The sequence below is a fragment of the Hymenobacter amundsenii genome (assembly GCF_002204745.1).
Taxonomy (GTDB): Bacteria; Bacteroidota; Bacteroidia; order Cytophagales; family Hymenobacteraceae; genus Hymenobacter; species Hymenobacter amundsenii.
In genome coordinates, this window is record NZ_NIRR01000025.1 from 1 (window position 1) to 57,671 (window position 57,671).

A 57,671-nucleotide genomic window follows, 5' to 3' on the forward strand; every position below is an offset into this window, starting at 1 on the left:
TTGCCGAAGTTGTGCGGGCGCTGCCGTGGAGTACTTGTCCCATAAGTTCGTGCGAAATTCCAGCCCGGAAAATACACCATCTCTCTCTGGGACTATACAGCTAGGGGTGGTTGATTCGTTGAACGTCATGCGGAGCGGAGTCCAAGCATCCCCACTGCGGGTAAAGATTTCGCCATTACAACGAAGCGGTAGAGATGCTTCGACTCCGTTGCGCTCAGCATGACAATCTTTCACTTACAGTATGCTCACAACTCCAATTCGGCCAGCAGCTCCACGTAGCCACGGATGCCCGCCCTGATTTCGCTGAGCAGAATGTACTCGTCGGGGGTGTGGGAGCGGGCCGAGTCGCCGGGGCCGATTTTGACGGTAACGAAAGGCATCATGCTCTGGTCGGAGAGGGTAACCGAGCCGAAGGTACGGCGGCCCAGGGCCAGCCCGCGCTGCACCAGCGGATGTTTAGGGGCTATGCGCGAGGAGTTCAGGTGAACGGAGCGCGGCACCACATCGGCCCCAATTAATTCGCGCACAATGTCCACCACTTCCTGGTTCGAGTACAGCTCGTTGGTACGCACATCGGCCACGAAGGTGCAGCGGTCGGGCACTACGTTGTGCTGGGTGCCGGCCTGGATTTGGGTAACGGTGAGCTTCACCGGCCCTAGCAGCTCCGAAACCCGCTCGAACTGGAACCCGCGCAGCCGCTGAATATCGTCGAGAGCCTTGTAGAGGGCGTTTTCGCCTTCCTCGCGGGCAGCGTGTCCTGTCCGGCCGTGGGCCACGCAGTCGAGCACTACGAGGCCCTTTTCGGCTACGGCCAGTTCCATTTGCGTTGGTTCGCCCACAATGCCCAGGGCAATTTCGGGCAGCAGCGGGAGCAGGCGGCGGATGCCGTTGGGACCCGAAATTTCCTCCTCGGCCGTAATGGCGCAGATCAGGTTGAAGGCCGGCGGGTGCTGCTCGAAATACAGGAACGTGGCCAGCAGGCTGACCGCCGATGCCCCCGCGTCGTTGCTGCCGAGGCCGGTTAGCCGGTCGCCCGCCAGCGTGGCCCCGAACGGGTCGGCGGTCCAGGTGGCACCGGGCTTCACGGTATCGTGGTGGGAGTTGAGCAGCACCGTGGGCCGGGTGGGGTCGTAGTGGCGGCTCACGGCCCACACGTTGTGGGCGTTGCGCTCGGGCCGGGCCCCGTGGAAGGTCAGGAAGCGGAAAATATGGTCGGCCGTCTGGTCTTCTTCCCGCGAAAACGAGGGCGTCTGAATCAGCTGCTTCAGCAGCTCGATGGCGTCGGCAGTGAGCGTGTCAATCAACTCCGGCATAGGATGGTTTTTACAGGCTCGTTGATGCGTTGGGCGTGCTCGATGACTACACGGGTTACGCCGGCTTCCAGGGCCGCAAAAGCGTTGTCGAGCTTGGGAACCATGCCGGCGGCAATGACGCCTTCACTCCTGAGCTGCTGGTACTGCGCCGCCGTAAGCTGCGGGATGACCGAGTCGTCGTCGTTGACGTCGGCCAGCACCCCGTTTTTCTCAAAGCAGAAGTGCAGCTCCACGGCGTAATGCGGGGTCAGGGCGCGGGCCACGGTGCTGGCGATGGTATCGGCGTTGGTGTTGAGCAGCTGGCCCTGGCCGTCGTGGGTGATGGCGCAGAGCACGGGCAGCAGGCCGCTTTGCAGCAGCTGGTGCAGCAGACCGGCCTGCACGGCATCGGCCGGCAGGTCGCCCACAAATCCGTAATCGATGTCGGTTACTGGCCGCTTTACGGCCCGGATGACGTTGCCATCGGCCCCCGACAGGCCGAGGGCATTCACGCCTTCGGCTTGGAGCAGGGCTACCACCTGCTTGTTGGTCTTGCCAGCGTAAAACATCGTCACGATGTCGAGCGTGGCCGCGTCGGTGATGCGGCGGCCCTGCACCATCTGGGGGGTAATACCTAGGTCGTGGAGCATCTGGCTGGCCCCCTTACCGCCGCCATGCACCAGGATTTTCGGGCCGGGCACCCGGGCCAACTCGGCCAGAAAGCGGTGCAGCTGGGACACCTCATCGAGAATGCCACCGCCAATCTTGAATATTTTCAGGTCTGTGCTCATGCGCGGAGTACGAAGTAAAAACCGGGGTAGGGGAGGCCGCAGGGCCGAAAGTGAGTTGCGAGCCGGTTGGCGCAGACCAGCAGCCCGCCAGATTAAGAAATTATTTTTGCGGCTGGGGCGACAAAGTTTCCGAAATTTTTAGTCTAGTTTTGCAACGATTTAGTGGTTTAAACGATTTAAACCGCGAAACACTCCACGCCGCCCCGCGGCCCTGTTATGATTCGTCTCTCTTCCATTGCGCTTCTGCGACGACCTACATTGGTCGTGCGAACCAGGCCAGCTTAGTAGCTGGCACGCAATGTTCGTCTGCGTTCTTAATCCTCTAAGAACCGGCGAGGGTCCGCTGAAAGAAGCGCCCCACTGAAGGAAGGTCTTACGAATAACTGCCTGACACGAGTGTAAACCCTGGTACGCCCAATTGTGAAGTTACGGAGCAGTTCGCTCCCGTCCGACGGCTGGCTTTGACCCCGTCCCGCGCTTTTCCGTATAAACCTCCGGGCTTGGCTTAACGCCGCCCCAAGTTGGAAAGGCCCTTTGCCCGCCGAGTGTTTGCCTTAGTCCGTTGCCGCAACCGCTGGCAACTAACTTTCCTCGCCATGTTCTTACGAGTCGCCGAAGCTGCCGATGCGCAGTACGCGGACACCTTATGCCAGTGGTATGCCGAATCGGCCCGTCAGCGGGGCGTTGGCATTGCCAAGCGTGATCCTAACTATCTGATTAAGAAGATGGAGAAGGGTGATTCCATCATTGCGTTCATTGATGGGGCGCTGGCTGGTTTCTGCTACATCGAAACCTTCGAGGACGCCAAATTCGTCGTCAATTCCGGCCTGATTGTGAATACCGAGCTGCGCAAGGAGGGGCTGGGCCGCGCCATCAAGGAGCGCGTGTTCGAGCTCTCGCGTACCAAGTACCCGGCGGCCAAAATATTCGGCATCACGACCAGCGCGGCTGTGATGAAAATCAACAGCGAGCTGGGCTACCGGCCCGTTACCTTCCCCGAGCTCACTCAGAGCGAAGACTTCTGGAAGGGTTGCGCGAGCTGCAAAAACTACCCCATCCTGCAGGAAAACGAGCGCAAAATGTGCCTCTGCACTGGCATGGTGTACGACAAGCTCCAGGACCGTTTCAGCCAGCAATCCATCGAAATTCTGAGCCAGGAAGGGTAGAACGCGTCATGCTTCATCTGGCGTCCGCGCAGCCGAAGCATCTCTCCTGCTTCGTTGCCAAACTAATTCGGCATCAGGTTTACCACTGCGGTAGAGGTGCTTCGACTACGGCTACGCCTTCGCTCAGCATGACGCGGTTTTATCCTTCGCTCTCACTTTTCAATATTCCCAACACATGTCTAAAAAGAAGGTAGTTTTAGCGTACAGCGGCGGTCTGGATACCTCGTTCTGCGCGGTATACCTGACCCGCGAGCTGGGTCTGGAAGTGCACACGGTTATCGTCAACTCTGGTGGGTTTTCCGATGACGAGCTGGCCGCCATTGAGAAGCGCGCCTACGAACTGGGCTCCAGCAAGCACGAGGTAATCGATGTAACCCAGCGCTTCTACCAGGACTGCCTGCGCTACCTGATTTTCGGCAACATCCTCAAAAACGACACCTACCCGCTGAGCGTTAGTGCCGAGCGCATGTTCCAGAGCCTGGCCCTGGCTGAGTACGCCCGCGAGCACAAGGCCGATTACATTGCCCACGGCAGCACCGGCGCCGGCAACGACCAGGTGCGCTTCGACGTGGCCTTCTCGGTTATCGCACCCAACACCGAGATCATCACGCCAATCCGCGACCTGAAACTGTCGCGCCAGGCCGAAATCGACTTCCTCAACCAGCACGGCTTCGAAATGAGCTGGGAGAAGGCCAAGTATTCCATTAATAAGGGCATCTGGGGCACCAGCGTGGGCGGCGTCGAAACCCTGACCTCGCACCAGGCTCTGCCCGAATCGGCTTACCCGACCCAGCTAACCACTACGGAGCCGACCCAGGTGGAAATTACCTTCGAGAAAGGCGAACCGGCGGCCCTGAATGGCGAATCAATGGACCCGGTAGCCATGATTCAGGCCCTCAACGAGCTGGCCGGCACCTACGCCATCGGCCGCGACACCCACGTGGGCGACACGATTCTGGGCATCAAGGGCCGCGTGGGTTTCGAGGCGCCCGCCCCGCTGATTCTGCTGAAAGCCCATCACCTGCTGGAAAAGCACACTTCCAGCCGCTGGCAACTGCTGCACAAGGACTACGTGGCCAACTGGTACGGTACACTGTTGCACGAAGCCCAGTACCTCGACCCGGTGATGCGCGACTTCGAGGCCTTCCTCACCTCGTCGCAGGAGCGGGTGTCGGGCACGGTGTTCGTGACCTTGCTGCCCTACCGGTTCGAGCTGCAGGGTGTGGAGTCGAAGTTCGACATGATGCAGTCGAAAGTGGCTACCTACGGTGAGGAAAACAACGCCTGGGACGGCCGCGACGCCCAGGGATTCATCAAGATTTTCAGCAACCAGCTGAAGATTCATTCCTCTTTCAACGATGAAAATTAAGGCTGGCATTGTAGGCGGGGCCGGCTACACGGCTGGCGAGCTGCTACGTATTCTGCTACACCACGAGTTCGTGGAGCTAGGCGGCATCGTCAGTTCCTCGAACGCGGGCAACCCGGTGCACCAAGTGCACGACGATTTGGTGGGCGAAACCGATCTGGTTTTCGCTTCCGAGCTGGCGGGCGATGAGGACGTGGTGTTTCTGTGCCTGGGTCACGGCAACTCCAAGGCTTGGCTGCTCAAAAACGCCCTGCCCGAAAGCACCGCCATTATCGACCTAAGCAACGATTTTCGCCTAGCGGCTGATGCCGAGTTTGAGGACCGCGAGTTCGTGTATGGCCTGCCGGAGCTGAATAAAAGCCGCATCCAGCAGGCGCAAAGCATTGCCAATCCCGGTTGCTTTGCCACGGCCATTCAGTTGGCACTGCTGCCGCTGGCCCAGGCCGGCCGGCTCACCGAAGATGTGCACGTATCGGCCATTACTGGCTCGACCGGTGCGGGCCAGGGCCTGTCGGAAACGGTGCATTTCTCGTGGCGCACCAATAACGTGTCCATCTACAAGCCCTTCACGCACCAGCACCTAGGCGAAATCGGCGAGAGCCTAGCGCAGCTGCAGCCGCAGTCGGAAGCGGAAATTCACTTCATCCCCTACCGTGGCAATTTCGCGCGGGGCATTTTCGCCAGCGTTTACACGCCCTCGGAGTTGACGCAGGACGAGGCGCGGGAGCTGTACCGGAATTTCTACGCCGACGCGCCGTTCACCACGGTTTCGGACAAGGAAATTCATTTGAAGCAGGTGGTGAATACCAACAAATGCCTGCTGCACGTGCAGAAACAGGGCAAGCAGTTATTAATTACCTCGGCAATTGATAACCTAGTGAAAGGCGCGTCGGGCCAGGCGTTGCAGAATATGAATCTGCTGTTTGGCCTGCCGGAAACGACGGGGTTGATGAGTAAGGCCATTAGCTTTTAGCTGTCAGCTCTGTTCCGACATTCATTTACTTGGTCTTCCTCAAAAAGCTAACAGCCATCAGCTAATAGCTAACAGCTTTAAAACAATGGACCTCTTCAACGTTTACCCCCTCGTTAACATCACGCCCGTGCGCGCACTCGGCGCGAAGCTCTGGGACGATAAGGGCCAGGAGTACCTGGATTTCTACGGCGGCCACGCTGTGATTTCCATCGGTCACAGCCACCCGCACTACGTGCAGCGCCTCACGGAGCAGCTCAGCAACATCGGCTTCTATTCCAACTCGGTGCAGATTCCGATTCAGCAGGAACTGGCGCACAAGCTGGGCCAGGTATCGGGCTACGAGGACTACGCGCTGTTTCTGTGCAACTCGGGGGCCGAGGCCAACGAGAATGCGCTGAAGCTGGCCTCCTTCCATACCGGTAAAACCCGCGTGGTGGCATTCAAAGGCGCGTTTCACGGCCGTACCTCGGGCGCGGTGGCAGCTACCGACAACCCGAAAATTGTGGCTCCCTTCAACGCGGGTCACGCCGTGACTTTCGTGGAGTACGATCTGGAGGCAGTGCTGGCGGTGCTACACGGCGGCGACGTATGCGCCGTTATTATAGAGCCAATTCAGGGCGTGGGCGGTATCATCATGCCTTCCGACGAGTTCATGCGGCACTTGGCGCTGCTCTGCTGGGCCAACGATGTGCTGCTTATTGCCGATGAGGTGCAGAGCGGCTACGGCCGCAGCGGTAAGTTTTTCGCGCACCAGCACGCCGGCCTGCGGCCCGATATCATTTCGGTGGCCAAGGGCATGGGCAACGGCTTTCCCATCGGCGGCATCCTGATTTCGCCCAAGTTGCAAGCCTCCTACGGCCTGCTGGGCACCACCTTCGGCGGCAACCACCTGGCCTGCGCCGCCGCCCTGGCCGTGCTCGAAGTCATCGAAGACGAGCACCTGCTGGCTCACGCCACTGAGCTGGGCGACTACCTGCGCACGGAGCTGCTGGCCCACGCCGGGGCCGAAGAAATTCGCGGCCGCGGCCTGATGGTGGGTATTAAATACGACTTCCCCATCAAGGAAATCCGCGACAAGCTGCTATCGGAACACCACATTTTCGTGGGCAACGCCTCCGACCCCACGGTGCTGCGCCTGCTGCCGCCGCTGAATATCACGAGGGCCGAGGTCGACCGGTTTTTGCAGGCGCTGTACACACTTATTCCGGTGGAGGCAAGGAAGTGAGCGGCTTGTGGTCTAACTTGCGACCCCAATGAGTAGCACGATGAAGTTCCCGAGCCCGGCTCCCCTTCTAATTAGCTGCACGCTGCCATTGGCCTCGGTTGCGCAGCCACCAGCCGGTTCTTCCCATAAAAGAGCGGCCACCAACTATTCCTTTCAGCAGTTGTGCCCGCCCGACTTCCCGATGCCTGACATCTGGAAGCGGCAGTGCGCGGGGCAGATTGATTTACCTGATTTCGCTTCCGCTTGGCTCATCTCCTGCTTCGGCTGGAACAGACCCCTGATTTACGGTCCTGTTCCAGCCGAAAATGTATCAGCGCGGTTGCAAAGGCTGGCTAAGACGACGCCGCTCGTTCGCCGGACACCCGGCAGCGGAAGTTGCCGCCCCACCGCAGCTCCCTCCAATGACCAGTTTCCAATACGCGTCAAGGGCCTGACGGACCTACCTGCCGCCTCCGTCCCCCCGCAACGAAAATGGAAGCTGCGTACCTGACGACCGCAGAAAATCATCAACAGGGTAAACCTAATTTTCGCATAACAGAGTGGAAAACGCCAAATCGGTAAAACTCATCCTCGAAGACGGGACCTCCATCGAAGGCGAATCCTTCGGCGCCTTCACCTCCGCCGCCGGCGAGGTCGTGTTCAGCACGGCCATGACGGGCTACCCCGAAAACCTCACCGACCCGTCCTTTGCGGGCCAGATTCTGGTGCTCACCACCCCCATGGTGGGCAACTACGGCGTGCCCGGCGAGGAGCTATACGAGTCGATTTCGAGGATTTTCGAGTCCGACAAAATTCACATTGCCGGGCTGGTCGTCAATTATTACTCGGAGGAGCACAGCCACTGGAACGCCGCCAAAAGTCTCGGCGACTGGCTCAAGGAGTATAACATACCCGGCATCTGCGGCGTCGATACCCGCATGCTCACCAAGAAGCTGCGCGAAAAAGGCGCGATGCTGGGCAAAATCGTGGCCGAAACCGACGTGCCCTTCCACGACCCCAACCTCGACAACCTGGTGGCGCAGGTGAGCCAGCCCGGCGTGGAGCACTTCGGCAGCGGCCAGCACAAAATCGTGCTGGTGGACTGCGGCACTAAAACCAACATTATCCGCTGCTTCCTGGAGCGGGACGTGGAGCTAATTCGCGTGCCCTGGGACTACGATTTCACGACCCTCGACTACGACGGCCTGTTCCTGAGCAACGGCCCCGGCGACCCCAAAATGTGCGAGGCCACCATCCGGCACCTGCAAAAAGCTCTGGCCCAGGACAAGCCCATTTTCGGCATCTGCCTGGGCAGCCAGCTCATGGGCCTGGCGGCGGGCGGCGACACGTTCAAGCTCAAATATGGCCATCGTAGCCACAACCAGCCCGTGAAGCTCACCGGCACCCAGCGCTGCTACATCACCAGCCAGAACCACGGTTTCGCGGTGGACACCGAAACGCTGCCCGCCGAGTGGCAGATGCTGTTCGAGAACCTAAACGACGGCACCTGCGAAGGCATCAAGCACACATCCAAGCCGTTCTTCTCCACCCAGTTTCACCCCGAAGCCGCCGGCGGGCCGGAGGATACGGAGTTTCTGTTTGATGACTTTTTGAAAGCGGTGGTGGCGTATAAGGGTAACATCGGAATAAAATAGAACGAGCCAAAAAGAACGTCATGCTGAGCGGAGCGCAGCGAAGTCGAAGCATCTCTACCGCTTCGTTGAATTCGTTACTAACAGTTAATTAATAGCATCAATTCTTCACCAAATTCAGCATGAAATTATTAAGCTTGTCCGTTTTGATGCTATTGACTTTTCGCAAACATGTGGTAGAAAAGTATGAAGGCGGCAGCCCATATCATTCGCATCTTATTGTAACGCTATTCAGTGATTCCACTTTCACTTATTCCACTTGGTACCACAGTAGCCCTAAAACTACTCGAACCTACAAAGGCGTGTGGCACAAGTCACCAGGCAAATTGATGTTAGATTCTGAAAAGGGGCACGGAGTGTTTCATAACGAAACCTTCAATTTGAAAGGTGACACGCTGCGATTATATTCTCGAAAAGATTACATCGAAAACCCGCGCTTTTATAGAGAGTATTTCACATTGATTCGGAAGCCATAATTTTCAGCATGTACGTCTACATCCTGACCAATCAAACCCAAACCGTACTGTACATCGGCGTCACCAACGACCTCACGCGGCGACTTTACGAGCACAGCAGCGGCCGGGGCGACGCCGGGAAATTCACCGGGCGGTATCAGGCTGATTTGCTGGTGTACTTTGAAATAGCCCCCGATGCAACGCAGGCCATTGCGCGGGAAAAGCAATTGAAAGGCTGGAACCGCCGGAAGAAAGATGCGCTGATTAGCGCGTTTAATCCGACGTGGAAAGCCATTGATTTAGAGACTTGGGAAGCCTGAACCCTAACGAATTCAACGAAGCGGTAGAGATGCTTCGACTTCGCTGCGCTCCGCTCAGCATGACGTTCAATCTGCTCCGTCTGACGCTTAAAAAGAACAGTAACCTTAGAATGAACAAACCCAACAAAGTACTCATCCTCGGTTCCGGCGCGCTGAAAATCGGCGAGGCCGGGGAGTTCGATTATTCCGGCTCGCAGGCGCTGAAGGCGCTGAAGGAGGAAGGCATCCGCACCATCCTCATCAACCCCAACATTGCCACCGTGCAGACCTCCGACGGCATGGCCGACGACGTGTACTTCCTGCCCGTGACGCCCTACTTCGTGGAGCAGGTCATTAAAAAAGAGCGGCCCGATGGCATTCTGGTGGCTTTTGGCGGCCAAACGGCCCTGAACTGCGCCGTGGCCCTGTACCGCGCCGGCGTGTTCGAGCAGTACCACGTGCAGGTGCTGGGCACGCCCGTGCAGAGCATCATCGACACCGAGGACCGGGAGATTTTCAAGGTCAAGCTCGACCAGATTGGCGTGCGCTCGGCCCGCAGCGTGGCCTGCACCAGCCTGGCCGAAGCCCTGGCCGCCGGCGAAACCATCGGCTTCCCCATCATCGTGCGGGCCGCGTTTGCGCTGGGCGGGCTGGGCAGCGGCTTCGCCAACAACCTGGATGAGCTGCGGGCCCTGGCCCGGCAGGCTTTCACGACTTCGGACCAGATTCTGGTGGAAGAATCGCTGAAGGGCTGGAAGGAAGTGGAGTACGAAGTGGTGCGCGACCAGTTTGATAACTGCATCACGGTCTGCAACATGGAGAACTTCGACCCCATCGGCATCCACACCGGCGAGAGCATCGTGGTGGCCCCGTCGCAAACGCTGAGCAACCGCGAGTACCACAAGCTGCGCAGCATCGGCATTAAAACCATCCGGCACCTGGGCATCGTGGGCGAGTGCAACATTCAGTACGCGCTGGACCCCGCGTCGGAAGATTACCGCGTGATTGAGGTGAATGCGCGCCTCTCGCGCTCGTCGGCGCTGGCCTCGAAAGCGACGGGCTACCCGCTGGCCTTCGTGGCCGCCAAGCTGAGTTTGGGTTACTCGCTGGCTGAGCTCAAAAACAGCGTCACGCAGACCACCACGGCCTTTTTCGAGCCCGCCCTCGACTACGTGGTGGTGAAGCTGCCGCGCTGGGACCTGGGCAAGTTCGCGGGCGTGAACCGCCAGATTGGCTCGGCCATGAAGAGCGTAGGCGAGGTGATGGCCATCGGAAAATCGTTCGAGGAAGCCATCCAAAAGGGCCTGCGCATGCTCGATACCGGCAAGCGCGGCTTCGTTGCCAACCGCCCCGAGGACGCGCTGGATAACGCCGCCATCGACCAGCTGCTGAGCGAGCCGAACGAGGAGCGCATCTTCGCCATCAACAACGCCTTCGAGGCGGGCTACACGCTGGAGCAGGTGCACCAGCTCACGCGCATTGACCACTGGTTTTTGCAGCGCCTGTTCACCATTTTCGAGCTGGGCCAGCAGCTGGCCGCCGGCCGTGCTACGGGCCTGGATTCTTTGGAAACCAAGCTGTTGCGCGAGGCCAAAAAAGCCGGTTTCTCGGACCAGCAGATTGCTGTGCAGCTGCTAGGCGAGGGCGACGTAAAGGCCGACGAGCTGCGGGTGCGCGCCCGCCGCCAGGCGCTGGGCGTGCTGCCCGTGGTGAAGCAGATTGACACGCTGGCCGCCGAGTTTCCGGCCAAAACCAACTACCTCTACCTCACCTACCACGGCACCGAAAACGACCTGGACCGCGAAACGGCCAAGTCCATCGTGGTGCTGGGCTCGGGCGTGTACCGCATCGGCTCGTCGGTCGAGTTCGACTGGTGCGGCGTGCAGGCCGTGCAAACGGCCGCCGAGGAGGGCTACAAAACCATCCTCATCAACTACAACCCCGAGACCGTTTCGACCGACTACGATGTGAGCGACCGGCTCTACTTCGAGGAGCTGAGCTTCGAGCGGGTGCTGGACATTCTGGATTTCGAGCAGCCCGGCGGCGTGATTCTGAGCACCGGCGGCCAGATTCCCAACAACCTGGCCATGCGCCTCGAAGAAGCCCACGTGCCCATTCTGGGTACCACGGCCGCGCACATTGATGAGGCCGAGAACCGCCACAAGTTCAGCCGCATCATGGACGAGCTGGGCATTGCCCAGCCACGCTGGCAGGAGCTGACTTCGCTGGAGACCATGCACGAGTTTGTGCGGGAAGTGGGCTACCCGGTGCTCATCCGGCCGAGCTACGTGCTGTCGGGCGCGGCCATGAACGTGGTGTCCAACGCCTTCGAGCTGGAAGAATTCCTCAAAGCGGCTAAGGAAGTGAGTGCCGAGTACCCGGTGGTGGTGTCCGAATTTATGCAGGAAGCCAAGGAAATTGAGCTGGACGCGGTGGCCGACCGGGGCGAAATCGTGAGCTACGCCATTTCCGAGCACGTGGAGTTTGCCGGCGTGCACTCCGGCGACGCCACCATGTACTACCCGCCCCAGCGGGTGTACGTGGGCACCATCCGCAAGCTCAAAATCATTGCCGAAAAGGTGGCCCGGCGCTACGAAATCAGCGGCCCGTTCAACATTCAGTTCCTGGAAAAGAACGGGGCCATCAGCGTGATTGAGTGCAACCTACGCGCCTCGCGCAGCTACCCGTTCGTGTCGAAAATATCGGGCAACAACCTCATCAGAAAGGCCACCCAGGTGCTGCTGGGCAAGCATGTAGCGCGCGACGAAAGCGAGCGGGTGTACGATTTGCCCTTCGTGGGCGTGAAGGCCCCGCAGTTCTCCTTCACCCGCCTGCCCGGGGCCGACCCGGTGCTGCGCGTGGACATGGTGAGCACCGGCGAAGTGGGCTGCCTGGGCGACACGGCCGAGGAGGCGCTGCTGAAAGCCATGCTGAGCGTGGGCTACAAAATCCCGGCGAAAACGGTACTCATTTCCGGCGGCCCCCTGCAGTCGAAGGTGGCGCTGCTCTCGGCCAGCAAGCTGCTGGTGCAGCGCGGCTACCAGCTGTACGCCACCCAGGGCACCCACCGCTTCTTCGCCGAAAACAGCATCCCCAGCTCCCTGCTTTACTGGCCCGACGAGCTGCAGGAGCCCAACGTGCTGACGTATCTGAAGGAGAAGAAAATCGATCTGGTCATCAACATCCCGAAGAACCTGTCGAAAGGTGAGCTGGACAACGACTACAAAATCCGCCGCACGGCCGTGGATTCGGGCGTCGGGTTGCTGACGAATGCGCGGCTGGCCAAGGCATTCATCCGCGCCTTTTGCACGCTGGGAATGGAGGATTTGAAGATTAAAAGCTGGAACGAGTATAAGGCGATGTAGAGACGCATATTTGCGTCTCTTCTTTGAACATCATGCGCCACGAAGATTTGCCGGAGCACTGGAAGCGCAAGCTCCAAGAATATCTGATTGCTAAAGGAAGCACCGAGCCTAAAAAACTCGGTGCTTCTGACTTCCCGCTAGACACCGTAGTACATATTCAGTTTGAAGATGACTCAAAAGTCGAATTCCGCTACGCTTTAGTCATTGAAGTACCGGAGCTTCGGGAAGTAGCTGTTTTCACTGAGCATTGCGGGTACCATCTTTTTCCGCTTTATGATGGGTTAGAATTGACGATAGAGAAGCTATGAAGCTCAAAAACCTTAAGTCTGTAGGCCACAATACGGCACATTCATATTTAAGCACTCTTGGTCATGTCGGCGGGATGTATGCAAGCACATACCTGTACAGAATGGCTTTGAACAGCGGAGTGTTAGTTGTAAAGATTGATGTTCTGAATGCCTGTGCTCCGGCATTTCTGCGGGATGACAAGCTTATAAAATCACTACAGGAATTACGGATACAATTCATTGGGCTCTTGAGCAAAGAGAGCATTCCTGCTGAAGCAGTAAAAACCTACAAGCTTTTCATTGAGGTAATTGGCAACCGACCCGACGTAGTTGATATTCAGTGTAAACCAATCATAGTTGATTGGAATGACAAGGTGTGTAAATGTGCGCCTGTCCGAGAGAAGTATCCGGAGCCAGTTTAACCAGCCTCGTGATAACGATTTGGGAGACTAAACTTCACCACCTCACACCACCTAAATGAAAAACTTCACCTCCTTCGCCGATGCGGGCGACTATAAAGCCCTGTTGCAGCAAGCCTTGGAAATCAAGGCTAACCCGTTTGGCTACCAGGAAGTCGGGCGCAACAAAACGGTGGGCCTCATCTTCTTCAACCCCAGTTTGCGCACCCGGCTTAGCTCGGTGAAGGCGGCCTACAACCTCGGGGCCCAGGTGTGGGTGCTGAACGCCGGCACCGACTCCTGGACGCTGGAAACGGCCGACGGCGCCGTGATGGACGGCTCGACCCAGGAGCACATCAAGGAGGCCATTGCCGTCATGAGCCAGTACTGCGACGTGCTGGGCGTGCGCACCTTCCCCACGCTTACCGACCGGGAGGCCGACTATGGCGAAGTGTTCTTCAACAAGATTCTCAGCTACGCCACGGTGCCCGTCATCAGCCTGGAAAGTGCCACGCTGCACCCGCTGCAAAGCTTCACCGACTTACTGACGGTGGCCGAAACCAAGCGCACCGAGCGTGTGAAAGTGGTGCTCACCTGGGCCCCACACGTGCGGGCGCTGCCCCAGTGCGTGCCCAACTCGTTCTGCGACTGGTTCACCGACATCGACTGGGTGGACCTCGTTATCACCCACCCCGAAGGCTACGAGCTGGACCCTAAATTCACCCGCGGCGCCCGCATCGAGTACGACCAGCAAAAGGCCCTGGCCGGCGCCGACTTCGTGCAGGCCAAGAACTGGAGTAGCTACTACGATTACGGCCAGGTGCTCAGCACCGACCCCCACTGGATGCTGACGCCTGCCCACATGGCCCTCACCAACGACGCCCGGTTCCTGCACTGCCTGCCCGTGCGCCGCAACGTGGAGGTGTCGGACGCCGTGCTCGATTCGCCCAACTCGCTCATTATCCAGGAAGCCGGCAACCGCACGTTTGCCATGCAAACCGTGCTGCACGAGCTGTTGAAGTAGATGTTGGTTATCAGTTGCCAGTAAAAGAACGTCATGCTGAGCGCAGCCGGAGGCGGAGTCGAAGTATCTCTACTGCAATACTGACCCTGATGTTAGGTTGGCTTGGTAACAAAGCAGTAGAGATGCTTCTCCTCCGCCTCCGGCTGCGCTCAGCATGACGCTCTTTTACTGGCAACTGATAACTAACCTCACAACGCCAGTCCCAGCTGCTGGCCTACCGAATCCTCTTGGCTTTCCAGGTTCGAGAGCGTGAGGCCCAGCAGGCGCACGCCCAGCGGCACGGGAAGTTGGGCCAGCAGCAGCTCCCGGGCAAGGCGCTCGGCTTGGTCGCGGTGCTGGAGAGGGGCGAAGAGGGTACGGCTGCGCGTGATTTGCTGGAAGTCGGTGTACTTGATTTTGAGCGTGAGCGTGCGGCCACGCACGCCCAGGCGCTCGGCGTGGGCCCAGGTGGTTTCGAGGCAGGGCAGGAGGCGGGCCCAGAGGTCGTCGTAGGCGGTCAGGTCGTGCTCGAAGGTAGTTTCGGAGCCGATGGACTTGCGCACCCGGTCGGGGCGGACGGGGCGCGGGTCCTGGGCGCGGGCGATGAGGTAGTAGTGCCCACCAGCCTTGCCGAAGTGCTGGCGCAGAAATGCCTCGGACTGCAGCCGTAAATCGAGGCCTGAGAAAATGCCGAGCTGATTGAGCCGGGCCGCCGTGGCCGGGCCGATGCCGTGAAACTCGCCTACCCGTAGTTTTTCCACGAACGCCAACCCCTGCTCGGGCCGGATGACGAACTGGCCGTTGGGCTTGCGGTAATCGGAGGCCAGCTTGGCCAGAAACTTATTGTAGCTGATGCCGGCCGAGGCTGTGAGCTGGGTCTGCTGCAGAATATCGGCCCGGATTTGCCGGGCTACCTCGCTGGCCAGTGGCAGGCCCTTGAGGTTCTCGGTTACGTCGAGGTAGGCCTCATCCAGGGAAAGCGGCTCGATGAGGGGCGTGTACTCGGCGAAAATGGCCCGGATCTGCCGCGACACTTCCTTGTACACCTCGAAGCGCGGCTTCACAAATACTAGCTCGGGGCACTTGCGCAAAGCCGTAGCCGAGGGCATGGCCGAGCGCACCCCGAACCGGCGGGCCTCGTAGCTGGCCGCCGCCACCACGCCCCGGGCCCGCGAGCCACCCACCGCCACGGGCCGCCCGCGCAGCTCCGGGTGGTCGCGCTGCTCCACGGAGGCGTAGAACGCATCCATATCAAGGTGAATAATTTTGCGGTTTTCGGCGGCATATTCCACGGAGTAAAGGTACCGCTGAACGGCCGTAGCATAAACCAAAGGGCAGCGGAGCTAAGCTCCAGCTTCGCGCTCCAGCTGCGCTACAACTACATTACTCAACGAGGGGTTAGTCCTGTATCGATTCCAGCGGGGGCACAGCGGCCAGCTGCGAGGGGCGGGGCTTGCGGCTGACGAGGAACACGCCGATAAAAATCAGCAGGCCCTGCCAGGCGCGGTCCCAGGTGAGCTGGTCTTTGCCCAGGCTCACGGCAATAATAACGGCTAGGGCCGGCTGGAGGTAGATGTAGGCCCCCAGCAAAGCCGGCGAGGCATATTTGAGGGCCCAGTTGTTGAGCAGGTAAGCCACAATGGTCAGGCAGATGACCATGTAGGCAATGGCCGCCCAGATGCCGGGCGGGAAGCTGGCGTAGTCGGCGGCTTGCACCTGCTGCCAGCCGGCGGGCACCGCAATAAAGGCCCCCACCAGAAAAATGCGCGCCAGCACCGTGAACGGGTGGTACTTGCGCATGAGCGGCATCACGAGCACTAGATACACCCCAAAAGCCGCCGCGTTGAGCAGGATGTAGACGTTGCCCAGCAGCCCGTCCTGGCCACCGGCCGCCACGGGGCCCTTGCTCAGGATGATGCTGGCCGCGCCCAACCCCGCCACGCCTACGCCCAGCACCCGCTTCAGGGTCAGCTTTTCACCCAGCAGTAGCGCCGAGGCCAGCACCGTTACGACCGGGGCAATGGTCTGGATGAGGGAGGCGTTGATGGGCGAGGTCAGGTTGAGGCCCGAGAAGAACAGCAGCTGGTTCAGGCCGATGCCGAGTACGCCGCAGGCAATGGCCCGCAGGTTGTCGGCGCGGCCGGTGAGGCGGTCGTGGGGCGCAACGAGGCGGCTCATAACCCCAAAAAACAGCGTAGCCCCCACAATCCGCAGCAGCACCAGCCCAAACGGACCCATGTAGCGCGGCATCACATCCTTGGAAATGCTGTAGTTGGCCGCGTAAATCAGGGCCACCAGAAACAGGGCCGCGTGGACCTTAACGGAATTTTTCATTTCTTTTTGAGCTTCAGGCTGCAAGCTACAAGCTGCAAGCTGACCGCCGACCATCCTAACCAGCCTATTGCGCTCAGAGCCACAGGAACTGTTGGTCGCCAATGCTCCTCCCGGCTCCAAAGAGCCACTTGCATCTGCGGTTTGCAGCTAAAAAAAGACTCTCCCAGCCGAAGCTTGTAGCTTGCGGCGTAAAGCTTGCAGCTCAAAAAATGTCTACTGGTTCCCTCTTCGATTCTGACCCCATTCCCAACTCCGGCCCACCGGCCCGGCCCGGCGCCCACGCCCCGCTGGCCGAGCGTCTGCGCCCCCGCACCCTCGACGAATACGCCGGCCAGAAGCACCTCGTGGGCCCCGAGGGCGTGCTGCGGCGTTACCTGAGCGCCGGCCGACTGCCCTCCCTGATTCTGTGGGGGCCGCCGGGCGTGGGAAAAACCACGCTGGCCAATTTGCTCGCCCAGGAGCTGGGCAAGCCCTTCGCCTCGCTGAGCGCCGTGAATGCGGGCGTGAAAGACGTGCGCGAAGTCATTGAGAGGGCCCGCAAGCAGCGCGGCACGGTGCTCTTTATTGATGAAATCCACCGTTTCAGCAAAAGCCAGCAGGATGCGCTGCTGGGCGCGGTCGAGCAGGGCATCGTCACGCTGATTGGGGCCACCACCGAGAACCCATCGTTCGAGGTAATTCCGGCCGTGCTGAGCCGGGCCCAGGTGTACGTGCTGGAGCCGCTGGGCAAAGACGTGCTCACCAGCCTCGTAGACAAAGCCCTGGCCGAGGACGAGGTACTGAAGACGAAAAAGGTGCGCATGCAGGACTACGGTGCGTTACTGACCATTTCGGGCGGCGACGCGCGCAAGCTGCTCAACCTGCTCGACATCGTGGTGGAGGCCAGCCGGCCCGACCCGAAAACTGGCGAAATCATCATCACCGACGAAGGCGTGCAGCAGCTCGCCCAGCAGCACTTGGCCCGCTACGACAAAGGCGGCGAGATGCACTACGACGTCATTTCGGCCTTTATCAAGAGCATCCGCGGCTCCGACCCCAACGCGGCGCTCTACTACCTAGCCGTGATGCTTGAAGGCGGAGAAGACGCCAAGTTCATTGCCCGCCGCCTGCTCATTCTGGCCTCCGAAGACGTAGGCCTGGCCAACCCCAACGCCCTGATTCTGGCCCAGAGCTGTTTCCAGGCCGTCACAGTAATCGGCATGCCCGAATCGGATATCATTCTGGGGCAGACGGTGGTGTACTTGGCCACCTCGCCCAAGAGCAACGCCAGCTACAAGGCCATTCGGGCGGCGCGGGCGCTGGTGCGCCAGCAGGGCGTGCAGCCGGTACCCATTCCGCTGCGCAACGCCCCCACCCAGCTCATGAAGGAGCTTGGCTACGGCAGCCAGTACCAGTATTCGCACGACTACCCCGGCCACTTCGCCTACCAGGAGTTCCTGCCCGAAACCCTCAGCGGTACCACCTTCTACCAGCCCGCCGACAACCCCGCCGAAGCCAAAGCCCGCGAACGGCTGCGGGAGTTGTGGGGGAAAAAATATGGGATGTAGGGGCAAAAACAGAACGAAGCTCCCCTCCTCAGATGAGGAGGGGTTGGGTGTGGTTAATACTGTCAGAACATTTTTCAGCGCTGGCTCTAGTTGACGTTCTGGAGTGAGTCAACCACCCCCAGCCCCTCCTCATCTGAGGAGGGGAGCTTCGTTCTGGCACTTAACATCAGGACTGAAGTTTGGGCCACGTTCCCGTTGCCGCTCCAAAACCGCCCGTTGGTTGAATACCCGGCGGCGCGGCGGCAAACCGCTTACATTTGTTATCCTACCTCTCACCTGTAGTTACTCCCTTCCATGCGACAGTTCTTTAAATATGTACTGGCCACCATCACCGGCGTGCTGGTGCTGGGCCTTATTGCCACTGTGTTGCTAGTGGGGCTGCTAGTGGGGCTGGCCTCCTCCGATAAAACCGTGACCGTCGCCAAGGATTCGGTGCTGGAGCTCAAGCTCGACAAGCCCATCGGCGAGCGGGCCTTCAACAACCCGCTGCCGGGCTTTATCGGCGGGCAGGCCAGCAGCATCGGGCTCGATGAGCTGAAGGCCGCCATCCGCCGGGCCAAAACCGACGGCGACATCAAGGGCATTTTCCTGAACCTGGAGCTGGTGCAGGGCGGCATGGCCTCGCTGGAGGAAGTGCGCCACGAGCTGCTGGAGTTTAAAAAGGGCGGCAAGTTCGTGGTCAGCTACGCCGATGCCCAATCGGAGAAGAGCTACTACTTGGCCTCAGTGGCCGATAAGCTCTACCTCAACCCCCAGGGCACGCTCGAATTCAACGGCCTGAGCTCGGAGCCCACCTACTACAAAGGGCTGTTCGATAAGCTGGGCGTGCAGGTACAGATTTTCCGGGTCGGCTCGTTCAAGAGCGCCGTCGAGCCTTACTTCCGCACCAGCATGTCCGACTCGGCCCGGTTGCAGACTTCCTCGTTCCTCAATTCGCTCAACAACGCCATGCTGGCCGACGTGGCCGCCTCGCGTAAAATCGCGCCCGCCCGCCTCAAAGTCATTTCCGACTCGATGCTGGTGCACAACGCCGCCGACGCCAAGCGCCTGCAGTTGGTGACCGACCTGGGCTACTACGACCAGGCCACCGATTACATGAAGGGCAAGCTGGGCCTCGAAAAAGATGCCAAGCTAAGCCTGGTTGACCTGTCGAACTACGTCAATGGCGATGAGGATGACGATAATTCGAGCAGCAATAAAATCGCCGTCATCTACGCCGACGGCGACATCGTGACGGGCAAGGGCGGCAACGAAAGCATCGGGAGCACCCGCTTCGCCGAAGCCATCCGCAAGGCCCGCCTCGACGACAAAGTGAAGGCCGTGGTGCTGCGCGTGAACTCGCCCGGCGGCTCCTCGCTGGCCTCCGACATTATTTACCGCGAGGTGATGCTGACCAAGAAAGTGAAGCCCATCATCGCCAGCATGTCAGATGTGGCGGCTTCGGGCGGCTACTTCATTGCCATGGGCTGCGACACGATTGTGGCCCACCCGACCACCATCACGGGCTCGATTGGCGTATTTGGGGTATTGCCCAACATCGGCCCCTTCCTGAGCGACAAAATTGGTATTACGACTGACCGCGTGACCACCGGTAAGTTCTCTGACTTCCCTACCATTACGCGTGCCCTCACGCCCTTCGAGCAGCAGCAGTTCCAGCAGGAAATCAACCGCATCTACGCCGACTTCACTACCAAAGCCGCCGCCGGCCGTAATATGCCCGTCGAGCGGTTGCGCCGGTTCGCTTCGGGCCGCGTCTGGTCGGGCACCGAAGCGAAGGCCCGCGGCCTCGTGGATGTGCTTGGCTCATTCGATGATGCGTTGCGCATTGCCGCCCGCCGGGCCAAACTGAAGGAAGGTGATTACCGGATTCAGAAGCTGCCCTACCAGAAGTCGTTCGCCGAAAACCTGTTCAGCTCCTTCAACGAGGAAGCCCGGCTGCGGGCCGTGAAGGCGGAAATGGGTCCACTTTACCCCATGTTCGAGCAATACAAGAAGCTCTCGGAAATACGTGGCGCCCAGGCCCGTTTGCCGTTTGAATTGAACGTGCAGTAAAAAAAATAAATCAATTACAATAGAAAAGATCTGCGCAAAAGCAGGTCTTTTCTATTGTAATTGATTGAGCTATATATAGGTGATGGCGATTGTTTAGTAAGTGTATAAATTGGAGCAAAACTAATAATTTCGCGTGCTAGTGTTATCATAGAAAGATAATGTTGGCACGTAAGTTCTCCGTTGTACTCCAAATTATATGCTTGTAACCGCTTGTATCCAGACTTTAGGGAAGGCGTACTCCTTTGTAGCGGACGGAATTAGTAGAGTGGCTTAATATACTATTGCGTTCTGCACTAATGCTGTCTCCTTTACTATGAAAATAAATTATTTGCTCTAATCCGGTAAAATAGAATAATCCTTTCTGATGAAATTTTCGAAATTTAAATGCATTGTTTGCCGGTAAATCGGGAAACAATAGTGAGCCAGGCGCATATGCTAATGTATCTTTCCCCCAGACAATTTTGTTTCCACTGGTGGTGAGTATTACTAAGGTATCCGGGTAGGAATAATAAACAGCGTTAGGTTCCAGTCCATGTTTGAATACACCAACTTTTGTGGAACTGTATATTCCAGAAAATTTTACTGGTAGACGACTGAGTTTATAATTATCGATAATTATTGTCTTACGAATAGTATCGTTGCTGGCTGTTCCGTGGGCAACCAGGCGCACGGTGTACTTGCCAGCTTGGCCATAACGATGAGTCGGGTTCTCTGCTTCATCGGCGGGCGTAGTGTCACCGAAGTCCCAGGTGTAGCTGGTAGCATTCTGCGACTCGTTCTGAAATGTAATGGCCGCAGCTTGTTCCAATTCGGCAGGCAACCGGAAAGCGGCTTTAACCAAAGCTACAGGGGTAGGCACTTCGGGTTCGCTTTCGCAGGCCGAAAGCAACAGGACCGTAGCCGCTAATAATAACCTGTTTGTGTTCATAATGAAAAAATAGGGTGCTCCCAAATGTAGGCTATTAAACGAGTTTATAACAGGAAGGGGCTAGCTTGAAATAAGTTGGAGGCAAACGGCCCTTCTGGCAAATGATGTAATATTGCAAGCTCATTTTTCCTTGATTATGCAACAACTCCACGAAGCCACCGCCTATCTAAAACAAACCCTCCAGGACTTCCGACCCGAAGCGGGTATTATTCTCGGTACCGGGCTGGGGGCGCTGGTGAATGATGTAGAAGTGGCGCACCGCTTCAGCTACGCCGATATCCCACACTTCCCGGTTTCGACGGTGGAAAGCCACGCCGGTGAGCTGCTGGCCGGCACGCTGGCGGGCAAGAAGGTGCTCGTGATGCACGGTCGGTTCCACTTCTACGAGGGCTACTCGATGCAGCAGGTGGTATTTCCGGTGCGGGTGATGCGGCTGCTGGGCATCCAGAACCTGTTCGTGAGCAATGCCAGCGGTGGCCTCAACCCCGAATTTGAGTACTCGGACCTGATGCTGCTCGAAGACCACATCAATTTGCAGCCCACCAACCCGCTCATCGGCAAAAACCTCGACGAGCTGGGTCCGCGCTTCCCCGACATGATGGAGCCCTACGATGTGCGCCTGCTGGCCCTGGCCGAGGAAGCGGCCCTCGACCTGAACCTAGCGCAGTACCTGCGCCGGGGCGTGTACGCCAGCCTGCCCGGCCCCATGCTCGAAACGCCCGCCGAATACCGCTACCTGCGTACCATAGGGGCCGATGCCGTGGGCATGAGCACCGTGCCCGAGGTTATTGCCGCCGTGCACATGGGCCTGCCGGTACTGGCCATCTCGGTCATCACCGACCTTTGCGCCCCCGGCAAGCTCAAAAAGGTCAACATCGCCGACATCCTGCGTACCGCTGCTGTGGCCGAGCCCCGCCTCACGGCCCTGCTGAAGGCCGTGCTGGCCAAGCTGTAAGGCTGGCCAAGGCCTCTGAACCTAGAAGAAAAAAGCGGCTTGTCATCCTGCTACAGGATGGTAAGCCGCTTTTTTTCTTACCGCACCGTTTTGAACAGGTAGGCATCAGGTGAACCAGTTTTAGCAGGACGGTAAAGAAACAAGGTCTCATTGGTTGCGTCCTGCACGACAAACTCCTGTGGGTCCCCTTTGTGGTCAGTTAAGATGAGCATCCGGTTATCAGGGTTGTTGAGTTTCCAGGTGCCGGCCGTTTCCGAGTCGTCGCTGAGCAAGATGCGGCGGTAGCTGCCGTCGGGTGCGAAGCGTAGCGCGAAACGGTCTTTGATGGAATAGTCGCGGGTAATCTGGCCGGCGGCGGTGTACTCGCTCAGGTACCAAGTGCTGGCTTGGGTAAGGGCAGCAGCAGTAATGGCCGGCCGGGGGGGCGGCATGCAACCGCATAGGGGCTCTTTTTCGCAGCTGCCCAGCGTCAGGGTTAGCGCCGCCAGGGCGGATAGTAGCAGGTGTCTCATACGGATAACTGGTAAAGTGAAAACCGCAGACAGGAGTAGAAGAGGGCAGAAAAAGGTTGCAGCCCACGGCCACCCTACTTCAGCATTACCCGGCGGCGCTGGTAGCTCAGAAACGTGAATACGCCCAACCCGCCCTCCACGGTACTCTTAATGCCCGAAGGCTGGCCGAAGGGGTTGCCGTTGGCGTTTCGGGCATCCTGCACCGACTGTAAAAACAGGAAGTAGGGACGGTCGAGGTGGTAAAGCGTGACGAATAGCGTGTCGTTGGCCTTATAATCGTAACCCGTGCCCAGGCTGTACTCGGTGCCGTTGCTGAGGCGGTCCTCCACGGTGTAATCCACTTCGGGGTCGCGGTTTACGCGGCGGCGATGAATCTGGAAGCGGTAATAGTCGAGGGGCGTGGCGGGGTCGCGGAAGCGGCCCAGCACGTAGGCCCGGCGCTGGTCGTCGGGCTTGTCGTTGAATACCCATTCCACGGTGTCGAGCAGTACTTGCGCGGGCACCAGGGCCGAGCCGGTTACACGGCGGCCCTGGGTGTCGAGCAGTTCCAGGCCGAAGGTTTGGCCCGGCTGGGCCGCTAGGGTGCGGGTCCCGACGTGGGTGTAGGCCTTGCCGGTGCGCGTATCCACGCCGGGCGCGAATTTGAGGAGGGTGCGCTGACCGCTGGGTAGCGTCAGGGTGGCCGTAACGTCGGTGGGGACCTGGGGCGTTGGCTCGGCCAGGTAAGCCACCGATTCGGTCACGGTAATGCGGGGCACCTGGCCGTTTTCGAGGTAGGCCTCCACCACCAGCTGGGGCGGGTAGGCGGGCAGCACCACATCAATATCCTGCTGCAAGCCGCAGCCCGCCAGCAGGCCCACACCCGCCAGCCCAACCACTCGCCGAACCGAAGCTGGTAATGTGTTCAATAGTCGCGTCATCCCAAAAAACCGCATCATCCGCACTTAGAATTTGAAGTTGTAGGTCACCGATGGAATAACCGGGAACAGCGACACCTGCCGGGCCCGGTAGCCGGTTACCTGTTCGGTCTGCTCATCCTTCACCTGGTCGAAGTACACGAAGTAGGGGTTGCGGCGGTTGTAGGCGTTGTAAATGCTGAACGTAAGGTCGGACTCGGGAATCCAGCGGGTGGGCTTCATCTGCCAGACCACGCCCAGATCGAAGCGGTTGTAGGGGGCCAGGCGGTAGGTATTGCGCTGGGGATACACGGGCACGGCCGCCGCGTCGGCCCCGAACACGTCCTGGAAGCCAAAGCGGCCCAGCGGCAAGGTCGTGGCCTGGCCCGAGCTGAACACGAACGAGCCCGAGAGCTTCAGCCGGTCCGAGAGGTTGTGAATAACCACGGCCGTCAGGTTGTGGCGGCGGTCGTAACTGGGGTAGAAGGTGTCGCCGTTGTTCACGCCCGAAGTGCCGCGCTGGGGCGGGAAGCGCCGCTTGGTCCAGGCCAGGGTGTAGCCCAGCCAGCCGGTGGTGCGGCCCTGCTTTTTCTCCAGGTAAATTTCGTTGCCGTAGGCCCAGCCCTTGCCAAACAGGAACTCCGAATCGAGGTCGGGATTCACGAACAGCTGGGCGCCGTCCTTGAAATCGATCTGGCGCTGGGCCCACTTGTAGTACACCTCGTTGGTGATGAGGTAGCGCCCGTCGCCGAGCAGCCAGCTGAGGCCCGCGGCCACCTGCTGGCTGCGCTGGGGCTTCACCGACCCGCGCGAGGGGTACCAGATATCGGTCGGTAGCGAGGCTCCCGAGTTCGTGACCAGGTGCACGTACTGGTACATGAGCGCGTAGCTGCCCTTCAGCGAGAGAGTGGGCGTGAGCGAGTAGCGGGCCGCCGCCCGGGGCTCCAGCCCGCCGTACTGCTGCCCGCCCGACTGGAAGCCCGACACCCGCAGCCCGTACTCGAACTGCCACTTCTCGGTCGGCTTGTAAATGTCGGAGGCGTACACGGCCGCTTCCTGGCCGTAGTACGTGACGTCGGAGCCCAGGCTGAGGCGGCCGTCGTCGGAGCCGGCTTTGAGGCGGCCGGTGCCGAAGCGGTGGGCCGTGGCCGTTACGCCCAACCGGTAGGTATGCTGGTCGTTGGGCCGGTAGTCGAGGTCGGAGCGTAGGCTGACATCCTGAATGTCGGAGGCCAGGTTGAAGGAGAACTGGTCGAGGCGGTTGGTAATGTCGTACTTATAGCCGGTGTAGGAGGCCGTAGTATTCAGAAACAGCCGCGAGTTGTAGGTGTGGCTCCAGCGCAAAGCCGCCACCTTGTTACCCCAGTTGAAGTTGAAATCGAAGCCCTGTCCCGAGCCGAAGCTGAATGCGTCGTTGCCCAGGTAGCCGCTCAGAAACACCTCGTCTTTATCACCCAGCTTGTAATTGGCCTTGGCGTTGAAATCGTAGAAGTAGTAGTCGGGAATGGGATTGAAATCGGGGTCGTCCTGGTTGGCTTTGTTGATCTGGCGGGTGAAGACGTCGAAGTACGTACGACGGCCGGCCAGCAGAAACGCGCCCTTGCCCTTCTTGATTGGCCCTTCCACCGTCAGGCGCGACGAAATAAGGCCCAGGCCGCCGCTGGTGGTGAATTTGTCGGGGTTGCCCGGACGTAGCTTCACATCGACCACCGACGAGAGCCTGCCGCCATACTGGGCCGGAAACCCACCCTTGTACAGGTCAACTGACTGCACGGCATCGGGGTTGAAGACCGAGAACAGCCCGAACAGGTGGCTGGGATTGTAGACCAGCGCATCATCCACGAGCACCAGGTTCTGGTCGGCCGAGCCGCCGCGCACAAACAGGCCGCTGGTGCCTTCGCCGCCGCTCTGCACGCCAGGTTTGAGCTGCAGGGTTTTCAAAATATCGACCTCGCCAAACAGAGCCGGCAGCAGTTTGGCCTCCTTGGCCGTGAGGCGCTCCACGCTCATCTGGGTGGTCTGGAGCTTCTGCTGCAAGTTGCCGGTGCCCTCCACCACCACTTCGCCGAGCTGGTTGCCGGCTTCAGCCAGCTGGAACGTCTGGCGCTGGTTGCGGGTCAGGTTGATGTCGCGGGTCAGGGTTTGATAGCCGATAAACGACACCACCACTTGGTAGCGGCCCTCGGGCAGCATGAGCGAGTAGGCGCCCCGCTCGTCGGCGCTGGCCCCCAAACTCAGCGCTGGTACCGCCACTGTGGCCCCGGTAAGGGCTTCGCCGGCACCGCTGGCTTTCACCAAGCCGCTAAGCGCGTAGCGGGCCTGGGCGCGGGCGGCGGCCGGTAGCAGCAAAAAAGCCAGGAAAGTAAACCCGAAAAGAAACCGTAAAATCATCTAATTCAGCCGTGCAGGAGCGAGTAAAGGTAATGCCCCACGGCGCGGAAACGTGCGCGGGTAACGGCAAATGCCCGGCTTCCTGGCGGCGACCCGCTACCTGAGGACGCTCTGCACCGCCTGGCTGATTTGGGTAGCCGGCACTACGCCGGCCTGGCGCCAGACGGGCTTGCCCTGGTGAAACAGAATCAGGGTCGGGATGCTCTGTACTTTAAACTGCTGGGCCGCTGCCTGGTTTTTGTCGACGTCAATTTTAATGACTTTGAGCTTGCCCTGGTGCTGGCTGGCAACCTGTTCGAGAATCGGAGCCATCGTTTTGCAGGGGCCGCACCAGTCGGCATAAAAATCGACTAAAACCGGCATGCCGGGACTGCTGATGAGTTCGGAAAAGGATTTCTTAGGCATAGGATCGGAGCTATTGTACCGGAGCTACCTGCCGCCGGTAACTACGCTGTACGGATTGCCCGACCTAAAGGGAGGCTTTTTAAGACCGAAAAAGACCCAAAAAAGCCCGGTGCTGCAACACCGGGCTTCTGGGTAATGGGTGAGAAGGTGAGCAAAACGAGCGTCGGTCCGCTACTGTTTGCTCACCAAGGTAACATCATTTGTGACTTCAGAAAAACTGAAACGTCCGCCAACCACTTTTTTACCCCCTACCTGGCACTCCCAGGTGTAGGTGCCGGGCAAGGCCGCGCCGGACTCGCCGCTGGTGGCCTTAAAATAATCGGCGTCGCTGGCCGGCGACGGATATATTACGTCGATGCCGTTCTGGCCCTTCTCAATATCTCTCACCAGAATGTATTCTTTGCCGGTGCGTTGGTTGGTAACAACAAACCGGGCGCGGTAAGCTCCTAACTGGCCGAATTTATCCACCACGCCCAGCTTAACGTAGGCATCAGTGGATACGAGCCAGGTTTGAGCCTGAGCCCGTTGGGGCGCAAAAGCCACCAGCGCCAGCAGGAACGCCGCTACTTGCAGAAAGCGACGGAGGGAAAAAGTAGGAGTAGAAAGGGGCATAGCAGGAGGTTAAAAAGGTGAAGAAAACAGTGTTCAGAAATTGAAACCAAAAGATGTGCACTAGTATCCATTCAGCTGCAAATCGTTAGCAGGCACGCTGTTGGGATGAAACCAAATATAGCCGATATCCATTGGCCCACCATAAAATTTTGGTATTTATTTTATAGTAATAGTATTTATAGAGAAAGTAATGTTTTGTAGTCAGAAAAAACGCGCAGTCAATTGTATGATTGAAAATAACGACCGGCTATCCCGCCCCGATTCCCGAAATGCCCGAACCATCGTCTCCCCCATGTGAGCTATGCGGCCGGCTGGTGCAGCACACTTCCCGTCACCATTTGGTACCGCGCGAAGAAGGCGGCCGCCACGGCCCTACGGCTGAGCTTTGCCAGCCCTGTCACAGCACCATTCACCTGCTGCTCGACAACAAAATCCTGGCCCGTCGCTACAACACCCTCGAAGCCCTACGCGCCGCTCCTGAGTTGCAGAAATACCTGCACTGGATCGGGCGCAGCCGCGTGGAGCGCATCAGCAACCGGCGAGGCAGGAGGTGAGAAGTGAGAGGTGAGAGAGAACGTCATTCTGAGCGAAGCGGAGCGTAGTCGAAGAATGACGTTCTTTCTCACCTCTCACCTCTCACCTCTCACCTCTCACCTCTCACCGCCTTGTCCCGACACTTTGTTCCTTTCCGGCAACTGCGGCAGCAGCCCACCATTGTTGTTGATAGCACCGGGCTGGGCGCCGTGCTCACGCTGGCCCACTGGCGCGGGGCGGCCACGCCCGAAGCCCTGCGCGACGATACCAGTGCCGGATCGGTGCTGCGCGCCTTGCATGCGCCCGCCACGCCCGGACTGGCAGCGGCGGCCGTTACGGCCAACCACTTCGATGTGGATGGGTTTGTGGGCGTGTGGGCACTACTGAACCCCGAGTTGGCCCTGCGCCATGAAACGCTGCTGCGGCTGGTGGCCATACTGGGCGACTTCCGCGAAATCGACTGGCAGCACCCGCTGGCCGACCATGCCCTGCAACTGGTGTGCTGGCTGAACGCCGAGGAAAAGGCGCGGTTCTACGAGCCCTTCGGCGCCCCGGCCCGCCGCCAGCGCGAAGATGAAGCCTCGGCCGAGAAGTTCTCCTGGTTCCTGCCCCGCTTCGCGCAGGTGCTGGAGAACCCGGAAATTGGCCGCGCCGCCTGGGAGCCCGAGTATCAACGCGTGAGGCAGGCCGTCGTATCGTTGCAGAGCCTCGCTACCGCCGTGCGGCGCTACCCTGAAATTGGCCTGACGGTAGTGCAAACGCCCACGCCGCTGCCCTACTACGCCCTGTTCAGCCCCAGCATCGGTACCGACATGGTCCTGAGCCTGTACAGTGGCCAGCGCTACGAATTCGAGTACAAGTACACTACCTGGATCGACCTCGAAAGCCGCCCCACGCTGCCCCGTTTGCCTCTCACGGTCTTGGCCGACCGCCTCAACGCCCTCGAAACCACCGCCCGCCGCTGGACCCATGATGGAATCACCGACACCGGCCCGCTGCTGCGCCTGAGCGGCCGCACCCTCAACAAGCCCCAGCGCTACGCCGACCCCGACCAGCGCCCGATTTATACCTCCTCCATCGCGCCCAACGTGTTGGAGCGGGAGGTAGTAGCGTTTTTCGCGGCTAGTTACGCCGGCGTGGAAGCCCGAAAGTATTGGAGCTGGGCAGAGGTGAAGGCGGCCGGGCAATGAGAAGGGAGAAAAGGAACGTCATTCTGATTGGAGCGGAGCGCAGTCGAAAAATCTCTACCACTTCGTTGAAATGACGATGCAACGGAGCAGTAGAGATTCTTCTACTACGCCTCCGGCTTCGCTCAGAATGACGTTCCTTTTATCCCTTATCCCTTCTCCCTTCTCCCTTCTCTCACCCTACACTTCCCCGAACCCGAGCACCTGCAGCGTGCTCACGCCGCCGGAGCCTTTGCGGACGTTGATTTGGGTGCTGACGCGTTCTTTGAGGGCCTCGACGTGGGAGATGATGCCGATGGTTTTGCCGGTGCCTTGCAGCGTTTCGAGGGCCGAAAGGGCTACGTCGAGCGTGTCGGGGTCGAGGGTGCCGAAGCCTTCATCGATGAAGAGCGTGTCGATTTGGGTGCGGCGGCCGGCCAGCTCCGAAAGGCCCAGGGCCAGCGCCAAACTCACCAGAAAACTCTCCCCGCCCGAGAGCGAATTCATCGTCCGGATGGCCCCAGCCTGGTACTCATCCTGGATGAGCAGGTCGAGGTGTTGTTCGGCATGGCGCAGAATGCGGTAGCGGTCGGAGAAGCGGTGCAGGTGGCGGTTGGCCAAGTCTACGAGGCGGGCCAGGGTGAGGCCCTGGGCAAATTCGCTGAACTTTTTGCCATCGGCCGCACCAATGATATCGGCCAGGTGCCGCCACCGCTGCGCCTGCTGCTGCTGCCTTTCGAGGGCTTCGGCCAGCTCGGCGTGGCGCCGCTGGCCGGCGCGGTGGGTGCTTAGGCGCTCCTGGCGCTGGCCCAGCTGCTGGTTGAGCGTGGCCAACTGCTCGTTGGCAAAGCCCAATTGCTGGGCGGTGTGCTCGGGGGCGTCGGTGGTGAGGGCGCGGGCAGTCTGGGTGTCGAGCTGGGCGGTGGTTTCTGCAAGCACTTGGGCTGCCAGCGCGGTATCCTGCTCGTGGCTGCGGAGCTTGGTTTGCAGGGCGGTGGCTTCGGCTTCGGGCAGCAGTAGCGCCGGCAGGGCGGCGGGGTCGGGGGCGAGGCCGGCGGCTGCCAGGGCGGCTGTTAGCCTAGCGAGCAACTGACCGTGGACCTGCTGCTGGGCGGCGGCGTCCTGCTCGCGCTGGCGGAATTGCTCGGCGGCGACGGTCAGGGCCAGGTCGTGCTGGCGAAACTGCTCGTCGGCCTTTTCGCGGTGCTGGCCCGCCAACTTCACGGCCTGCTCCAGCTGCTGGCGGGCCTGGGCCACATCGGGTTCGGGCAGCAGGGCTTGGCGCTCAGCCTTTTGCTGCTCAATGGCGAGATGCTGGTCGACAAGGCCCTGCTTGTGTTCTTTAAGCCAGATTCTTATTTCCTGAATGCTTTTGGCGTACTGCTCGCTGCGGGCCGTGCCCACTTCGGCCTGCTGGCTGGCCTGCTGCTGCTCAGCCTGACGGGTTTTGTATTCGGCCTCCAGGGCCCGTAGCTGGGCCTGCATGGCGGCTCCGTTTTCGCCCGTAAATGTCAGCCCAAAATTGCTCAGCAAGCTTTCCAGCTGGCTTTTCACTGTCGGAAACTGCTCGCGCACATCCTGCAACAGCTGTTGGGCTTCCTGTAAGTCGTGCTGGGCCGTATCCTGGGCCTTAATGGCGGCCTGCTGCTCCGAGAGGGCCTGGGCCAGCTGCTTCTCGGCACCGGTGCGCAGCAGCTCAAGCTCCTTGAGCTGCTGCACCAGGGCCCGGCTTTCGGCCGGTACAGCCTCTTCGCGGGCGGGCGTAACGAGCTGCAGCGGTGCATCGGGGGCCACCCGGCTGGCGTCAGCGCCGGCGTTTTCGAGCAGATTGATAAAGGTACTGAGGCGGTTGACGCGGGTATTGAGGGCGTGGGCTTCCTGGGTCAGGTGCTCCACCTGGGCCTGCTCCCGGTCCAGCCCGGCATCGGTGAGGCCAAGCACGCCGGCCGCGTAAGGATGCTCCAGCGCGCCGCAAAGCGGGCAGGGCTCGTGAGGCTTCAACTCTCGCCGGGCCTCTTCGTGGCTCAGAATCAGCTGGTGAGCCTGCATGAGCTGGCGCTGGGTTTCGCGGCGGGCCTCTTTTTCGCTCAGCTCCCGGCGCAGGGTCTCAACGTGGTGCTGAAGCAGCCGCAGCCGCTCGTCGCGGGTGGTGGCCGCCACGCGCAGCTGCTGCTCATAGGCGTCGAGGTGCTGGCGGGCGAGGCGGGCGGCAGCGGCGGCTTGCTGCTCCTGCTGCTGAGCCTCGCGGCGGCGGGCATCCAGGGTCGCTACGCGGGTGCTCAGCTGGCCGTCTTCGCCGCGCAGGCGCTCGTGGTCCTGCACATAGCCCGTGAAGGCGGCGAAAACCTCTATCATCTCGGCCCGGCGGCCGTGCTGGCGCAGCCACTCGGCGGTAGCGGTGTGCTGTTCCCGGGCCTGCTGGGTGCGGGCCTGAATGGCTTCCAGCTCGGCCGTCAGGGCCTTGCATTCGGCCAGCTTCCGGTCGTACTCCTGGCGCTTGGCGCCCAACTCCCGGCCTTGTTGGGCTATGGCCTGGTCGAGCTGCTCGGCGGCCCGCAGAATCGGGTCCTGGGTGGTGCGGGTGGTGGTGGCAGTATCGTGCGCTTCGCGGGCCTGGGTGCGGGCGGTTTCGGCTGCGCTGGCGCGCTCCCGCAATTGGGGCAGCTGCTGGCGTAGGCGGTCGGTTTCGGTTTGTAGCCGGGCCAGCTGTTCGGCGGCCTGGCGCAGCAAGGCCAGGTCGGGGGCGAAGGGCTGGGCCTGCTGATGCCGGGCCAAACGCGCCCGTAGCGGCGCGAGGGTTTCGGCCTGGCCGGCGAGCTGCTGCTGGCGCTGCTCGGTGGTCTGCAGCTTCTGGTGCAGGTCGTGAAGCAAGCGGTGCCACTGCTGGGCCTCGCGCAGCTGCTCCTGCCCGGCCGTGGCCTCGCGCAGCTGGCGGCTCAGGGCCTCCACTTCGCCTTCCAGAAAGGCCACATCATCGGCCGATAATAAGGCCACGCCGGCCAGGCCCAGGCGCAGTTGCTCCACCTGCTGGGTTTCATGCTTAGCCCGCTCGAAGGCCGCCCGCGAGATGTCGGAGTACTTTTTGGTGTCGGTAATCTTTTCCAGCAGCTGGGCCCGCTCACCGGCCGGGGCCTTCAGAAACCGCGTAAAGTCGCCCTGGGCCAGCAGCACCGAGCGCAGAAACTGCTTGTACTCCAGCCCGCTCAGGGCGGCCACTTTGGCGGGAACCTTCGATTTGTAGGTTTCCAGAAACTCCCAGGTCACGGTGCCGTCCTCGGCCTGTTTTCGCTCGCTAAGCTCCATTCTGGAGTCCTGCAACGGGTTTTCGGCCTTGCGGCGGCCCCGGTGCTGGCCCCACTTGCTGCGGTACTGCTGGCCGTTCACCTCAAACTCTACCTCGGCCCAGCTCTCGCCCGTGCCGTGGCTCATCACGTGCTCGGGCCCCGTGGTTTCGTGGCGGGGCACCTGGCCATAGAGGGCCAGCGTGATGGCGTCGAGGATGGTGGTTTTGCCTGCCCCGGTGGCGCCCGTAATGGCAAACAAGCCCGCATCGGCCAGTGGGGCTCGGCTGAAATCCACGAAATGGTCGCCGCGCAGGGAGTTAAGGTTGAAGAAGCGGACGCGGAGGATTTTCATGCGGGGTGAGTAGGGCAGGAAGGAGGCGCTGCAAAGATAAGCCGTTCGGGCGGGCGCGGGGGCGTTTTCCCCAACACGCGGCGAATCCGCTTTTGCGGGTCGGGCAGCAGAAGCCCGGGAGCGAGGAAGTGTTTGCGAATTCCTTTCTTTGAGGTATGTCCAGCAACTCTCGCTCCCCAATCAGGAGCCGCTCCTTCGGCCGCGTTGGCGCCTTACTGGCAACGGTGGCCCTGGCTGGCAGCAGCGCCTGTACCACAGTAAAACTGCTGCCCCCGGTGCCGGCCGTTGCTAAAGCGCCCGCTTCGCCGGAACTCTACCGCACCATTGCCCGGCTGGATAGCGCCATGTTCGTGGCCTTCAACCAGCACGACGCGGACAAGCTGCAAACCTACTTCGCCGAAGACCTGGAGTTCTACCACGACAAAGGCGGCCTGTCCGATTTCCGGCAGACGATGGACGCCTTCCGCCGCCTGTTCGACCAGAACAAAACCACTGGCCTCAACCGCCAGCTCGTGCCCGGCACCCTGGAGGTCTTTCCCATCGACGGCTACGGCGCCGTGGAAACGTACGAGCACCGCTTCTGCCACGTGGAAAACGGGCGCGACGACTGCGGCACCTTCAAGAACATGATGGTGTGGCGGCTAAAAGACGGCCGCTGGCAGGTAACGCGGGTCGTGAGCTACGACCATTGAGGGATGTCGAAGCACCTATCCCCGCCGGTCATGTAACGGCAAAGCCTTCCGGAGTTGCGTCAAAAATCAGGGTCCCAAAAACGTCTATATCAGAAAAGCCCTCACCTGAAACAAATGAAATTACTGCTCTTCGCTGCCGCGTTGCTGCTCAATACCACTATCGCTGCTGCCCAACAAAAGCCGGATGAAGTCTGGACGAAGTTTGAGAAAAAGCAGCGCGGCGAACATGAATACAGCTACGGTTATAAGGACGCGGCCGGCCGCATTCGGGTTCCGGCCCGGTTGGGGGGCTTCACCAGCGCCCAGAAGTTTCGCCACATCATCGCCGTCAGCGAGTATAAGACTATGCAGCAATACTATCTGCTGAAAAATGGCCGGCAAGTGGGCCGCGATAGTGTGTACATGTTCGATTATACCTTCGACTGCGAGAGCGAAGGTAAAATCTTGTTTCGTGACCAGGTAAAGAACCGGGTCGGCTTTCTTGATAGCCAAGGACGGGCCATCATCCCGGCTGTTTATAACTACGCTACGCCCTTTCGCAATGGCTTGGCTCTGGCTCTGATTGGGGCCCGCCGCGAATGCTGGGGTGGGGAGGAAGATACCGTACAATGCGAACATCTGGGTTGGGTGGGCGGCCGAACCGTGCTGCTGAATGAGCGCAACCAAGTGCAGGCCGACAGTCTGCCCCGCCGCCAGCTAGATGACCTCAACTGGTATTCACTGCAAATCAATGCTCTGGCCGCCGATACGGCCATTACCCGCACCTTTCGGGCTGTGAATGGCGACCGGTACACGTTCGTGGATTACAAGAAGGAGTTTACCGGCTGGCTCGATCAGGTGTTTCTGCCCGCCGTGCGTTCCGGCGAGGCCAGCCAGGTGGTGCCGCTGTGCTACGCCGATTTGGCCGCGTCCGGGAAGCCATTTCGGGGTTGGGAGTATTTCAAGGGGGCAGCATTTGTGCAGAAGTTCTACCGGCCCTTGCTGCGACCAAAGCTGCAGGACCTGCGCGTTGATGCGAGAAACGTCGCGGTGTTTTCCGAAAGCCTCAACACGCTTACCTTCACCAGCCCGCGCTTTCAGGATTTTCTGACCGATTGCGGGGCGCATTTTGAGGCGAAATACCCGGCCTTTAGCGTCGTCATTACGGAAGTAGATGCCGTCGGCCAGAAGCAATACGACCATCAGACGCATTTGACCTTTATCCGTACCGCCGAGGGCTACCGCCTGTTTATGGTATCGGTTTAGTGTCGGCTGAATACCTGGCTGGGCTGTTGCTCGTTTTGGCTGGGCCTTCTTCTTCCCAAAAGAGGGAGAAGATGGGAGTGAGGTTCAGTTATATTGTCGGCATGAAGCACCTCCCGCTCCTCGCCGCGCTCCTCCTCACCGCCTTCCCCAGCTTCGCCCAAACCATCGGGCCTATCGAAAACCTGGTGCGGTACGCGCATCCGCTGGTGGGCACCCAGCGGATGGGGCACACGTTTCCGGGGGCCACGGTGCCGTTTGGCATGGTGCAGCTCTCACCCGATACCGACACCATCAGCTACGAGCAGAACGGCAAGTACAACCCGAAGGTGTACGAGTACTGCGCCGGCTACCAGTACGAGGATAAAACCATTGTCGGCTTTTCGCACACCCACTTCAGCGGCACCGGCCACTCCGATTTGGGCGACTTCCTCATCATGCCCACCACCGGGCCGTTGCAGCTCAACCCCGGCACCGCCGACCAGCCCGAAAAGGGCTACCGCTCCCGCTTCGCGCACCAGACCGAAGTGGCCGAGCCGGCCTACTACAAGGTGCAGCTCCAGGACCACGAGATCCGGGCCGAGCTGACCGCTACCACCCGCGTGGGCATGCACCGCTACACGTTTCCGCAGGCCGAGCAGGCCCACATCATCCTCGACCTCACGGCCGGCATCTACAACTACCCCGATAAAAACGTCTGGACCTTTGTGCGGGTGGAGAACGACTCGCTCGTGACCGGCTACCGCCAGACCAACGGCTGGGCCCGTACCCGCACGGAGTATTTCGCGCTGCAATTCTCGAAGCCCTTCAAGAGCTACGGGGCCCGCAACTACGCCAAAAAACAGGCCTACCGGGGCTTCTGGGGCCGCTTCGACCAAACCCAGAACTTTCCCGAGCAGGCCGGCGAGCAGTTGCGCATGTACTTCGACTTTTCGACCACGGCGGGCGAGCAGGTGACGCTGAAAATGGCGCTGTCGGGCGTGAGTACGGCCGGGGCGCTGGCCAACCTGCGGGCCGAGCTGCCGGGCTGGGATTTTGACGCCGTAAAGCGGGCCGGGCAGGCCCAGTGGCAGCAGGAGCTAAGCCGCATCGTGGTGGAGTCGCCTAACAAGGTGGACAAGGAGAACTTCTACACGGCGATGTACCACGCCTTTCTGAGCCCCACCGTGTACCAGGACGTAGACGGCCAGTACCGGGGCCTCGACCAGAACATCCACCAGAGCAAAACCACCAACTACACCACCTTCTCGCTCTGGGACACCTACCGGGCCCTGCACCCGCTGCTGAACCTGATTCAGCCCGCCCGCGACGCCGATATGGTGCAGTCGATGCTGGCCCACTACGAGCAGAGTAGCCTGCACATGCTGCCCGTTTGGAGCCACTACGCCAACGAAAACTGGTGCATGATTGGCTACCACGCCGTGCCCGTTATCACCGATGCCATCGTGAAGGGCAACGCGCCCTTCGACGCCCAAAAGGCCCTCGACGCCTGCGTAACCACCGCCCGCCACCAGTGGTACGACGGCCTGGGCGAGTACATGCGGCTGGGCTACGTTCCCGAGGATAAAAGTGGCTCCTCAGTCTCCAAAACCCTGGAATACGCCTTCGACGACTGGTGCATTGCCCAGGCCGCCCGCAAGCTGGGCCGCCCCGATATCGAGCAGGAGTTCAGCAAGCGCGCCCAGAACTGGCAGAACGTGTACGACGCTCGCATCGGCTTCATGCGCCCGCGCCTGTCCGATGGCAGTTTCCGGAAGGAGTTCGACCCGTTGAGCACCAATAACCAGGGCTTTATTGAGGGCAACGCCTGGAACTACAGCCTCTACGTGCCCCAGGACCCGGCCGGCCTCATTGCCCGCATGGGCGGCAATAAGCGGTTTGTGGCCCACCTCGATTCGCTGTTCACCATGCACCTGCCCGACAAGTTCTTCGCCGAAACCGAGGACATCACCCGCGACGGCATCATCGGCAACTACGTGCACGGCAACGAGCCCGCCCACCACGCCGCCTACCTCTACAACTGGACCGACCAGCCCTGGAAAACCCAGCAGCGGGTGCGCATGATTCTGCCCAAAATGTACCGCCCCACCCCCGACGGCCTCGGCGGCAACGACGACTGCGGCCAGATGAGCGCCTGGTACGTCTTCTCGGCCCTGGGCTTCTACCCCGTGGCGCCCGCCTCGGGCGAGTACGCCCTGGGCAGCCCCGCCATCCACGCCGCCACCCTGCGCCTCGAAAACGGCAAAACCTTCCGCATCCGGGCCAAAAACCAGAGTGCCAAAAACGTCTACGTCAAGGAAGCCCGCCTCAACGGTAAGCTACTAGCCCGCCCGTTTCTGAGCCATCAGGCTATATTGGATGGCGGGGAGTTGGTGTTCACGATGGCGGGGAAGCTGTGAGGGTGAGTATCATAGCACTGTGTTTATTTCTAACTCTATAGATTATCAGATAACCAATCAGAACAAAATTGATTTACTTTCTTCACTGATGCATTATTTATATCATTTAGAACCGGATGTAATTCTACCAGTGCTGAAACTTTCTTGTATACATCGTTTGCACTTACGGGCGAAGTATTTTTCCATTTGTTATAAGATTGTTTATAAAAGTACAAGCATTCGTTCATTTCGCCTTCCATTAGTAAACACTCAGCTAACCACATATATCCATAACCTTGATTAACCATATTACTAATGCTTGCAAGTGATTTTTTATAGCATACTATCGCATCTTTATATCTATCCAAAAATTGTAAGCAACGACCTATATTTCCATATCCTTCTGGCTGAAAATCACTAATATTAGTATTTATAATATCATCTAAATTTTTACCATCTAGAAAGAGTATAATTGCCTTATTAATATTATTTACATCCTTGGTGTCACGCAGAGACAAAGCGAGAGTATGCTTTAGCACAGAACTTTCTATCATTCCACTATGCTCCCTTAACCTGATAGCTTCATTAGCCAACTCTATTGCCTTTGAAAATTCAGATTGAAACCAGTAGAAATGAGACTCTTCCTCACAAAGGTTGATATAATGCTCTCCTTTATTATTAATGCTTTTTTGATACTTAACGAAAAAAGCTTTTGCTTCATCAAATTTACCAAAATGAGTTAAAGCTCTAATAAAATTTAATAACTCTCTATGAAAATAACTAAATTCTTCGTTAATGGCTGTATTCCAGTCTGCATTTATAAATAATAGGTTGGCGACTCTTATGTATTCTTCCTTATAACCAGAATTTGCTATTGGATCAGCTATTTCAGCGAGTGAAACTAAAGCGCTTTTGTAGTTGTCTTGATTTATCGACAGTTCAATTCTAGCTGTCCAATTCTCAAAAAAACTCAACGGTTGATCAGAGCTTATCTTCGATTTTAGAACTAATATAATACTGTCATAAAAATTAACAAATAGGGAAATGAATTTTGACCGCTCTTTCTGTCCAAAATTTTGTACAACGTATTCACGTACTAAAGGGTGTAATTCGTAAGTATCCAGTTCATTTCCACTAGATTTAGTCACTATCAAGTTGAGTTGCTTTAATGTCTTAAATGACTTAAGAAATTGATTGCCATTTAATTCATCTCCTAAAACCTTTCCTAAGGTATCTTGTGTTTCTGCCCTAACAATTTCTGCAAAGGCTTGCAGGAGTATTTTTTGTTTTTCATTAAGGCTATTCCATATTACACCTAATATTTTATCAGAAAGTATAGATGTGAAATCGTCCTCCTGAAAATCAGAATATCTTTTTATGCCGCTTATAAATTTTTCAACAACGTCTACTCCACGTCTTGCTTGTGCAGCTATTAAATTAAGCCATAATGGATGGCCTTTAGTAACTTCATATGATTTGAAAGCTATTATTTTTAATTGTTCGGCATTAATTGAAATAGAATATGCTTGAAATAATTTAAAAGTATCATCTTTTCCTAGTCCTTGCAACCTTAAATTTAGTAATTCGGGATGTACGTCATTAATAGTTGAGCGACATGTGAATATAAATTTACTGAAGTGGCTTCTATTAAGGGCTTCTTGATAAAGTTTTCCAACACCTCCAATTAATTGAAAACTTTCAAACTCCATGTATGAATCTATGTTATCAAATATAAAAACTATTTTTCTATTTTCTAATTTTTGAAAAAATATATCAATAAGCTCACCTATTGAAGCATTAGATATTTGATTTGCCTTTATTACTCCATTTGTAATTCTTTCTATGATAGATATTATTTTTGTATGTATACGGTTCTCTTTCTCTTTGCAATCTCTCCAATCCCAAAATTCCCAATTCGATTTTTGAGGTACAATATTTTTAGCGTAGTATGATGCTATGCCAGATTTTCCTTGTCCACCTATGCCTGAAATAAATATTACTTTATGAAGATCGTTGTCTATTGTTGCAATTTCTTTTTGACGTCCTGTCCAATGTAAATTATTGGGAGGGATATCACAATCACTCGAATAATTATGGATCAATGCTATTTTGCCATCATTTCTAGCTTTTTCTAAATCTATTCTCTCATTTTCTTTTTTTTTAAGTTTTTCTTCAATAGATTTAACTGAAAGCTTAATTCCCTCAGCTATACTAAAAAGTGCTTCGTCTTCATCAAGAAATGATTTAACTGGTTTTCCGTTTTTAGGTAATGCCTGAATCTTGCTGAAAGAAGTGTTTTTCCAATCACAAGTTCTAAGAATGACTGGTATTACAACTGTTTCTCCACTATCATGCTTCTCAACGGCTCTTTTTAACTCTACTTCGTTGCTATAATTTGAATTCAAAAAATCTATACTGACTAAAAGAAGTATTATATCAGCTCTTTCCAACTCCTCCTTTATTACCTTATCCCACTCTTCGCCAGCAGTAATCATCCTGTCGTTCCAAGTGCCAATTGCATCACTTCTTTTTAACGTAATTAGATGCTTAATTAACTTGTCTTTGTAATCTTCATCTTCGTGCGAGTAAGATATGAAAACGTTAAGCTTCTCCATAATTCGTTATTTTGTGGATTGAAGGAATTTCTATACCGCAATATAAATTGATTGCTGCACAAGATATGGATAAAAATTTTTATTTTAACCTTCATAGATTACAGACTCATTTCAAAGCTGGAATAACATTACTACTTAGTAGCACCCCCATGAAACCGCTCCTTGCCCTCGCCCTCCTGACCCTCACCACCGCCACCTACGCCCAAACCGGCCCCGTTAAGGTGGAGGTGCGACAGACCAACGGCCGCTACGAGCTGCGGCGCGGGGGGCAGCCGTATTTCATCAAGGGCGCGGGCGGGGGGCAATTTCCCGAGCGGGTGCGGGCCTACGGGGGCAACTCGCTGCGCACCTGGGGCACCAACGGGGCCGAGCAGGTGCTGGCCGACGCTCGCCAAAACGGCCTCTCCGTGATGCTGGGCCTCGACGTGGCCCGCGAGCGGCACGGCTTCGACTACAACGACCCCCAGGCCGTGGCCGCCCAGCTGGCCAAGGTGCGGGCCGAAGTGCTCAAGTATAAAAATGACCCCGCCGTGCTGTTCTGGGGTATCGGCAACGAGCTGAACCTGGAGTACACCAACCCCAAAGTCTGGGACGCGGTGGAGCAGATTGCCCGCATGATTCATGAAGTGGACCCCAACCACCCCACCAGTACCGTGCTGGCCGGCCTCAACCAGAAGGAGGTCGACTACATCAAGGCCCGGTGCCCGTCGGTGGATATTCTGAGCATCAATACCTACGCCGGGCTGGCGGCCATTCCGCAGCAGGTGCGGGCCAGCGGCTGGGCCGGCCCCTACGTGGTGGCCGAGTGGGGCCCCACCGGTCACTGGGAAAGCCCCGTCACGCCCTGGAAAGCCTCGGTGGAGGAAACCAGCAGCCAGAAAGCCGCCGTGTATCAGAGCCGCTACGAGGCCTCGGTGGCCAAGGACACCACCCAATGCCTGGGCACCTACGTGTTTCTGTGGGGCCAGAAGCAGGAGCGCACGCCCACCTGGTACGGCATTTTCACCGAGGATGGCAAGGAGTCGGAAGTGGTGGACGTGATGCAGTACCTGTGGAGCGGCCAGTGGCCCGCCAACCGCGCCCCGCACCTGGCCAGCTTCCGCCTCAACGGCCAGCAGGCCACCGATAACGTGCGCCTGCAACCCGGCAAAAAGTACCCCGCCACCGCCGCCGTAACCGACCCCGACAAAGACCCACTCACCTACCGCTGGGAGCTGCTACCCGAAAGCACCGACCTGAAAAACGGCGGCGACCGGGAAAGCCGCCCGGCAGCCGTGCCGGGCCTGTTACCAGCCAAAGCCAGCGCCCAAACCACCCTCACCGCGCCCACTAAACCGGGCGCCTACCGCCTGTTTATCTATGCCTATGATGGCCACGACAACGTGGCGACGGCTAATATCCCGTTTTTCGTGGGGGAGAAGTAGGATTGGGAAATTGAGCGGGGCGGCTGAAGGGGGGAACGTGTTGTGTGAAAGAACGTGTCATGCTGAACGGAGGGAGGCGCAAGCATCTCTACCGAAGCAAGTAAATCCAATGAGCAAGGGTTAGCACTGCGGTAGAGATGCTTCGACTGCGGCTGCGCCTTCACTCAGCATGACACGTTCTTTCCCTAATCCCTAATCCCTAATCCCTAATGCTTAACCGGCTCTGGCATGGTGCGCAGGAGCAGGAAACCCATCGTGCCTGAGATGGTGGAGGCGACGAGGATGGCTAGCTTGGCCACCGGCTCGCCGGCCGTGTGCTCGCCCAGGGCCAGCAGAGTAATGAAGAGCGACATCGTAAAGCCGATGCCGCCCAGCAGGCCCGCGCCCCACAGGTGCCGCCACGTCACGTTGGCCGGCAGCGAGGCCCACCCCAGCCGGATGCTCAGCCAGCTCAGCCCGCCAATACCCAGGGGCTTGCCCACCGTCAGGCCCAGAATGATGCCCAGGCCCAGGGGCGAGGCCAGCTGCCGGAACACGGCGGCGTCGATTTCGAGGCTGGTGTTGGCGAAAGCGAAGATGGGGATGATACCGAACGCCACCACCGAGTGCAGGCGTTGCTCCAGCTTCTGGGCCGGCGAGCTGATGGCGTCGGACAGGTACTCCAACTCCTCGCTGATGATGCGGGGATTGGCATCGGCCCCGTGCACTTCGTCCTGGAGCATGCTCAGGCGGCTGTTGAGCATGAGCAGCAGCTCGGGCTTGGCCTGCCCGATCCGGGACGGAATGGCCAGCGCCAGCAGCACCCCCGCCAACGTGGCATGGATTCCCGATTCGAGCATGAAATACCACATCAGGATGCCCAGGGGTAGGTAAAATATCAGCAGCCGGGCCCCGAGCAGGTTCAGGTTGAGCAGCAGCATCCAGGTGCCTAGCGCCAGGTAGAGGTAGGTCAGGTGCAGGTCGGTGGTGTAGAAGCCGGCAATCACGAGCACCGCGCCCAGGTCATCAACGATGGCCAGCGCCGTCAGGAATACCTTGAGGCCCAGCGGCACCCGGGGGCCCAGCAGCTGCAGCACGGCCAGCGCGAAGGCAATGTCGGTGGCCATCGGGATGCCCCAGCCGTTGGCGGCGGGTTGGCCCCGGTTGATGAAAAAGTAGATCATGGCCGGGACCACCATACCGCCCAGAGCCGCCGCAATGGGCAGCGTGGCCTGCCGCCGGTCCGAAAGTTCTCCTTCCAGCACTTCCCGCTTTATCTCCAGCCCTACAATAAGGAAGAAAATGCTCATCAGCCCGTCGTTGATCCAGTGCAACAGGCTCATTTCGAGGCCGAACCCGTTGAGGGCCAGATTGAGGTGCTTTTCCCAGAGCTCGGGAAAGAAGTGGGCCGGGCCCCAGTTCGAGTTGGCCAGCACTAGGGCCAGCACGGCACTCACCATCAGCATAATACCGCCGGCGGCTTCCCGGCGAAAGAATTCGGCAAACGGCCGCACCAGCGGACGAACGAGTAACGGAACAGCCATAAACGAAATCGGAGCAGGGTAGTAGTGGCAGCCAGCACTGCGCTGGCCGCTCACCAAGAACGCGCCCGCCGCCGGGGCCGCAGGCATGTTTAGGCCCCAAAGGTACGCTTACCGCCCGTAGCCGCCACAACGCCGCCCCGGGCGAAACGCATTTACCAGCCGGCTCCGGGCATTCTACAAGCCCTCCAGCAGCTCATCGAAGGTGCGCAGCAACTCGGCCCGGGCCTCGGCCGGCTCCGACGCCAGGCGCTGCTCGAATACCTCGCGGGGCGTGAAGTCGTGCAGGCTGCGGGTGAGGGCGGTTTCGGCCTCGGCATCGGGGGTGCCCAGGGGACGTACCAGCACCAGGCGCAAGTGGCGGCGGGCCAGCACCACCAGCTGCTGCCGGTCGAGGGCCTCAATCACCTTTAACAGGGCTTCAGCTACTTCGAGCTGGCTGCGCTCGGAATGCACCTGCACATCGGCCCAGGCGGGCAGCGCAAAGCCGGCGTTGTCGTAGCCCAAGAGGCCGGTGCTTACTTCCTCCAGCGTACCGTGGAACCGGACCAGCCGCCGCGCCCCCGGCACGGTTAGGCTCCGCAGTTCGGCCAGCTTGCCGGCCGCGAAATCAAGTACCAACACCTCCTTGGGGTGGTCTACTTCGGAAAACGACAGGGCAATGGGCGAGCCCGAATAGCGGATATGCTCGCGCCCGCCCACCCGCTGGGGCCGGTGCAAATGGCCCAGGGCCACATAGTCGAAAATGGCCGGGAAGTGGTCGGCGGTTACCTGGCCCAGGTTGCCCACATGAATGGTACGCTCGGAATCGGAGGGGGCGGCCCCGGCGGCGTAGAGGTGCCCGGTAGCCAGCACCGGCAACCCCAGGTCCTTGAGCTGCCAGACTTGCTCGACCTCGGCCACCCGCGCATAATGGTCGGCGAGACCCTGCTTGATGCGAGCCTCGCGCTCCTCGGCCGATTCGCCGGGCACCGAGAGACGCACGTCCCGGTCGCGCAGGAACGGCACGGCGCACACTACCAGGCCGGGCTGGCCGGCCGCGTCGTCGAGCACCAGCACTTGTTCCTCGAAGCATTCGGGCACGCAGCCCACCACGTGCACCCGCAAGTGGCGCAGCAGTCGGGCCGGGGCGTTCAGGGTGGCCGGCGAGTCGTGGTTGCCGCCCACCACTACCACATCGCGGCAGCCGGTGGCGCGCAGTTGCAGCAGAAAATCGTAGTACAGCTCCAGGGCCTGGTTGGAGGGCGAGCCAGTATCGAAAATGTCGCCGGCCACCACCAGCACTTCCACCTTTTCCTCCTGGATAGTAGCCACCAGCCAGGTCAGAAAGTGGCGGTGCTCCTCGGTGCGTTCGTGGCCCTGAATAAACCGCTGGCCCAGGTGCCAGTCGGCGGTGTGTAGTACGCGCATGACTACGAAGGTACTCTGCCTCGCAGAAACCCGGTGTATCGGCCCGCTTAATCAGACCATTGCCGCTGGCGTGCCGCCGCCCTAGCTGGCTCGTTCAGGGAACTAGTTCTGCCAGATGGTGCGCATAAATTCCGCTTTCGAAAACGATTCTCCGTTTATTTTGGTGCTGCCTGCAAAGCCACCCAAGCTCCCAATTCCCTCACATTTTTGATTATATACAAGCGAAAATCCGGCTTGGCAACTACCCTCATCAAAAACGTACACCAAATCGTTTTGAAACCGGTATTGCTTCACAGAAGCGCCTGTTGTCAGGCCAGTTGTTTTGCAGGTACTATTAACTGTAAACGCCTCCACCTCTTGCGTAATGCAACCAGGAATATCCTCTGTCACCTCATCCTTTTTGCAGGCATTCAGGCCGAGTGTACCCAGCATTATCAGAGTTAGGGTTCGTTTCATAGAGCCAGGGTAAAAGGTAGATTTCAACACCAATGAAGCATCGAAACCTAGATTGTCAGCAATGACGAAAAGGTTGCATTATACCCGCCAGCATTTCGGCCTGTTACTCCTGAAACGTGGTCACGGCCTCACTCAAATCGTACACCGTAGCACCCGGTAGCGCCGCCTGCACAATACTGCTGCCGGCCGCCGAGCGGTAGCCGCCGGCGCAATGCACCAGAATCGGCTTGTCGGTCGGGATTTCGGTAGCCCGCTCCCGCAGTTCGGGCAGCGGAATTGTAAGGGCGTTGGCGAAGATGGGTTCACGCGCCTCAGTGGCATTGCGGACATCGACGATGGTGAACTGCTCGGGGTGCTGGCGCAGGCGCTCCAGATCGGGCGCGGAGCTGGTGGCGGGCAGGTCCCGGGGGGTAAGTAGCGCCCCCGTAATGGTGGTTTCATAGCCGATTTTGGCGGCCTTCCGGATCACGGCATCCAGCGCAATCTGCGAATCGGCCAACAGGTAGTACGGCTCGTCGGCCCGACAATGGAGCCGAGCCAGGTTTCAAACTTGCCCCCATCCATCAGGTTGATGGCCCCGGGCAGGTGGCCGGCCCGGAACTCTTCGGCCGGGCGGGTGTCGAGCAGCAGTACGCCGGGCTCAATCGGGTCTTCCGAGCGCAGGCGTGGTACCATTCGCACGCCGTCCTCGAAGGGCTGGGCGCCTTGCTTGTTCAGCAGCACATCGTGCCCGAAATATTTAGGCATGAAGGGCTGGTCTTTAAGCAGCACTTGCACAAAATCTTCCTCCGACATTGGCTGGAGGGCGTAATTGTTCTTGATTTCCCGGCCGATGGTGCTATCGAGGTCGGTGCTGGTGGTTTTGCCGCAGAGCGACCCGGGCCCGTGGGCCGGATACACTTTCGTAGTAGCGGGCAGCGTCATCAGTTTCTGGCGGGTGCTGTGGTAAAGCTTGGCGGCCAACGACTCGCGGCTGTGCCCGCCTACCTGGTCGGACTCGCGCAAATCGGGCCGGCCCACGTCGCCCACAAACAGCGTGTCGCCGGTGAATACGGCCCGAGCCTGGCCCAGTTCGTCGAGCAGCAGCACGCTAATGGAATCGGGCGAGTGGCCGGGCGTGTTCAATGCGTGCAGTTCCACGCTGCCGATTCCAATGCGCTGGTTCTCGTCGAAGGCCTGGTGCGGGTAGCTGGCCTGGGTGAGCTTGCTGGCGTAAATAACCGCCCCGGTTTCCTCCGCAATTTCGAGGTGGGAACTCACAAAATCGGCGTGGGGGTGGGTTTCGATGATGGCCACAATGCGGGCCTCGTGTTCATCGGCGAAGTCGTAATACGGCTGCGGGTCGCGGGCCGGGTCAATGAGGGCAATCTGGCCTTCGCTGCGGATGGCGTAGCTGGCGTGGGCCAGGCCTTTATCGTAAAACTGCTGAATCTGTACCGAACCGGTACTACTGGGCAGAGGACTCATGGGGTGTTGGTTGGGGTGAAACCGGGCCCGGGGCGCCAGAAGGGACACCGGGGAGGCATAGGTTCAAATATACGCAAGCCCGCCGCTAACGGGCCGAAAAGTTGCCATCCCGCACCGGCGTTCAGCGCCCATTACGCGCCGTTCTGGAGCTAAAAAAAGCCCCGAACAAGCATGTTCGGGGCTTTTTACAGACTGCGGCCGGGCCGCTGGGGTGGGGCCGCTAGCTTTTGACCTTCATTTTCATTTTGCGGTTGCCCCGGTTTTCCATCCGGTTTTCCCGCTGCTGCTCATACTTGGCGTACTGGTCGGCCGTGAGGATGCCCTTGAGTTGGGTATCGTACTTGGTGCGCATGGTTTGCATATTCTGGCGCATGGCTGCCCGGTCGCCTTCGGTGGGCTGCTGGCCGTGCATAGCCTGCATCTCCGTGCGGCGGGCCTGCTCCATGGTTACGAGTTGGGTGCGCTGGTCGGCCGAGAGGCCGAGCTGCTTGGTGAGGCGGTCGGCCTGCTGCTCGGGCGTGGCTTGCTGCATCTGGCCGTTAGCGGGGCGCTGCATGGGAGTAGTCGTTTGGGCGCTGGCGCTGGCGGCAGTCAAGGCCGCGGCGGCCAGCAAAAGGAGCATCTTTTTCATCTGAGTGGAGTCTGTGTGGATAGTTTACGAAGCATAGACGACCGCCGTGGCCCAAGGTTTAATGGGTTGCCGCCCGGGCCCCGCGAGGCCAATTTTACCGGAGTAAACCAGATAATAGCCTATATTCGGGCCACCTGAACGGGTTTTGCCCCGTTTCACTCATCAATTCAACCTTTTCACTTTCCTAACTTTCTTTCTTTTATGGCAGACATTTTCGCCAGAAAATCGCTCGATAAGCTGATGAACGAGGCCGATGAGGGCGAAGGCGGCGGGCTAAAACGGACCCTGACGGCTACCAACCTCACGATGCTTGGCATTGGGGCAATTATTGGAGCCGGCATTTTCGTGCTCACCGGTACGGCCGCTGCCAACGCGGCGGGTCCGGCCATCGTCATCTCCTTTATTATCGCCGGCTTGGGTTGCTTGTTCGCGGGCTTGTGCTACGCCGAATTCGCCTCTATGATTCCGATTGCCGGCTCGGCTTACACCTACGGCTACGCCACGCTCGGCGAATTCGTCGCCTGGATCATCGGCTGGGACCTGATTCTCGAATACCTCTTCGGGGCGGCCACCGTGGCTGTGGGCTGGAGCGGCAACGTGGTCAGCATTCTGCAAAAATCGGGCATTGAGATGCCACTGGAGATTTCGCAGGCTCCCGTAAACTACGACGGCGCCAACTTCTCGCTTACCGGCGCTTATATTAATCTGCCAGCCGTACTGCTGATTTTCGTCATGACGACGCTGCTCGTTATTGGTATCCAAGAATCGGCCCGCTTCAACAACGTCATCGTGTTCATTAAGGTGGCCATCGTGCTGTTGGTTATCGGCTTCGGCTTCAAATACGTGAACACGGCCAACTGGGAGCCATTTGTTCCACAGGTAGAGATTCTGCCCGACGGTAGCTCCCGCTACGGCTGGCAGGGTATTGTGCGCGGCGCGGCCGTGGTATTCTTCTCCTACATCGGTTTTGATGCCGTGAGTACCGCCGCCCAGGAAGCCAAGAACCCCCAGCGCGACATGCCCATCGGTATGTTGCTCTCGCTCGGTATTTGTACGCTGCTCTACGTTCTGATGGCCTTGGTGCTTACTGGTCTCACATCGTACAAAAACCTGAACGTGCCCGATCCGGTGCTCGTGGCGCTGGCTGCTGCCGGCCCGGCCCTTAAGTGGTTGTACTTCTTCACCGGTATTGGTGCCATTGCCGGTCTCGCCTCGGTGGTGCTCGTGATGCTCATGGGGCAGCCCCGCATTTTCTTCGCCATGTCGCGCGACGGACTGCTGCCGGCCATCTTTGGTAAGGTGCACCCCAAGTTCCAGACGCCTTACGTGACCACCATCTTCACCGGCGTAGTGGCTGCCATCGTGGCCGGTATTCTGCCCGTGGGCCTGCTGGGCGAACTGGTGAGTATTGGTACGCTGCTGGCCTTCATTATCGTGTGCGGTGGCGTTATTGCCATGCGCCGCCGCGACCCCGATTTGGTTCGCCCGTTCCGTACGCCCTTCGTACCGCTGGTCCCCATCCTGGGCATCCTGATCTGCGGTTACATGATGTTCAACCTACCCTGGGATACCTGGTTGCGCCTCATCATCTGGATGGCCATCGGGGTAGCTATCTACTTCTTCTACGGTCGCCACAACAGTAAGCTTAACCGCGAGCGGCAAGCCGAAGGCATCGAGTAACAGCGCACATCATCCAGAGAAATCCAACCAAAAAGAGGCCCCGTAACGGTTGTTGCGGGGCTCTTTTTGGTATTTGTTTAGCGCTATTTTTTCGCTTCCGACACCTCGCTTTTCAGTTTGAGCACTTTATCGCCATTTTCCTGTACGATGAGATAGGCCGGATTCTCGGGGGTGCCGTTTCGGGTGATTTCGGAGCCCTTGAGGGTGCGGGTAATGCTGTCTTTGTGCGTTTCCTCAATTTTGCCGGTAGCAGTACCGGTGCCGTATTTCCAGGTTACCTGGGTTCCTTTGCGCATGATGTGAAGGGATTAAAAGCGGGATGAATAAAATGCCGGGTGCCAGTTGGCTTGTACTACAGTTTGGGCCGGCATGTTGCGCCTGTAGGCTCGGGAGACGCAAGCGTCACAATAGGGCGAAAACAAGATAATTTTGATACCTTTCTAGGGTCGCCTGCCCCGTGATGCGCCTGCCAGCAATGCGCTTCTGCCCAGGACCGTTCCATGTACCCGTATGTCTATACCCCTACCTACCACCGAATCTCCTATCCCGTTATTGCTGGTTGATGACCACCCGATGATTGTGGAGGGCATCCGGCAGATGCTGCGGCCCGAAACCGACTTGCACATTGTAGCCCAGGCCCACGACGGTCCCCAGGCCCTGGCCGTGCTGGCCAGCCAACCCAGCGTGCGCGTCGCCCTGCTCGACCTGAATATGCCCGGCATGAGCGGGGTAGAGCTGACCCGCGCCATCCGGGCCGATTGGCCCGACGTGCGGGTACTGGTGCTGAGCATGTTCCATGACCACGCCACTGTGGCCGAGGTGCTGGAAGCGGGGGGGGCGGGCTACGTGCTTAAAACTGCCAGCCGTGCCGAGCTTAGCACGGCCATCCGGCAGGTGGCCGGGGGTAACACCTATTTCAGCGCGGAAGTGGCCGATACCCTGCTTCAGAACCTGCAGATTCTGGCCGCCAGCCCGCAACCTGACCAGCGGCCTGCCCTCACCCGGCGCGAACAGGAAATCCTGCAGTTCATCGCCCGCGAGTATTCCAACCTGCAAATTGCCGAAGAGCTGTTTATCAGTGAGCGAACCGTGGAAACGCACCGCCGCAATCTGCTGGCCAAAACGGAGTCGAAATCGGTGGTGGGCTTGATTCAGTACGCCATTCGGCACAAGCTGATTTCGTAGGCGTGTAGCCTTCTAAAGCGAATTGAAGCCTGATGGGCGGGGTTCAACAATGACGTAGTAGTGCTATTTGGCTGACGAGGCTAACCCATGCCTGCCTGAACGGGCTGGCTACTATGGATAAGCAGGTAGCGCTGGGTAGGAAAGTTCCCGTCATTTAGTTGGCTGCGGGTAAGGTATGCAGGGGTGAGGGGGCTGAAAACGGGTTTCAGGGAACCGGGACCCGAGGCTGGCTACGTACCAGCCTGGGAGGCAGCCTCCGTACCAGTACGTATTTTTTAGAAATAAGGGAGGGAGAGTTAGATTTTAACAATAAAAAATATACCTTAGCATCATGCAATCAAATAATAATATCGTTATGTTTGATTGCGCAGCAACCAGCGTATTTCTGCAGGAATATGATTGGAGTTGCGCCAGGAGCCATTAGCAGTTTGCCTTCAACGCACTTCTTCTACCCTTCAAAGCACCAACCGTTATGCCTTCCAAAATTCTCTCCTTCATTTGCCACGTGCCGGGCATGGCTCCCGGAACTTATCCTGCCGTTCCAACCGCTGCTGCACCCAGAGTAGCGCCACGTAAAACCAGTGCTCAGCAAGCTGGAGGCCATTTCACGGCTATTTACGAGAACGAGCGGTTTGTGCGCTTCAAGTACATCAACAACAACTAACAGCAACAATCCCCTTGCTGCCCATTTTGGTAGCAACTGACTGGTGGCGCTAGTCGACCAGCAACCAGGGCAAGGCGCGGCTCTTCCGGCGGGGAGGGCGGCGCCTTGCCTGCTTTAGTGGAGTGCGGGCCGGGCTTTTGGGCTAACTTGCGGCTTCGTCCATCGATTTGCGTGCATGATTAATTTGTTGATTCGCGGGGCTGCCTCCTGGCTACTGCTTTTAGTGTTGCTACCGGTTGCCAGCCACGCCCAAGGGCCCGTGCTGCCCGACGAAACTTCCTGGTATGGGGTGATTTCCCGGAGCAGCGGCCGTTCACTCGACATTACCAACGCTTCGGCTGAGGCTGGAGCTACCGCCATTCAGTGGGAGTTCACCCACGCCGACAGCCAGCAGTGGCGCTTTATTCCGGCCGCGACGGGTAGCGAGTTCTTCCGCATTGTTGCCCGCCACACCGGGCAGTGCCTCACCCTAACCTCGCCCGACGAAAACGCGGCGCTCGTGCAACGCCCTTGGACCGGTAGCTTCTACCAGCAGTGGAAGCTGGTGCCCTCGGGCCCGCTGGGCAGTTTCATGCTCATTAGCCGGGGCAACGATAAATGCGTTTCGCTGGCGGCGGCCGACAAGTCTAACAGCACGCCCGTGGTGGGGCAGCGGCCCCAGAACCGCGCCAGCCAGCAGTGGAAGCTGTTCAAGCTCCACCTCAACCTCGACCCCTCCCAGCCCGGTTTCGGCGTGCCCGAGCCGTTGCTGAGCCTGAACACGCCGACCGGCAACGAGCAGCAGCCCGTAATGGCTCCCGATGGCAACACGCTCTATTTCACGCGCACGCGTTACAGCGGCAACATGGAGGGCATTACCGAATCGGGCGACATCTGGGTGAGCACCTCGGCCACCCAAGGGCGTACCTGGGCCCCGGCCACCCGCCTCGATGAGCTGAATACCAACCAGCACAACGGTGTGATGAGCGTGGTGGAAGATGGCAAAGCCCTTATTATTCGGGGGCAATACGAGCGCGACGGCACGTTCCGCGACCTGGGCCTGAGCAAGGTGCCGCGTAGCGTGTCGCTCAAAAAAAACCGCCCCCAGGTGGTGGAAGTCGCCAACTACTACTCAACCAGCACGTCCAGCAGCTTCTTTATGAGCCCCGATCAGCAGTTGCTGCTCCTGAGTCTGGAGCGCAGCGACTCGGAAGGCGGCAACGACCTGTACGTGAGCCGCCCCACGCCCAGCGGCCTCTGGACTCAGCCCCTGAATCTGGGCGCGGTCGTTAACTCGCCCGGTTTCGATTTCGCGCCCTGGCTGGCGGCCGATGGCAAAACGCTGTACTTCAGTTCCTACGGCCACGCGGGATACGGCAGCTCCGACATTTTCGTGAGTACCCGCCTCGACGACAGCTGGACCAACTGGACCGAGCCGCGCAACCTGGGCCTGCCCATCAACGGGCCGGGTTTCAACGCCTTTTTGAGTTTGTCGGCCGACGAAAAGCAGGCGTTCTATTCCTCCACGGCCTCGGCCAATACTCCCACCGACCTGTTCCGGACGGCTACCGGGGCTAGCCCGGCGCCGCCAGTAGTGCCTACCGAGCCGCCGGTGGCCGTAGTGCCCACGGCTACCACGCCCCGCACCCTGCTCACGGCCCGCACCATCGATGCCAAGTCGCGCAATCCGTTGGCTACTGAAGTAAAACTGAATCGTTTGGGCAACGACATTTTGTTCAACGCCACAGCCCGCACCGACGTGGCTACGGGCTCTTTCGTATCGAGTCTGCCCCCCGGCCGCTACCGTATCCAGGTCACCGCGCGGGCTACCTCACGGCCACCGATACCATCACGATGACGGGTTCGCGCAACCTTGTGCTGGAACTGGTGCCCGCCGCCGTGGGGTCGAGTCTGGAGCTGCCAACGCTCATTTTTGCCCAGGGCAAATACACGCTGCTGTCGGCCTCCTACACCGAACTCAACCGCCTGGCTCGCACCCTCGACGATAACCCGATGGTCAACATTCGCCTCGAAGGCCACACCGACAACCAGGGCAACGCCGGCCTGAACGTGAAGCTCTCGGAAGAGCGGGTAGCCGAAGTAAAGCGCTACCTCGTGAGCCGGGGCGTAGCCGAAAAGCGCATCAGCACCGTGGGCTACGGCGGAGCTAAGCCGCGGGCTTCCAACGCTCAGGAAGAGACCCGCAAGCTCAACCGCCGGGTCGAGTTTACGATTGTGAAATAGCGGTTTTCAACCTTCGGTATCAGGGCTGAATGGTTGACTGAAAAATGCTTGAATAGAAGGAGTAGGCGGAATTATCGGGCCAGCTGAGGTGTTTTCTGGGCGTTGAATTCTCTCATCTTTGGCCCGAAATCATGCTGCTTTTTCCTACTCGTTTTCTTTATCCCGTTAGTGCCGTGCAACTCCAGGAGCGACAAGGTTTGCTACCTGCCGAATTTCTGCCTACCATCGGAGAATTGCGGCCATTCCTGGAGCAGGAGCCGGCCTACGGCGACATTTGTACCACCACGGCTATATCGCCCCGGGGCCGCACGCTGCTGGTTTCCTACCGCAAAAGCTACGCCGCCGAGCAGGGCTTCATAGTCGAAATCCTCGATGTAGAAGTAGTAGCCCCGCTGGCCCGGGCCGCGTAATTGGCCGCGTTAACGAGCTGTTTCGGCAGCGAATTACTACCCGAAATCAATCAGGCCCATGCTCCGGACAGAGTATGGGCCTGATTGATTTCAGGTAGCTCCCATGCTACCTGATGAAGCGGTTGGGCACGTAAGTGGTGGCCCGAACCGCAGAGCTATTTGACGGGTGGAACCAATTCGTGAATCCAGTCGCGGATTAGGTCGAGGGCCGATGATGCGAAAGCGGGGGACGGTTTGCCATCGATGAGCGGCCACTCGGTAACGGGGCCTTGAAACAGGTGGTTGAGGCCATTGAGCTGGCGGGCGTTCACCTGTTTATTGGTTTTAAGGCCCTTCGTTAGTACGCTTAGGTTGGCATCCGCTTCTAGCAGCACGTCGTCGGAACCGTGGAGGAGTAGCACCGGGCACTGTACCGCATCGAGCTCCTTGAGGGGATAGAAGCGCAGGTAGGAGCGGGCCCAGGGCGTGCTGAGGCGAGCGGCGGTGGCGGCGTAGGCGGTATCGGCTTGATTGGGTACGTTTTGGCGCAATACCTTGGTCACTAAGGTGCGGGCTGTCTGGTCGTCGGGGTTCTGGCTCACGAGCTCTAGCATGGGGCGTTGCTGCTTGGCCAGCGCGTCGAGGCGTTTTTTGTCCTCGGCCCGCTGCCGCAGAAACTGCTGCTCCTGCTGAATCTGGATCTGGGCAGCGTTGGCTCCGCTGGCCCGCATTTTCTCCAGCTTGGCCTGCACCACCAGTTGTGCCGCGACCTGCTGGCGGGCCATGCGAGCCAGCAGCGTGTCGGACACCGATGTGGGCCAGCCAATGGCCGGCTGGGTGGCCAGGATATCGGAGCCGGGTAGGCCAGCCGCCGCCAGCGTAATCACGAAGGCCGGAGCCTTGGGGCGCGCCGCCGCCAGCAGCGCCACGTTGCCCCCCTCGCCGTGCCCGAGCAACCCCAGGTAACCAGGGTCGAGCAGGGACTGGGTACGCAAGAACTGCAACGCCGACTGCGCATCGCGGGTGCGGTCCTCGATGCCAGCCAACTCGCTGCGTCCGCCAGAACCGGCCACACCCCGGTCGTGGAAGCGTAGTACGGCTACGCCGCGCCGGGTCAGGTAGTCGGCCAGGTTACCCAAGGGCTTGTACGCGCCGTTCTGCCCGTCCTGGTCCTGCGCCCCCCAATCAGAAAGCAGCACTACAGCCGGAAACGGCCCGGTTCCGGCCGGAATAGTGAGCGTACCCTGCAGCGAAATGGCGTCACTATCATTATTAAATGTCACTTCCTGCACCCGGTAGGGCGGCGGAAAATGGAAGGCTTTAGCCGCGGCGGTGGGTGGCGGGGCTACATAGGTTAGGGTGAGGGCTGCCTGGTAGCCGGGCTGGCTCCAGGTGCCTTCGAGACGGGTACCATCTGGCGTACGTACTCCCTTGAACCGGCAGCCCACTTGCTCGGCCACGAACACCACCGTATCGCCGCGCTGCTCCACGGTGGTCGGGATACGGGTGATGCGCTGGGGCACCACGTTAAGCACCGCAAACCGGTTGCCGCTGGCCAGCTCCGTCACCTGCACCTGAATGGGCAGGCTGCCACCGGGCACCACCAACGGCCCCTTCCACTCCCCTTCGAGCGAGTATTTGCCCGGTCCCTGGGCCAGCACCAGTCCGGGCAGCAGCCACAGCAGCAGGCCCGCCACCATGCGAAACGGCTGCGAGGAAAAGGCAAAACGCATACGATCAGTCATAGGGAAGAAAAGAGGAGCAGGGTTGTAATCGGGTATGCGGCAAGTCAGGAAAATCAGGCCGATAACAAGCAACAACGGCTAGCCGTACCGGGAGGACTTTAGGGCAGTAGTACCTTATTAATAACGTGCACCGTGCCATTGGTGCACTGCACGTCGGGGATAACCATAGAAGCGGGCATAGTGTTGCCCTTGCCTTGTACCGTGAGGGTGCCGTTGAGAAACGGACCCAGCTGCAGGCTACCGCCGCCCGCCGTTTTAACGGCGCTGTTCTCGGGCATCTCCGGCGTAAACTGGCCGCCGGGCACTACGTGGTTGAGCAATACGGCCTGCACCGTGGTTTTGGGCAAGCGGCGGATGTCGGCCGGCACGTTCAGGGGCACGCCCAGCAAGGTGCCCAGCTCGCGAAAAGCCTGGTCGGTGGGGGCAAACACAGTGAGGGCAGGGCTACCGGGCGAAGCCGTGAAGTCCGGAGCCAGCTCGGCGTAAAGCACCGCTTCCACCAGAAAGCTAAGTTCGGGCGTAACGAAAACCTTGGCGTCTTTGAGCGCTATGGCCGACTGCACAATATCAACCCCGGTCGCCAGCAGCACCTTATCGATAGGGTGCACGGTGCCGTTGGCCGCTGGTACATCGGTGGCCAGCAGGCGCGAGCCGTTGATGTAGCGTACGCCCTGGCGCTCAATAACGCGGCGGGTAATGGCAGTTTTACTGGCGTCCTGCAAGACCGAAGCCGAGGTAGTGCCAGCCGTTAGGTTGGAGCCCAGCAGGTTGCCGCTGAACACATGATATAGGAGGGTGCTGGTGAGAAAAGACTGCTGCAGTCCGTTCAGGTCGGCGGCCGAGCGCAGCCCTAGTCGGGCGAAGGCCGCGTTGGTTGGAGCGAAAACGGTGTAGTTACCGCTTGGATCATTAGGATTTTTATTGGAAAGCGTGCCAGCTACCCCACCTCTTACCGCCGCATCTTCCAATATCTGGAAATCTGGATTATGCACGGCAATACTGGCAATTGAAGGAGCCGTATCCTGCTTGTCGGAGCAGCTGCCCAGCAAAAGCATAGCGGCCAATAGCAAGGCGTTTTGCGAGGTAAAGATGTTTTTCATGGAATCAAGCGGGTTTTTTTCGTTGTTTATTCAGCCTTTCAGCTACTTTTGCTGTCAGATGCGGGTATTAACGAAAACAAAAGTTCACCGGATTTAGCAGAATCCCAAACCGCTAATCGAATTGTTTTCGTAGGTAGAAATAATAAAAGATCCTCCGATGTTTCAATTTTAGAATCAAAACGGGAATTGTGTTATTTTGATCAAGCTTCTCATAGATAATTTTCAGCCTCACCTTTTTTTTCTTCGATGAACAACTCATACTTCTCGCCCATCGTGGCTCTTTTACTGTTGAGCGGACTAACTAGCCAGGCCCAGAGCCTGAGCAACGGCTTCATGTCGGGCCGTAAGCACGGCTCGGTTTCACTGTCCACTACCCAGGAGTGGTACAAGCAAGTGTACCTCGTGCCCGAGAAGGTGGACCGGGTGCCGATTTTCGAGCGTATCCAGATTCAGTCGGTGAACGTGTATGCCAACTATGGCCTCACCGACAAAATTGAGGCAGTGCTGAGCCTGCCTTACGTACGCTCCGAGGGCCACGCCAACGACCAAGTAACGTCCGATTTAGGCTACACCAACGTGCGCCAGGGCCTGCAGGACGTTACTGGGCTGCTCAAGTTCAAGGCCTACTCCACGGTTATCGGCAGTAGTATTCTTAACCTGATGGGGGCCGTGAGCCTGAGCACGCCGCTGAGCAACTATAAAACCGGCCAGGGCCTCGAATACATTATTGCCATCGGTAACCACTCCACCAAGGCGTCTACTTCGGGCATCGTGCATCTGCAAACCGCCTCGGGCGTGTTCGTAACCGGGCAGGCAGGCTACAGCCTGCGCTCGGGGGTGGTGCCCAACGCATTCCTGGCCGAAACCAAAGTAGGCTACGCCGGCCCTTCGGTGTACATCGATGGCTGGGCCACGCTTCAGAAATCGGCCTCCGGTACCGATATCCTGCAACCCGGCTTCGACGGTACGTTCCCGGCCACGAAGGTGAACTTCATCCGGGTGGGCGTGAGCGGGTTCCGGCCGTTGGCCCAGGGCTTCGGGCTGGTGGTGGGGGCCAGTACCTACGTGTCGGGCCGAAACGTAGGCAAATCGACGGGCCTGACCGGCGGACTGGCCTACAATTTTTAGGGCTTCGCACGGCAGCTCTATTGCTGCATCCACCTGCAAAACGGGGGCATTAGGAGCGCAACTCCTAATGCCCCCATTTTCCTATCCGCTACCTTCGTGGCCTACTTCCCACCTTCCACTCCTATTCTCCTTATATGAGCACTTCCGATTTCCGCCTCGAACACGATTTCCTCGGTGAGCGGTCTATTCCGGCCGCCGCCTACTACGGAATTCAGACACTGCGGGCCCGCGAGAATTTCGCCATCACGGGAATTCCGATCCGGTCGGAGCCGCTGTTCGTGCAGTCCTTTGCCTACGTAAAAAAGGCCGCCGCCCTGGCCAATGCCGAACTGGGCGTACTGCCGGCCAATATTGCTGAGGCCATTGCCCAAGCCTGCGACCGGGTGGCCGCTGGCGAGTTCGACGACCAGTTCCTGACCGATATGATCCAGGGCGGGGCCGGCACGTCGGTAAACATGAACGCCAACGAGGTAATTGCCAACGTGGCCCTCGAAATCATGGGCCACGCGAAGGGCGACTACCAGTTCTGCCACCCCAATAACCACGTCAACTGCTCGCAGAGTACCAACGACGCTTATCCCACGGCTTTCCGCATCGCGCTCAGCAAAAAGCTGGTAGGCTACAGCGAAGTGCTGGGCGAGTTGGCCGAAGCCTTCGGGGCGAAGGGCGACGAGTTTCGCGACGTACTCAAGATGGGCCGCACCCAACTCCAGGACGCCGTGCCGATGAGCATGGGCGACGAATTCCGGGCCTTCGCCAACAACCTGCGCGAAGAACTCTCCCGCATCGAAGACTCGCGTCGCCTCATCAGCGAAATCAATATGGGCGCCACCGCCATCGGGACCGGCGTGAACGCGCCCCAAGGCTACGCCGAGCTCGTGACGAAGCACCTCAGCACTATCAGCGGGCTGGAACTGGTGCTGGCTGGCGACCTGTTCGAGGCCACTTACGACACGGGCGCCTACGTGCAGCTCTCGGGCGTACTCAAGCGCACGGCCCTCAAGCTGTCTAAAATCTGCAACGATTTGCGCCTGCTCTCCTCGGGCCCGCGTTGCGGCATCAACGAAATCAACCTGCCCGCCATCCAGCCCGGCTCCAGCATCATGCCCGGCAAGGTGAACCCGGTAATCCCGGAAGTAGTGAACCAGACGGCTTTCTACGTAACCGGGGCCGACCTCACGGTAACCATGGCTGCCGAGGCCGGCCAGCTCCAGCTCAACGTGATGGAGCCAGTCATCAGCTTCGCCCTTTTCACCAGCATCAGTTACATGACCAACGCCTGCCGCACGCTGCGCGAGAAGTGCGTGGTCGGCATCACGGCCAACAAGGAGCACGCCCAGAATCTGGTATATGGCAGCGTGGGCATCGTTACCCAGCTCAACCCCGTGCTCGGTTACGAGGCCTCAGCCGACATTGCCAAAGAAGCCCTCAAAACCGGCAAGTCCGTGCACGCTATAGCCGTCACCGAGCGCGGCCTGCTTAGCCAAGCCAAGTGGGACGAAA

General features: G+C 58.9%; 48 protein-coding genes (1 of these 48 running past the window's edge). 27 read left to right on the plus strand and 21 right to left on the minus strand.

Translation table 11 applies throughout. The features are described 5' to 3' along the window. Positions 1-245: 245 nt before the first annotated feature. Positions 246-1,313, minus strand: coding sequence for a M20 family metallo-hydrolase (locus CDA63_RS14055; protein ID WP_199797535.1), 1,068 nt, complete (start codon positions 1,311-1,313; stop codon positions 246-248). Next, positions 1,301-2,083, minus strand: a complete 783-nt coding sequence (argB, locus tag CDA63_RS14060; RefSeq protein ID WP_088465097.1) for an acetylglutamate kinase — start codon at positions 2,081-2,083, stop codon at positions 1,301-1,303. The genes CDA63_RS14055 and argB overlap by 13 nt, the downstream gene beginning before the upstream one ends. A 596-nt stretch (positions 2,084-2,679) precedes the next feature. Between argB and CDA63_RS14065 the strand changes: the two genes are divergently transcribed. From CDA63_RS14065 to CDA63_RS14110, 10 genes are all read left to right on the plus strand, one after another. Further along, positions 2,680-3,249, plus strand: a complete 570-nt coding sequence (locus CDA63_RS14065; protein WP_088465098.1) for a GNAT family N-acetyltransferase — start codon at positions 2,680-2,682, stop codon at positions 3,247-3,249. A gap of 175 nt (positions 3,250-3,424) precedes the next feature. Continuing rightward, on the plus strand, positions 3,425-4,618 hold the full coding sequence (gene argG / locus CDA63_RS14070; protein WP_088465099.1) for an argininosuccinate synthase: 1,194 nt from the start codon (positions 3,425-3,427) through the stop codon (positions 4,616-4,618). Beyond that, complete coding sequence (argC, locus tag CDA63_RS14075) at positions 4,608-5,588, plus strand: N-acetyl-gamma-glutamyl-phosphate reductase (protein WP_088465100.1); 981 nt, start codon at positions 4,608-4,610, stop codon at positions 5,586-5,588. The genes argG and argC overlap by 11 nt, the downstream gene beginning before the upstream one ends. A gap of 85 nt (positions 5,589-5,673) precedes the next feature. Continuing rightward, the gene (locus CDA63_RS14080; protein WP_088465101.1) at positions 5,674-6,813 is read left to right on the plus strand and encodes an aspartate aminotransferase family protein; all 1,140 of its coding nucleotides are present in this window, start codon (positions 5,674-5,676) and stop codon (positions 6,811-6,813) included. A gap of 539 nt (positions 6,814-7,352) precedes the next feature. Further along, entirely contained in the window at positions 7,353-8,447 is a 1,095-nt protein-coding gene (carA, locus tag CDA63_RS14085) for a glutamine-hydrolyzing carbamoyl-phosphate synthase small subunit (RefSeq protein ID WP_088465102.1), read from the plus strand. Positions 8,448-8,928: 481 nt separating this feature from the next. Continuing rightward, positions 8,929-9,219 carry a GIY-YIG nuclease family protein gene (locus tag CDA63_RS14090; protein WP_199797536.1) on the plus strand — a complete coding sequence of 97 codons (291 nt, stop codon included), beginning with the start codon at positions 8,929-8,931 and terminating at the stop codon, positions 9,217-9,219. A gap of 110 nt (positions 9,220-9,329) precedes the next feature. Further along, the gene (carB, locus tag CDA63_RS14095; RefSeq protein WP_088465104.1) at positions 9,330-12,563 is read left to right on the plus strand and encodes a carbamoyl-phosphate synthase (glutamine-hydrolyzing) large subunit; all 3,234 of its coding nucleotides are present in this window, start codon (positions 9,330-9,332) and stop codon (positions 12,561-12,563) included. A 32-nt stretch (positions 12,564-12,595) separates the two neighbouring features. Continuing rightward, a complete protein-coding gene (locus CDA63_RS14100) occupies positions 12,596-12,871 on the plus strand; it encodes a hypothetical protein (RefSeq protein ID WP_088465105.1) in 276 nt (91 codons plus the stop codon). After that, positions 12,868-13,272 carry a hypothetical protein gene (locus tag CDA63_RS21140; protein WP_126546878.1) on the plus strand — a complete coding sequence of 135 codons (405 nt, stop codon included), beginning with the start codon at positions 12,868-12,870 and terminating at the stop codon, positions 13,270-13,272. Before CDA63_RS14100 ends, CDA63_RS21140 begins: the two co-directional genes overlap by 4 nt. A gap of 55 nt (positions 13,273-13,327) precedes the next feature. Further along, positions 13,328-14,272 (plus strand): N-acetylornithine carbamoyltransferase, encoded by a 945-nt coding sequence (locus tag CDA63_RS14110; RefSeq protein WP_088465107.1) that lies wholly within the window; start codon positions 13,328-13,330, stop codon positions 14,270-14,272. 188 nt (positions 14,273-14,460) lie between these two features. On the opposite strand, the gene dinB is transcribed toward CDA63_RS14110, so the two are convergent. Further along, the gene (gene dinB / locus CDA63_RS14115) at positions 14,461-15,543 is read right to left on the minus strand and encodes a DNA polymerase IV (RefSeq protein WP_088465144.1); all 1,083 of its coding nucleotides are present in this window, start codon (positions 15,541-15,543) and stop codon (positions 14,461-14,463) included. A 106-nt stretch (positions 15,544-15,649) separates the two neighbouring features. After that, positions 15,650-16,585 carry a DMT family transporter gene (locus CDA63_RS14120; protein ID WP_088465108.1) on the minus strand — a complete coding sequence of 312 codons (936 nt, stop codon included), beginning with the start codon at positions 16,583-16,585 and terminating at the stop codon, positions 15,650-15,652. A gap of 209 nt (positions 16,586-16,794) precedes the next feature. On the opposite strand from CDA63_RS14120, the gene CDA63_RS14125 reads away from it, so the two are divergent. Both CDA63_RS14125 and sppA read left to right on the plus strand, forming a co-directional pair. Beyond that, on the plus strand, positions 16,795-18,132 hold the full coding sequence (locus CDA63_RS14125) for a replication-associated recombination protein A (RefSeq protein WP_242434673.1): 1,338 nt from the start codon (positions 16,795-16,797) through the stop codon (positions 18,130-18,132). A gap of 294 nt (positions 18,133-18,426) precedes the next feature. Continuing rightward, a complete protein-coding gene (gene sppA / locus CDA63_RS14130; RefSeq protein WP_088465109.1) occupies positions 18,427-20,184 on the plus strand; it encodes a signal peptide peptidase SppA in 1,758 nt (585 codons plus the stop codon). 223 nt (positions 20,185-20,407) lie between these two features. Here the strand turns inward: sppA and CDA63_RS14135 are convergent, their stop codons facing one another. Further along, entirely contained in the window at positions 20,408-21,112 is a 705-nt protein-coding gene (locus tag CDA63_RS14135) for a PKD domain-containing protein (protein WP_088465110.1), read from the minus strand. Positions 21,113-21,248: 136 nt separating this feature from the next. On the opposite strand from CDA63_RS14135, the gene CDA63_RS14140 reads away from it, so the two are divergent. Continuing rightward, positions 21,249-22,067 (plus strand): purine-nucleoside phosphorylase, encoded by an 819-nt coding sequence (locus CDA63_RS14140; RefSeq protein WP_088465111.1) that lies wholly within the window; start codon positions 21,249-21,251, stop codon positions 22,065-22,067. Positions 22,068-22,144: 77 nt separating this feature from the next. Here the strand turns inward: CDA63_RS14140 and CDA63_RS14145 are convergent, their stop codons facing one another. The 5 genes from CDA63_RS14145 to CDA63_RS14165 all read right to left on the minus strand — a co-directional run bounded on the left by CDA63_RS14145 (position 22,145) and on the right by CDA63_RS14165 (position 26,883). Next, on the minus strand, positions 22,145-22,579 hold the full coding sequence (locus CDA63_RS14145; RefSeq protein WP_088465112.1) for a hypothetical protein: 435 nt from the start codon (positions 22,577-22,579) through the stop codon (positions 22,145-22,147). Between the two features lie 74 nt (positions 22,580-22,653). Further along, positions 22,654-23,499: a DUF4249 domain-containing protein gene (locus CDA63_RS14150; protein ID WP_165768304.1), complete on the minus strand. Its 846-nt coding sequence runs from the start codon at positions 23,497-23,499 to the stop codon at positions 22,654-22,656. A 24-nt stretch (positions 23,500-23,523) separates the two neighbouring features. Continuing rightward, on the minus strand, positions 23,524-25,824 hold the full coding sequence (locus CDA63_RS14155) for a TonB-dependent receptor (protein WP_242434674.1): 2,301 nt from the start codon (positions 25,822-25,824) through the stop codon (positions 23,524-23,526). Between the two features lie 138 nt (positions 25,825-25,962). Continuing rightward, a complete protein-coding gene (trxA, locus tag CDA63_RS14160) occupies positions 25,963-26,271 on the minus strand; it encodes a thioredoxin (RefSeq protein ID WP_088465115.1) in 309 nt (102 codons plus the stop codon). 171 nt (positions 26,272-26,442) lie between these two features. After that, positions 26,443-26,883, minus strand: a complete 441-nt coding sequence (locus CDA63_RS14165; protein WP_088465116.1) for a hypothetical protein — start codon at positions 26,881-26,883, stop codon at positions 26,443-26,445. Positions 26,884-27,197: 314 nt separating this feature from the next. On the opposite strand from CDA63_RS14165, the gene CDA63_RS14170 reads away from it, so the two are divergent. Continuing rightward, positions 27,198-27,437, plus strand: coding sequence for an HNH endonuclease (locus CDA63_RS14170; RefSeq protein WP_242434675.1), 240 nt, complete (start codon positions 27,198-27,200; stop codon positions 27,435-27,437). A gap of 111 nt (positions 27,438-27,548) precedes the next feature. Then, positions 27,549-28,607, plus strand: coding sequence for a DUF6687 family protein (locus tag CDA63_RS14175; RefSeq protein ID WP_088465117.1), 1,059 nt, complete (start codon positions 27,549-27,551; stop codon positions 28,605-28,607). Between the two features lie 177 nt (positions 28,608-28,784). On the opposite strand, the gene CDA63_RS14180 is transcribed toward CDA63_RS14175, so the two are convergent. Continuing rightward, the gene (locus CDA63_RS14180) at positions 28,785-32,219 is read right to left on the minus strand and encodes an SbcC/MukB-like Walker B domain-containing protein (protein WP_088465118.1); all 3,435 of its coding nucleotides are present in this window, start codon (positions 32,217-32,219) and stop codon (positions 28,785-28,787) included. Positions 32,220-32,374: 155 nt separating this feature from the next. On the opposite strand from CDA63_RS14180, the gene CDA63_RS14185 reads away from it, so the two are divergent. From CDA63_RS14185 to CDA63_RS14195, 3 genes are all read left to right on the plus strand, one after another. After that, positions 32,375-32,911 (plus strand): nuclear transport factor 2 family protein, encoded by a 537-nt coding sequence (locus CDA63_RS14185; protein WP_088465119.1) that lies wholly within the window; start codon positions 32,375-32,377, stop codon positions 32,909-32,911. A 114-nt stretch (positions 32,912-33,025) separates the two neighbouring features. Beyond that, on the plus strand, positions 33,026-34,156 hold the full coding sequence (locus CDA63_RS14190; RefSeq protein ID WP_088465120.1) for a WG repeat-containing protein: 1,131 nt from the start codon (positions 33,026-33,028) through the stop codon (positions 34,154-34,156). Positions 34,157-34,257: 101 nt separating this feature from the next. Next, positions 34,258-36,552 (plus strand): GH92 family glycosyl hydrolase, encoded by a 2,295-nt coding sequence (locus tag CDA63_RS14195; protein WP_088465121.1) that lies wholly within the window; start codon positions 34,258-34,260, stop codon positions 36,550-36,552. Positions 36,553-36,587: 35 nt separating this feature from the next. Here the strand turns inward: CDA63_RS14195 and CDA63_RS14200 are convergent, their stop codons facing one another. Beyond that, entirely contained in the window at positions 36,588-39,146 is a 2,559-nt protein-coding gene (locus tag CDA63_RS14200; RefSeq protein ID WP_088465122.1) for a TIR domain-containing protein, read from the minus strand. A gap of 149 nt (positions 39,147-39,295) precedes the next feature. Here CDA63_RS14200 and CDA63_RS14205 point away from each other — a divergent pair, with 149 nt between their 5' ends. Next, on the plus strand, positions 39,296-40,570 hold the full coding sequence (locus tag CDA63_RS14205) for a glycoside hydrolase family 2 TIM barrel-domain containing protein (protein ID WP_126546879.1): 1,275 nt from the start codon (positions 39,296-39,298) through the stop codon (positions 40,568-40,570). 206 nt (positions 40,571-40,776) lie between these two features. Here the strand turns inward: CDA63_RS14205 and nhaA are convergent, their stop codons facing one another. The 6 genes from nhaA to CDA63_RS14230 all read right to left on the minus strand — a co-directional run bounded on the left by nhaA (position 40,777) and on the right by CDA63_RS14230 (position 46,045). Beyond that, entirely contained in the window at positions 40,777-42,180 is a 1,404-nt protein-coding gene (nhaA, locus tag CDA63_RS14210; RefSeq protein WP_242434676.1) for a Na+/H+ antiporter NhaA, read from the minus strand. Positions 42,181-42,267: 87 nt separating this feature from the next. Next, a complete protein-coding gene (sbcD, locus tag CDA63_RS14215; protein ID WP_088465124.1) occupies positions 42,268-43,500 on the minus strand; it encodes an exonuclease subunit SbcD in 1,233 nt (410 codons plus the stop codon). A gap of 102 nt (positions 43,501-43,602) precedes the next feature. Then, a complete protein-coding gene (locus tag CDA63_RS14220) occupies positions 43,603-43,956 on the minus strand; it encodes a DUF6970 domain-containing protein (RefSeq protein WP_088465125.1) in 354 nt (117 codons plus the stop codon). Between the two features lie 103 nt (positions 43,957-44,059). Next, complete coding sequence (locus CDA63_RS21770) at positions 44,060-44,455, minus strand: rhodanese-like domain-containing protein (RefSeq protein ID WP_317044052.1); 396 nt, start codon at positions 44,453-44,455, stop codon at positions 44,060-44,062. Next, complete coding sequence (locus CDA63_RS14225) at positions 44,422-45,423, minus strand: MBL fold metallo-hydrolase (protein WP_317044053.1); 1,002 nt, start codon at positions 45,421-45,423, stop codon at positions 44,422-44,424. The genes CDA63_RS21770 and CDA63_RS14225 overlap by 34 nt, the downstream gene beginning before the upstream one ends. A 220-nt stretch (positions 45,424-45,643) precedes the next feature. Next, complete coding sequence (locus CDA63_RS14230) at positions 45,644-46,045, minus strand: hypothetical protein (protein ID WP_206780462.1); 402 nt, start codon at positions 46,043-46,045, stop codon at positions 45,644-45,646. A gap of 210 nt (positions 46,046-46,255) precedes the next feature. Here CDA63_RS14230 and CDA63_RS14235 point away from each other — a divergent pair, with 210 nt between their 5' ends. Continuing rightward, positions 46,256-47,734 (plus strand): amino acid permease, encoded by a 1,479-nt coding sequence (locus CDA63_RS14235; RefSeq protein WP_088465127.1) that lies wholly within the window; start codon positions 46,256-46,258, stop codon positions 47,732-47,734. A gap of 83 nt (positions 47,735-47,817) precedes the next feature. Here the strand turns inward: CDA63_RS14235 and CDA63_RS14240 are convergent, their stop codons facing one another. Further along, positions 47,818-48,030 (minus strand): hypervirulence associated TUDOR domain-containing protein, encoded by a 213-nt coding sequence (locus CDA63_RS14240; protein WP_088465128.1) that lies wholly within the window; start codon positions 48,028-48,030, stop codon positions 47,818-47,820. Between the two features lie 214 nt (positions 48,031-48,244). On the opposite strand from CDA63_RS14240, the gene CDA63_RS14245 reads away from it, so the two are divergent. The 5 genes from CDA63_RS14245 (at position 48,245) to CDA63_RS14265 (ending at position 52,216) form a co-directional block, all read left to right on the plus strand. Next, positions 48,245-48,919: a response regulator gene (locus CDA63_RS14245; protein WP_088465129.1), complete on the plus strand. Its 675-nt coding sequence runs from the start codon at positions 48,245-48,247 to the stop codon at positions 48,917-48,919. Positions 48,920-49,391: 472 nt separating this feature from the next. Further along, positions 49,392-49,583 carry a hypothetical protein gene (locus CDA63_RS14250; protein WP_088465130.1) on the plus strand — a complete coding sequence of 64 codons (192 nt, stop codon included), beginning with the start codon at positions 49,392-49,394 and terminating at the stop codon, positions 49,581-49,583. Positions 49,584-49,758: 175 nt separating this feature from the next. Further along, complete coding sequence (locus CDA63_RS14255; RefSeq protein WP_088465131.1) at positions 49,759-51,420, plus strand: RICIN domain-containing protein; 1,662 nt, start codon at positions 49,759-49,761, stop codon at positions 51,418-51,420. Then, positions 51,417-51,806, plus strand: coding sequence for an OmpA family protein (locus CDA63_RS14260; RefSeq protein WP_088465132.1), 390 nt, complete (start codon positions 51,417-51,419; stop codon positions 51,804-51,806). Before CDA63_RS14255 ends, CDA63_RS14260 begins: the two co-directional genes overlap by 4 nt. A gap of 131 nt (positions 51,807-51,937) precedes the next feature. Continuing rightward, positions 51,938-52,216 (plus strand): hypothetical protein, encoded by a 279-nt coding sequence (locus tag CDA63_RS14265; RefSeq protein WP_126546880.1) that lies wholly within the window; start codon positions 51,938-51,940, stop codon positions 52,214-52,216. Between the two features lie 155 nt (positions 52,217-52,371). On the opposite strand, the gene CDA63_RS14270 is transcribed toward CDA63_RS14265, so the two are convergent. Both CDA63_RS14270 and CDA63_RS14275 read right to left on the minus strand, forming a co-directional pair. Further along, positions 52,372-53,928 (minus strand): dienelactone hydrolase family protein, encoded by a 1,557-nt coding sequence (locus CDA63_RS14270; protein ID WP_165768305.1) that lies wholly within the window; start codon positions 53,926-53,928, stop codon positions 52,372-52,374. Between the two features lie 110 nt (positions 53,929-54,038). Further along, positions 54,039-55,040: a fasciclin domain-containing protein gene (locus CDA63_RS14275; protein WP_088465135.1), complete on the minus strand. Its 1,002-nt coding sequence runs from the start codon at positions 55,038-55,040 to the stop codon at positions 54,039-54,041. Between the two features lie 246 nt (positions 55,041-55,286). Between CDA63_RS14275 and CDA63_RS14280 the strand changes: the two genes are divergently transcribed. Continuing rightward, positions 55,287-56,168 (plus strand): hypothetical protein, encoded by an 882-nt coding sequence (locus tag CDA63_RS14280; protein WP_088465136.1) that lies wholly within the window; start codon positions 55,287-55,289, stop codon positions 56,166-56,168. Between the two features lie 134 nt (positions 56,169-56,302). Next, on the plus strand, positions 56,303-57,671 hold the 5' portion of the coding sequence (gene aspA / locus CDA63_RS14285) for an aspartate ammonia-lyase (protein WP_088465137.1). The gene runs 44 nt beyond the window's last position; the window shows 1,369 of its 1,413 coding nt (coding positions 1-1,369); it begins with the start codon at positions 56,303-56,305; its stop codon lies beyond the right edge, outside the window.

What these genes read in the sequence shown, in the direction of transcription:
- CDA63_RS14055 (WP_199797535.1), bottom strand. Translation starts at nt 1,313, where the DNA reads ATGCCGGAGTTGATTGACACGCTCACTGCCGACGCCATCGAGCTGCTG.
- argB (WP_088465097.1), bottom strand. Translation starts at nt 2,083, where the DNA reads ATGAGCACAGACCTGAAAATATTCAAGATTGGCGGTGGCATTCTCGAT.
- CDA63_RS14065 (WP_088465098.1), top strand. Translation starts at nt 2,680, where the DNA reads ATGTTCTTACGAGTCGCCGAAGCTGCCGATGCGCAGTACGCGGACACC.
- argG (WP_088465099.1), top strand. Translation starts at nt 3,425, where the DNA reads ATGTCTAAAAAGAAGGTAGTTTTAGCGTACAGCGGCGGTCTGGATACC.
- argC (WP_088465100.1), top strand. Translation starts at nt 4,608, where the DNA reads ATGAAAATTAAGGCTGGCATTGTAGGCGGGGCCGGCTACACGGCTGGC.
- CDA63_RS14080 (WP_088465101.1), top strand. Translation starts at nt 5,674, where the DNA reads ATGGACCTCTTCAACGTTTACCCCCTCGTTAACATCACGCCCGTGCGC.
- CDA63_RS14090 (WP_199797536.1), top strand. Translation starts at nt 8,929, where the DNA reads ATGTACGTCTACATCCTGACCAATCAAACCCAAACCGTACTGTACATC.
- carB (WP_088465104.1), top strand. Translation starts at nt 9,330, where the DNA reads ATGAACAAACCCAACAAAGTACTCATCCTCGGTTCCGGCGCGCTGAAA.
- CDA63_RS14100 (WP_088465105.1), top strand. Translation starts at nt 12,596, where the DNA reads ATGCGCCACGAAGATTTGCCGGAGCACTGGAAGCGCAAGCTCCAAGAA.
- CDA63_RS21140 (WP_126546878.1), top strand. Translation starts at nt 12,868, where the DNA reads ATGAAGCTCAAAAACCTTAAGTCTGTAGGCCACAATACGGCACATTCA.
- CDA63_RS14110 (WP_088465107.1), top strand. Translation starts at nt 13,328, where the DNA reads ATGAAAAACTTCACCTCCTTCGCCGATGCGGGCGACTATAAAGCCCTG.
- CDA63_RS14120 (WP_088465108.1), bottom strand. Translation starts at nt 16,585, where the DNA reads ATGAAAAATTCCGTTAAGGTCCACGCGGCCCTGTTTCTGGTGGCCCTG.
- CDA63_RS14125 (WP_242434673.1), top strand. Translation starts at nt 16,795, where the DNA reads ATGTCTACTGGTTCCCTCTTCGATTCTGACCCCATTCCCAACTCCGGC.
- sppA (WP_088465109.1), top strand. Translation starts at nt 18,427, where the DNA reads ATGCGACAGTTCTTTAAATATGTACTGGCCACCATCACCGGCGTGCTG.
- CDA63_RS14135 (WP_088465110.1), bottom strand. Translation starts at nt 21,112, where the DNA reads ATGAACACAAACAGGTTATTATTAGCGGCTACGGTCCTGTTGCTTTCG.
- CDA63_RS14140 (WP_088465111.1), top strand. Translation starts at nt 21,249, where the DNA reads ATGCAACAACTCCACGAAGCCACCGCCTATCTAAAACAAACCCTCCAG.
- CDA63_RS14145 (WP_088465112.1), bottom strand. Translation starts at nt 22,579, where the DNA reads ATGAGACACCTGCTACTATCCGCCCTGGCGGCGCTAACCCTGACGCTG.
- CDA63_RS14150 (WP_165768304.1), bottom strand. Translation starts at nt 23,499, where the DNA reads ATGACGCGACTATTGAACACATTACCAGCTTCGGTTCGGCGAGTGGTT.
- trxA (WP_088465115.1), bottom strand. Translation starts at nt 26,271, where the DNA reads ATGCCTAAGAAATCCTTTTCCGAACTCATCAGCAGTCCCGGCATGCCG.
- CDA63_RS14165 (WP_088465116.1), bottom strand. Translation starts at nt 26,883, where the DNA reads ATGCCCCTTTCTACTCCTACTTTTTCCCTCCGTCGCTTTCTGCAAGTA.
- CDA63_RS14180 (WP_088465118.1), bottom strand. Translation starts at nt 32,219, where the DNA reads ATGAAAATCCTCCGCGTCCGCTTCTTCAACCTTAACTCCCTGCGCGGC.
- CDA63_RS14185 (WP_088465119.1), top strand. Translation starts at nt 32,375, where the DNA reads ATGTCCAGCAACTCTCGCTCCCCAATCAGGAGCCGCTCCTTCGGCCGC.
- CDA63_RS14190 (WP_088465120.1), top strand. Translation starts at nt 33,026, where the DNA reads ATGAAATTACTGCTCTTCGCTGCCGCGTTGCTGCTCAATACCACTATC.
- CDA63_RS14195 (WP_088465121.1), top strand. Translation starts at nt 34,258, where the DNA reads ATGAAGCACCTCCCGCTCCTCGCCGCGCTCCTCCTCACCGCCTTCCCC.
- CDA63_RS14200 (WP_088465122.1), bottom strand. Translation starts at nt 39,146, where the DNA reads ATGGAGAAGCTTAACGTTTTCATATCTTACTCGCACGAAGATGAAGAT.
- CDA63_RS14205 (WP_126546879.1), top strand. Translation starts at nt 39,296, where the DNA reads ATGAAACCGCTCCTTGCCCTCGCCCTCCTGACCCTCACCACCGCCACC.
- nhaA (WP_242434676.1), bottom strand. Translation starts at nt 42,180, where the DNA reads ATGCCTGCGGCCCCGGCGGCGGGCGCGTTCTTGGTGAGCGGCCAGCGC.
- sbcD (WP_088465124.1), bottom strand. Translation starts at nt 43,500, where the DNA reads ATGCGCGTACTACACACCGCCGACTGGCACCTGGGCCAGCGGTTTATT.
- CDA63_RS14220 (WP_088465125.1), bottom strand. Translation starts at nt 43,956, where the DNA reads ATGAAACGAACCCTAACTCTGATAATGCTGGGTACACTCGGCCTGAAT.
- CDA63_RS14225 (WP_317044053.1), bottom strand. Translation starts at nt 45,423, where the DNA reads ATGAGTCCTCTGCCCAGTAGTACCGGTTCGGTACAGATTCAGCAGTTT.
- CDA63_RS14230 (WP_206780462.1), bottom strand. Translation starts at nt 46,045, where the DNA reads ATGCTCCTTTTGCTGGCCGCCGCGGCCTTGACTGCCGCCAGCGCCAGC.
- CDA63_RS14235 (WP_088465127.1), top strand. Translation starts at nt 46,256, where the DNA reads ATGGCAGACATTTTCGCCAGAAAATCGCTCGATAAGCTGATGAACGAG.
- CDA63_RS14240 (WP_088465128.1), bottom strand. Translation starts at nt 48,030, where the DNA reads ATGCGCAAAGGAACCCAGGTAACCTGGAAATACGGCACCGGTACTGCT.
- CDA63_RS14245 (WP_088465129.1), top strand. Translation starts at nt 48,245, where the DNA reads ATGTCTATACCCCTACCTACCACCGAATCTCCTATCCCGTTATTGCTG.
- CDA63_RS14250 (WP_088465130.1), top strand. Translation starts at nt 49,392, where the DNA reads ATGCCTTCCAAAATTCTCTCCTTCATTTGCCACGTGCCGGGCATGGCT.
- CDA63_RS14255 (WP_088465131.1), top strand. Translation starts at nt 49,759, where the DNA reads ATGATTAATTTGTTGATTCGCGGGGCTGCCTCCTGGCTACTGCTTTTA.
- CDA63_RS14260 (WP_088465132.1), top strand. Translation starts at nt 51,417, where the DNA reads ATGACGGGTTCGCGCAACCTTGTGCTGGAACTGGTGCCCGCCGCCGTG.
- CDA63_RS14265 (WP_126546880.1), top strand. Translation starts at nt 51,938, where the DNA reads ATGCTGCTTTTTCCTACTCGTTTTCTTTATCCCGTTAGTGCCGTGCAA.
- CDA63_RS14270 (WP_165768305.1), bottom strand. Translation starts at nt 53,928, where the DNA reads ATGCGTTTTGCCTTTTCCTCGCAGCCGTTTCGCATGGTGGCGGGCCTG.
- CDA63_RS14275 (WP_088465135.1), bottom strand. Translation starts at nt 55,040, where the DNA reads ATGAAAAACATCTTTACCTCGCAAAACGCCTTGCTATTGGCCGCTATG.
- CDA63_RS14280 (WP_088465136.1), top strand. Translation starts at nt 55,287, where the DNA reads ATGAACAACTCATACTTCTCGCCCATCGTGGCTCTTTTACTGTTGAGC.